The sequence below is a fragment of the Neorhizobium petrolearium genome, assembly GCF_029854435.1.
Classification (GTDB): Bacteria; Pseudomonadota; Alphaproteobacteria; order Rhizobiales; family Rhizobiaceae; genus Neorhizobium; species Neorhizobium petrolearium.
Map to the genome: position 1 here is coordinate 461,374 of NZ_CP123001.1, position 57,527 is coordinate 518,900.

Annotated in this window: 48 protein-coding genes and 11 pseudogenes (1 of these 59 running past the window's edge); 29 read left to right on the top strand and 30 right to left on the bottom strand. The window is 60.7% G+C overall.

All coding sequences use genetic code 11. The features are described 5' to 3' along the window. A protein-coding gene (locus QEO92_RS29020; RefSeq protein ID WP_280107532.1) for a hypothetical protein crosses the window boundary here: on the bottom strand, positions 1-204 show its 5' portion. It extends 267 nt beyond the left edge of the window; the window shows 204 of its 471 coding nt (coding positions 1-204); its start codon is at positions 202-204; its stop codon lies beyond the left edge, outside the window. Between the two features lie 106 nt (positions 205-310). On the opposite strand from QEO92_RS29020, the gene QEO92_RS29025 reads away from it, so the two are divergent. Beyond that, positions 311-925 carry a helix-turn-helix domain-containing protein gene (locus tag QEO92_RS29025; protein WP_037155496.1) on the top strand — a complete coding sequence of 205 codons (615 nt, stop codon included), beginning with the start codon at positions 311-313 and terminating at the stop codon, positions 923-925. Then, positions 925-1,548 (top strand): annotated as a pseudogene (locus QEO92_RS29030) (RES family NAD+ phosphorylase); the annotation flags it as partial. The gene QEO92_RS29025 and the pseudogene QEO92_RS29030, both read left to right, overlap by 1 nt. A gap of 209 nt (positions 1,549-1,757) precedes the next feature. Here QEO92_RS29030 and QEO92_RS29035 read toward each other — a convergent pair. After that, positions 1,758-1,934: pseudogene (locus QEO92_RS29035) on the bottom strand (DUF736 family protein); the annotation flags it as partial. A 166-nt stretch (positions 1,935-2,100) separates the two neighbouring features. Here QEO92_RS29035 and QEO92_RS29040 point away from each other — a divergent pair. Further along, positions 2,101-4,581, top strand: coding sequence for a TOTE conflict system archaeo-eukaryotic primase domain-containing protein (locus tag QEO92_RS29040; protein WP_227705601.1), 2,481 nt, complete (start codon positions 2,101-2,103; stop codon positions 4,579-4,581). Positions 4,582-4,617: 36 nt separating this feature from the next. Here the strand turns inward: QEO92_RS29040 and QEO92_RS29045 are convergent. After that, positions 4,618-4,916 (bottom strand): annotated as a pseudogene (locus QEO92_RS29045) (DUF736 domain-containing protein). 401 nt (positions 4,917-5,317) lie between these two features. On the opposite strand from QEO92_RS29045, the gene QEO92_RS29050 reads away from it, so the two are divergent. The 9 genes from QEO92_RS29050 to QEO92_RS29090 all read left to right on the top strand — a co-directional run bounded on the left by QEO92_RS29050 (position 5,318) and on the right by QEO92_RS29090 (position 12,443). Next, positions 5,318-5,479: a hypothetical protein gene (locus QEO92_RS29050; RefSeq protein ID WP_161784785.1), complete on the top strand. Its 162-nt coding sequence runs from the start codon at positions 5,318-5,320 to the stop codon at positions 5,477-5,479. Between the two features lie 104 nt (positions 5,480-5,583). Further along, positions 5,584-6,243: a TetR/AcrR family transcriptional regulator gene (locus tag QEO92_RS29055; RefSeq protein WP_037155475.1), complete on the top strand. Its 660-nt coding sequence runs from the start codon at positions 5,584-5,586 to the stop codon at positions 6,241-6,243. Next, positions 6,240-7,004, top strand: a complete 765-nt coding sequence (locus QEO92_RS29060) for an ABC transporter ATP-binding protein (protein WP_037155472.1) — start codon at positions 6,240-6,242, stop codon at positions 7,002-7,004. The genes QEO92_RS29055 and QEO92_RS29060 overlap by 4 nt, the downstream gene beginning before the upstream one ends. 2 nt (positions 7,005-7,006) lie before the next feature. After that, positions 7,007-7,708 carry an ABC transporter ATP-binding protein gene (locus QEO92_RS29065; protein WP_037155469.1) on the top strand — a complete coding sequence of 234 codons (702 nt, stop codon included), beginning with the start codon at positions 7,007-7,009 and terminating at the stop codon, positions 7,706-7,708. 40 nt (positions 7,709-7,748) lie between these two features. Continuing rightward, a complete protein-coding gene (locus tag QEO92_RS29070) occupies positions 7,749-8,954 on the top strand; it encodes an ABC transporter substrate-binding protein (RefSeq protein ID WP_037155466.1) in 1,206 nt (401 codons plus the stop codon). Positions 8,955-8,961: 7 nt separating this feature from the next. After that, entirely contained in the window at positions 8,962-9,825 is an 864-nt protein-coding gene (locus QEO92_RS29075; RefSeq protein WP_227705602.1) for a branched-chain amino acid ABC transporter permease, read from the top strand. Next, a complete protein-coding gene (locus QEO92_RS29080; RefSeq protein ID WP_037155460.1) occupies positions 9,825-10,736 on the top strand; it encodes a branched-chain amino acid ABC transporter permease in 912 nt (303 codons plus the stop codon). The genes QEO92_RS29075 and QEO92_RS29080 overlap by 1 nt, the downstream gene beginning before the upstream one ends. Then, positions 10,733-11,197, top strand: a complete 465-nt coding sequence (locus QEO92_RS29085) for a GAF domain-containing protein (protein ID WP_227705603.1) — start codon at positions 10,733-10,735, stop codon at positions 11,195-11,197. Before QEO92_RS29080 ends, QEO92_RS29085 begins: the two co-directional genes overlap by 4 nt. A gap of 22 nt (positions 11,198-11,219) precedes the next feature. After that, positions 11,220-12,443 carry a metal-dependent hydrolase family protein gene (locus QEO92_RS29090; RefSeq protein ID WP_227705604.1) on the top strand — a complete coding sequence of 408 codons (1,224 nt, stop codon included), beginning with the start codon at positions 11,220-11,222 and terminating at the stop codon, positions 12,441-12,443. 34 nt (positions 12,444-12,477) lie between these two features. Here QEO92_RS29090 and QEO92_RS29095 read toward each other — a convergent pair. Further along, positions 12,478-12,567: pseudogene (locus QEO92_RS29095) on the bottom strand (DDE-type integrase/transposase/recombinase); the annotation flags it as partial. A gap of 194 nt (positions 12,568-12,761) precedes the next feature. Here QEO92_RS29095 and QEO92_RS29100 point away from each other — a divergent pair. Beyond that, positions 12,762-14,198 (top strand): ABC transporter transmembrane domain-containing protein, encoded by a 1,437-nt coding sequence (locus QEO92_RS29100; protein WP_227705605.1) that lies wholly within the window; start codon positions 12,762-12,764, stop codon positions 14,196-14,198. Between the two features lie 319 nt (positions 14,199-14,517). Here QEO92_RS29100 and QEO92_RS29105 read toward each other — a convergent pair. The 20 genes and pseudogenes from QEO92_RS29105 to leuC all read right to left on the bottom strand — a co-directional run. Continuing rightward, positions 14,518-14,649, bottom strand: a pseudogene (locus QEO92_RS29105) (NADP-dependent oxidoreductase); the annotation flags it as partial. Positions 14,650-14,945: 296 nt separating this feature from the next. Next, positions 14,946-15,143: pseudogene (locus QEO92_RS29110) on the bottom strand (aldehyde dehydrogenase family protein); the annotation flags it as partial. Between the two features lie 83 nt (positions 15,144-15,226). After that, entirely contained in the window at positions 15,227-15,883 is a 657-nt protein-coding gene (locus QEO92_RS29115; RefSeq protein ID WP_037144924.1) for an aspartate/glutamate racemase family protein, read from the bottom strand. 11 nt (positions 15,884-15,894) lie between these two features. After that, positions 15,895-16,653 carry an aspartate/glutamate racemase family protein gene (locus QEO92_RS29120; protein WP_037145899.1) on the bottom strand — a complete coding sequence of 253 codons (759 nt, stop codon included), beginning with the start codon at positions 16,651-16,653 and terminating at the stop codon, positions 15,895-15,897. A 16-nt stretch (positions 16,654-16,669) separates the two neighbouring features. Next, on the bottom strand, positions 16,670-18,055 hold the full coding sequence (locus QEO92_RS29125) for an FAD-dependent oxidoreductase (RefSeq protein WP_227705606.1): 1,386 nt from the start codon (positions 18,053-18,055) through the stop codon (positions 16,670-16,672). Further along, positions 18,052-18,543 carry a tautomerase family protein gene (locus tag QEO92_RS29130; RefSeq protein WP_052182546.1) on the bottom strand — a complete coding sequence of 164 codons (492 nt, stop codon included), beginning with the start codon at positions 18,541-18,543 and terminating at the stop codon, positions 18,052-18,054. Before QEO92_RS29130 ends, QEO92_RS29125 begins: the two co-directional genes overlap by 4 nt. A gap of 21 nt (positions 18,544-18,564) precedes the next feature. Further along, the gene (locus QEO92_RS29135; protein ID WP_037144930.1) at positions 18,565-19,173 is read right to left on the bottom strand and encodes a cysteine hydrolase family protein; all 609 of its coding nucleotides are present in this window, start codon (positions 19,171-19,173) and stop codon (positions 18,565-18,567) included. Further along, positions 19,170-21,245, bottom strand: coding sequence for a hydantoinase/oxoprolinase family protein (locus tag QEO92_RS29140; RefSeq protein ID WP_037144933.1), 2,076 nt, complete (start codon positions 21,243-21,245; stop codon positions 19,170-19,172). Before QEO92_RS29140 ends, QEO92_RS29135 begins: the two co-directional genes overlap by 4 nt. Further along, a complete protein-coding gene (locus QEO92_RS29145) occupies positions 21,242-22,981 on the bottom strand; it encodes a hydantoinase B/oxoprolinase family protein (RefSeq protein ID WP_227705607.1) in 1,740 nt (579 codons plus the stop codon). The genes QEO92_RS29140 and QEO92_RS29145 overlap by 4 nt, the downstream gene beginning before the upstream one ends. Then, complete coding sequence (locus QEO92_RS29150; RefSeq protein WP_227705608.1) at positions 22,978-23,877, bottom strand: isocitrate lyase/PEP mutase family protein; 900 nt, start codon at positions 23,875-23,877, stop codon at positions 22,978-22,980. The genes QEO92_RS29145 and QEO92_RS29150 overlap by 4 nt, the downstream gene beginning before the upstream one ends. Position 23,878: 1 nt before the next feature. Then, entirely contained in the window at positions 23,879-25,309 is a 1,431-nt protein-coding gene (locus QEO92_RS29155; RefSeq protein ID WP_227705609.1) for an MmgE/PrpD family protein, read from the bottom strand. A 28-nt stretch (positions 25,310-25,337) separates the two neighbouring features. After that, the gene (locus QEO92_RS29160; RefSeq protein WP_037144968.1) at positions 25,338-26,036 is read right to left on the bottom strand and encodes an ABC transporter ATP-binding protein; all 699 of its coding nucleotides are present in this window, start codon (positions 26,034-26,036) and stop codon (positions 25,338-25,340) included. Continuing rightward, a complete protein-coding gene (locus QEO92_RS29165; protein WP_227705610.1) occupies positions 26,029-26,790 on the bottom strand; it encodes an ABC transporter ATP-binding protein in 762 nt (253 codons plus the stop codon). Before QEO92_RS29165 ends, QEO92_RS29160 begins: the two co-directional genes overlap by 8 nt. Continuing rightward, on the bottom strand, positions 26,790-27,758 hold the full coding sequence (locus QEO92_RS29170; protein ID WP_227705611.1) for a branched-chain amino acid ABC transporter permease: 969 nt from the start codon (positions 27,756-27,758) through the stop codon (positions 26,790-26,792). Before QEO92_RS29170 ends, QEO92_RS29165 begins: the two co-directional genes overlap by 1 nt. Then, a complete protein-coding gene (locus QEO92_RS29175; protein ID WP_227705612.1) occupies positions 27,755-28,627 on the bottom strand; it encodes a branched-chain amino acid ABC transporter permease in 873 nt (290 codons plus the stop codon). The genes QEO92_RS29170 and QEO92_RS29175 overlap by 4 nt, the downstream gene beginning before the upstream one ends. A gap of 76 nt (positions 28,628-28,703) precedes the next feature. Next, positions 28,704-29,927, bottom strand: a complete 1,224-nt coding sequence (locus QEO92_RS29180; RefSeq protein ID WP_037144985.1) for an ABC transporter substrate-binding protein — start codon at positions 29,925-29,927, stop codon at positions 28,704-28,706. Beyond that, on the bottom strand, positions 29,924-30,769 hold the full coding sequence (locus QEO92_RS29185; protein ID WP_037144988.1) for a GntR family transcriptional regulator: 846 nt from the start codon (positions 30,767-30,769) through the stop codon (positions 29,924-29,926). Before QEO92_RS29185 ends, QEO92_RS29180 begins: the two co-directional genes overlap by 4 nt. 84 nt (positions 30,770-30,853) lie before the next feature. Beyond that, positions 30,854-31,825 (bottom strand): oxidoreductase, encoded by a 972-nt coding sequence (locus QEO92_RS29190; protein ID WP_227705613.1) that lies wholly within the window; start codon positions 31,823-31,825, stop codon positions 30,854-30,856. Between the two features lie 2 nt (positions 31,826-31,827). Further along, the gene (gene leuD, locus QEO92_RS29195) at positions 31,828-32,463 is read right to left on the bottom strand and encodes a 3-isopropylmalate dehydratase small subunit (RefSeq protein ID WP_037144993.1); all 636 of its coding nucleotides are present in this window, start codon (positions 32,461-32,463) and stop codon (positions 31,828-31,830) included. A gap of 15 nt (positions 32,464-32,478) precedes the next feature. Further along, a complete protein-coding gene (gene leuC / locus QEO92_RS29200; protein WP_227705614.1) occupies positions 32,479-33,915 on the bottom strand; it encodes a 3-isopropylmalate dehydratase large subunit in 1,437 nt (478 codons plus the stop codon). Between the two features lie 140 nt (positions 33,916-34,055). On the opposite strand from leuC, the gene QEO92_RS29205 reads away from it, so the two are divergent. From QEO92_RS29205 to QEO92_RS29215, 3 genes are all read left to right on the top strand, one after another. Further along, complete coding sequence (locus tag QEO92_RS29205) at positions 34,056-35,537, top strand: FAD-dependent oxidoreductase (protein ID WP_081952622.1); 1,482 nt, start codon at positions 34,056-34,058, stop codon at positions 35,535-35,537. A 292-nt stretch (positions 35,538-35,829) separates the two neighbouring features. Then, positions 35,830-36,492 carry a hypothetical protein gene (locus QEO92_RS29210; RefSeq protein ID WP_037146383.1) on the top strand — a complete coding sequence of 221 codons (663 nt, stop codon included), beginning with the start codon at positions 35,830-35,832 and terminating at the stop codon, positions 36,490-36,492. After that, on the top strand, positions 36,493-37,110 hold the full coding sequence (locus tag QEO92_RS29215) for an RES family NAD+ phosphorylase (RefSeq protein WP_037146384.1): 618 nt from the start codon (positions 36,493-36,495) through the stop codon (positions 37,108-37,110). Between the two features lie 282 nt (positions 37,111-37,392). Here the strand turns inward: QEO92_RS29215 and glnQ are convergent. Continuing rightward, positions 37,393-37,554 (bottom strand): annotated as a pseudogene (gene glnQ, locus QEO92_RS29220) (glutamine ABC transporter ATP-binding protein GlnQ); the annotation flags it as partial. Positions 37,555-37,657: 103 nt separating this feature from the next. Between glnQ and QEO92_RS29225 the strand changes: the two are divergent. The 11 genes and pseudogenes from QEO92_RS29225 (at position 37,658) to QEO92_RS29275 (ending at position 52,269) form a co-directional block, all read left to right on the top strand. Then, positions 37,658-38,587, top strand: coding sequence for a nucleotidyltransferase domain-containing protein (locus tag QEO92_RS29225; protein WP_227705615.1), 930 nt, complete (start codon positions 37,658-37,660; stop codon positions 38,585-38,587). Positions 38,588-38,714: 127 nt separating this feature from the next. Beyond that, the gene (locus QEO92_RS29230) at positions 38,715-39,845 is read left to right on the top strand and encodes a helix-turn-helix transcriptional regulator (protein ID WP_037146388.1); all 1,131 of its coding nucleotides are present in this window, start codon (positions 38,715-38,717) and stop codon (positions 39,843-39,845) included. A 91-nt stretch (positions 39,846-39,936) separates the two neighbouring features. After that, positions 39,937-40,233: pseudogene (locus tag QEO92_RS29235) on the top strand (DDE-type integrase/transposase/recombinase); the annotation flags it as partial. A gap of 279 nt (positions 40,234-40,512) precedes the next feature. After that, entirely contained in the window at positions 40,513-41,640 is a 1,128-nt protein-coding gene (locus tag QEO92_RS29240) for a hypothetical protein (protein WP_227705616.1), read from the top strand. A 10-nt stretch (positions 41,641-41,650) separates the two neighbouring features. After that, positions 41,651-43,102 carry a caspase family protein gene (locus QEO92_RS29245; protein ID WP_052182645.1) on the top strand — a complete coding sequence of 484 codons (1,452 nt, stop codon included), beginning with the start codon at positions 41,651-41,653 and terminating at the stop codon, positions 43,100-43,102. Positions 43,103-43,128: 26 nt separating this feature from the next. After that, positions 43,129-43,770 carry an OmpA family protein gene (locus QEO92_RS29250; protein WP_227705617.1) on the top strand — a complete coding sequence of 214 codons (642 nt, stop codon included), beginning with the start codon at positions 43,129-43,131 and terminating at the stop codon, positions 43,768-43,770. Positions 43,771-43,831: 61 nt separating this feature from the next. Continuing rightward, positions 43,832-45,103 (top strand): ferredoxin reductase family protein, encoded by a 1,272-nt coding sequence (locus QEO92_RS29255; RefSeq protein ID WP_227705618.1) that lies wholly within the window; start codon positions 43,832-43,834, stop codon positions 45,101-45,103. A 16-nt stretch (positions 45,104-45,119) separates the two neighbouring features. Then, positions 45,120-48,593 carry a c-type cytochrome gene (locus tag QEO92_RS29260; protein ID WP_227705619.1) on the top strand — a complete coding sequence of 1,158 codons (3,474 nt, stop codon included), beginning with the start codon at positions 45,120-45,122 and terminating at the stop codon, positions 48,591-48,593. Positions 48,594-48,695: 102 nt separating this feature from the next. After that, a complete protein-coding gene (locus QEO92_RS29265) occupies positions 48,696-50,006 on the top strand; it encodes a hypothetical protein (protein ID WP_227705620.1) in 1,311 nt (436 codons plus the stop codon). 111 nt (positions 50,007-50,117) lie between these two features. Further along, on the top strand, positions 50,118-51,284 hold the full coding sequence (locus QEO92_RS29270) for a hypothetical protein (RefSeq protein ID WP_227705621.1): 1,167 nt from the start codon (positions 50,118-50,120) through the stop codon (positions 51,282-51,284). Positions 51,285-51,426: 142 nt separating this feature from the next. After that, entirely contained in the window at positions 51,427-52,269 is an 843-nt protein-coding gene (locus tag QEO92_RS29275) for a hypothetical protein (RefSeq protein WP_227705622.1), read from the top strand. 399 nt (positions 52,270-52,668) lie between these two features. Here the strand turns inward: QEO92_RS29275 and QEO92_RS29280 are convergent, their stop codons facing one another. From QEO92_RS29280 to QEO92_RS29290, 3 genes and pseudogenes are all read right to left on the bottom strand, one after another. Continuing rightward, the gene (locus tag QEO92_RS29280) at positions 52,669-53,970 is read right to left on the bottom strand and encodes a YbfB/YjiJ family MFS transporter (protein ID WP_227705623.1); all 1,302 of its coding nucleotides are present in this window, start codon (positions 53,968-53,970) and stop codon (positions 52,669-52,671) included. Further along, positions 53,856-54,305 (bottom strand): GNAT family N-acetyltransferase, encoded by a 450-nt coding sequence (locus tag QEO92_RS29285; RefSeq protein ID WP_227705624.1) that lies wholly within the window; start codon positions 54,303-54,305, stop codon positions 53,856-53,858. The genes QEO92_RS29280 and QEO92_RS29285 overlap by 115 nt, the downstream gene beginning before the upstream one ends. Further along, a pseudogene (locus QEO92_RS29290) lies at positions 54,299-54,583 on the bottom strand (alpha/beta hydrolase); the annotation flags it as partial. The pseudogene QEO92_RS29290 and the gene QEO92_RS29285, both read right to left, overlap by 7 nt. A 70-nt stretch (positions 54,584-54,653) precedes the next feature. On the opposite strand from QEO92_RS29290, the pseudogene QEO92_RS29295 reads away from it, so the two are divergent. After that, positions 54,654-55,651: pseudogene (locus QEO92_RS29295) on the top strand (IS5 family transposase). Between the two features lie 296 nt (positions 55,652-55,947). Here the strand turns inward: QEO92_RS29295 and QEO92_RS29300 are convergent. Then, complete coding sequence (locus tag QEO92_RS29300; RefSeq protein ID WP_280107533.1) at positions 55,948-56,397, bottom strand: hypothetical protein; 450 nt, start codon at positions 56,395-56,397, stop codon at positions 55,948-55,950. 372 nt (positions 56,398-56,769) lie between these two features. Between QEO92_RS29300 and QEO92_RS33340 the strand changes: the two are divergent. Then, a pseudogene (locus tag QEO92_RS33340) lies at positions 56,770-56,916 on the top strand (winged helix-turn-helix domain-containing protein); the annotation flags it as partial. A gap of 159 nt (positions 56,917-57,075) precedes the next feature. Here QEO92_RS33340 and QEO92_RS29310 read toward each other — a convergent pair. Beyond that, on the bottom strand, positions 57,076-57,498 hold the full coding sequence (locus tag QEO92_RS29310) for a hypothetical protein (RefSeq protein WP_280107535.1): 423 nt from the start codon (positions 57,496-57,498) through the stop codon (positions 57,076-57,078). Positions 57,499-57,527: the final 29 nt, after the last annotated feature.

Genomic DNA, 57,527 nt, shown 5'->3' on the forward strand with positions numbered 1-57,527 from the left:
GAGCAGGACGGCGGGCCGCATCAGATAGAGAATGCCGAAAAATGCCCACCATGTCAGGGTTAAGGCAATCCATGCAATCGCCTCGGCGATCAGGAACGGCAGCGCCAGCATCATGAGAGTAGCGCAGACGGGCCAGGGACGCGCGGGCCTACGGCGAGCATTTGGCTTCGCAGCAGCAATCGCGCGATCGACTGGATCGGCCATGATTGTCTCCACGACGTCGAGCACGGGAGTATCCTCCATACGCTCGGTTGACTTTGTATGTCGATACACCATATTGGATACGACGACAACCGCAGAGATTGCAATCATGTCCCATGTACCCGTGGGCCTAGTGCTCAATATTCACACTGATCCGGACTCGATCCAGGCGGCATTTCTGCGCCGGGCCATGTCGGCGCTGGAGCGCATCTCGGCCAATGTGTCTGCCAAGGATCTGGCCGACGCGCTGGCTGCGCCGACCGATGCGGGTTCGCTGGCGCAATTGCTCAGCCATTCGGAGATGGTGGGATCCGCCGTCACCGATCTCGATCCACTTGTTCCGGCACTCGCGCGCAATGTCGAACACCGCCAGCAGTTGCTGGCGCGGGCCGGCGGCGCGGTGTCGGCCGACGAGGCGGGCCGGATCCTCGGCATCAGCCGTCAGGCCGTCGACAAGCGCCGGCGGACCGGCGCGCTGCTTGCGGTGCGCGAGGGCAGCGACTGGCGGTATCCGGCCTGCCAGTTCGATCAGGGTGAGACAGTTGCCGGAATCGCCGACGTGGTGCGCGGCTTCTCGGCCGCCGGCCCCTGGATCGCGCTCGATTTCCTGCTAGCGCCCGACGCGGTGCTCGGCGGTCGCACGCCGCTTGCCGCGCTGCGCGCCGGCGAGCGCGACGCGGTCGCGCGGCTGGTCCGCGCCGAGGGCTCGGACGGCTTCGCCTGATGGCGTCCGGAAAAGATAGAGGGCCATCGGGCGCTGCCCCACCGCCCCCCGATTGGCTCGTGGGGTCCGGGTTGCCGATCGATATTATTCCAGCGGGGCAGATCCTCCATCGCGTGCATCGCAGTGCGCTGGAGCCGGTCTTTTTCGGGCCTGGCGGCGGCGTGCCGGCGACGAACCGCTTCGACAGCACCACCGGACGCTTCGGCGTCCTTTATGTCGGCACGAGCCGCGCCGGCGCGCTGGCGGAAACCATCCTGCGCAATCCGCAGCGCCTGATGGTGTCGATGACGGAAATCACCGGCCGCTCGGTGAGCGAGCTTGCCTGTGCCCGTCCTCTCAAGATTGTGCGGATGCACGGAACTGGGCTGCAGGCGGTCGGCACCGACAACGCGATCTCCACCGGCCCGTATGGACCTTGCGGCCTGTGGACCGACGCGCTTTGGGATCACCCGGACCGGCCGGACGGGCTTGCCTATCAGTCGCGCCATGATTCCGGGGAGATCTGCCTCGCCTTGTTCGAGCGCGGCGACATGGAGTTTTCACATGTTGGCGGGGCACCGCTCACCAGCATCCTGAAGGATGTCGCGGCCATTCTCGAGATGTATGGCAAGTCGCTGTCGCCAGGCGCGCTTCGCGGCACGCTGGCGGTAGCAAGTCCGGCCTCCCTGGAATCGCGAGACAATGGAGTGCGACAGACAGGATCGCCGGTCGATCCGGCAATCCTGTCTGTCCTGGCGCACGAAAATAAGATCGCGACGGGCCCTGCCCCCGCGATCTTCGCTTCCGACGTCAGCCGGCCCCGCCTCTCGGCGGGGCCACATCGTCCTGGTCCTCAGTGCGGCCGCTGCTTCGGGCGGTACCAGATGAGCTGTAGGCCTTTCTCTCCGGCCACCTCGACGAGGATTGCCTGGATCGGCTGGGGGAAGGACGGGTCGTCTAGCCTGACGGAGATGTAGTCGCGTTCGGTTTTCCGGGCGGTCTTCTGCCCGCCGGCGCCGAATTCGGTGTTTTGCGGTGCACCGCAAAATGTCGCTCTGCATTATGCTGAGAACGTGATTATGCAGAGTGTCGGTCGCTGAAGGCCGGATTTGCCGGTGATTTCTGCGGATTTCTCTCCGCATAATTCCGGAGGCTGAGATGGATAGTGCGTCTTAAAAAACGGACGCCTTTGGCCTATGCTGATCCCCACGATCATTTTGGCGAAAGCTGCAAAGTTGGCGGAAAAGAATGATGCATGGGAGAACATTGCTCGCATTCGACGGCGGCTGGCTGATCTGAATGATGAGCGGAAGGCGCTTGAGCGTGAACTGGAAGCGTTTGAGCAACAGCTGATTTCCGATAGCCAGGCCGACGCAGAGAAGCCAGCCTTCGCCGACGCCCCTGTTACCAACAGCTCACCGTCGATGGAGAAGGTGGAGTTATTTCGGCAGCTGTTTGCCGGTCGGCCCGACGTCTTCCCTGTTCGCTGGAACAATAAGAAGGACGGACGCTCCGGCTATTCACCGGCCTGTTCTAATGAGTGGGCGAAAGGAATCTGCGGCAAGCCGAAGGTGAAATGCGGGGACTGCCCGCATCAGGCTTTCATCCCATATTCCGAAGATATCATCGAAAAGCACCTCCGTGGCGGCGATGCTCGCTCAAGCGACTTTGCTGCCGGCGTATATCCATTGCTGCAAGACGAAACATGCTGGTTCCTTGCTGCTGACTTCGACAAGGAAAGCTGGGCGGATGATACCAGAGCTTTGCTGGTAACATGTCGTGCAAAAGGTATTGCCGCAGCCCTCGAACGCTCGAGGTCGGGAAACGGAGGCCATGTCTGGATATTCTTCGCCGAGCCCATTCCGGCCAGGATCGCCCGTCAACTGGGTGCCGCGCTGATCACAGAGACGATGGAGAACCGCCCTGAGATCGGCTTCACGTCTTATGACCGTTTCTTTCCCAATCAGGACACGATGCCACTTGGCGGCTTCGGCAATCTGATCGCGCTTCCCCTGCAAAGGAAAGCCCGTGAAAATGGCAACAGCGTTTTTGTCGATGGCGACTTACGACCTTACGATGACCAGTGGGCGTACCTGTCGTCTTTGCCCAGGTTATCGGTGGACGAAGTCTTCAGGATTGCCGACGAAGCCGAATTGGCGGGACGGGTCTTGGGCGTCCGGATGCCGGTCGATGACGAACATGCCGATGAGCCGTGGAAGATGTTGCCGTCACGTCGTAGCGAGCCGCGGCGAATTGAGGCTGCGATCCCGCAAAGCATCAAGGTTGTAATCGCCGACCAGGTTTACATCGATAGGACCGAGCTTCCGTCCGCGCTGATTGCGCAGTTCGTGCGTCTGGCAGCATTCCAGAACCCGGAATTCTATCGCGCGCAAGCAATGCGATTGCCGACATCTGGCAAGCCTCGGATCATCTCCTGTGCCGAGCTTCACCCGCGCCATGTCGCGCTGCCACGAGGCTGCTTCGACGAAGCAATTGAACTCATCAAGAGCTATGGCGTGACCGCCAATCTGGAGGATCACCGCGAAGACGGAGAGCCTTTACCCGCCGGCGTCTCCTTCCAAGGGATGCTTCGCCAGCCACAATCGCGGGCCTTTGATGCTGTTGTCGCCAACGATAACGGCGTGCTCGCCGCCACGACCGCCTTCGGCAAGACAGTTGTCGCAGCTGCACTCGTAGCACATCGAAGCCGCAACACGCTGGTTCTTGTTCACCGCAGGGAGCTTCTCACCCAATGGGTGGAGCGTCTGAGTTCCTTCCTGAGCATCGACCCAAAGCAGATCGGCATCATCGGTGGCGGGAAAAGAAAGCCAACTGGGATCATTGATGTGGCGCTGATCCAAAGCCTGGTTCGGAATGGCGAGGTCGATGACATCGTGGGTAATTACGGTCATCTGATTGTCGACGAATGCCATCACCTGTCCGCTGCAAGCTTTGAGCTTGTCGCTCGCAGATCCAAAGCGCGATATGTCGTCGGCCTATCTGCCACCGTCGCCCGAAAAGACGGCCATCATCCGATCATCTTCATGCAATGCGGCCCCGTTCGCCATCGGGTTAATGCAAGAGTTCAAGCTGCCGAGCGTGGTATTCGCCATCGTGCCCGCGACCGTTCGACGAAGTTTGAGTTGCCAGCGTCACTCGCCTCGGTCGAGCGCCCGTCAATGCCAGCAATCTATGCAGCCCTTGCGCAGGACGAAGGCCGAAATGACCTGATATTCGATGACGTGTTGAAATCCCTCGAGGCCAAACGTTCGCCCATCCTGCTGACGGAGCGTAAGGATCACCTCGATTATCTGCAGCAGAAGTTCTCGCCGTTTGTAAAAAATCTGGTGGTGCTACGCGGCGGCATGTCGGCGAAGGATCGCAAGCAAGCCAACACGGCGTTGAATGTCGCAGACGATGATGAGCGTCTGATACTTGCGATAGGCCGCTATATCGGGGAGGGCTTCGATGACGCCCGACTCGACACACTATTCCTGACCATGCCGATCGCCTGGAAAGGCACTTTGGCGCAGTATGTCGGACGTCTGCATCGTCAGCATGATGGCAAGCGGGACGTCCTGGTCGTCGACTATGTCGACAGCACCGTTCCGGTGCTGGCCCGAATGGCCGCAAAGCGACGAGTGGGTTATCGCGCGCTGGGCTATGTGATCGAATGAGGGCGCCCCGCTTTGAGCGGAGCGCCGTGATGCTGGTCAGCGGGACCGGATGAGCTTGTGCTCGCCCTTGTCGCCCTGGACGAGGAAGGCGTAGACGGGCGCCGTGAAGGACGGATCGTCGAGCTTGAGCGAGAGGTATTCGGCGCCCGTTTCGCGGGGGTCCGGCTCCAGCCTGCTCCGAACTCGACACCCGTTGCTGTGACCCGGAAGTCGGGTGCGCGGTCGTTGTCGCGGTCGCAGGGCTTGATGGATGCCTTGACGTTGAGGGTGAGGGTCTTGATGGCGCCGTTGTAGGCGCCGGTTTCGTCGCGGGTGAAGGTGCCGATCTGAGCCATTGTCTTGATCTCCTGAGGTTGTTCGAAGCCGCCCGATGCGGCCTCGATGGCGGTCGAGAGGCGACGGATTGGACGGAATGCATCCGCAGGTCCGCAGCGTTAGCGAAGGACGGTGGCAGCCAAGCTTGTTGGCTCGCGAGGAATGACCGCCTGCGGTCAGGGGAAGAAGGTCGGCGGAGTCGTTGCAGGCCAGGGCCGGTCCGGTGCCAGACCAGCCCAAAAGAGAGGCCGTATGGGGGCTTCGCGCCGTCAGCGGAGAACGACGTGAATGATCGATGTCTTCTCATCAGCATGATCAGCGCCGCCGCCGGTACGTTACCCCTCCCGTCGTCCCCAGCCGCCGTCTCACCAGATTCAAAACACGCCGCGCGTGCCTCTTTTGGCAACCCCAGGGGGTGAGGTTGGAAAAGCTGCCCGCCGACGCTGGAATGGCTTTGAAACCAGCGATTTGTTCCTATGGGCCGGACTTCCCCGGCGCCAACAAGCAAATCGAGGAAATCAGCGTGACGAAGCGACACGAGGGACGATTGGCGCCCTGCTTATTGCCGTTGCAGGTGCAGTAAAAAACAAACTTGACTGTTTGTTTTTTACATGTAAACCATTGCTGCAACAGAAGCGGCGCCAATGGTTGCCGACTTAAGAATTGGCAAAAAGCCGAGGGGACATCGTGAGTTCAGTCAAGACGCGGCCTTCGGGCGCGCGACGTACACGCACGCAAAGTGAACGATCCAGCGAAACGCGCCAGGCGTTGTTCGACGCCACGATTGCACTTCTTCACGATCAGGGGTTCAACAAGATGTCGACCCCAGAGATCGCCCGTAAAGCCGGGGTGTCGCGCGGTGCGCTGACCCATCATTTCGCCACCAAGGAAGACTTGGTGATCAGCGCGGTCGCTGACCACCTGACGCAGGTCAACACGAAGCTGGCGGCCTTTGCCGACACCTACGGCCGTCGTGGCGGTTCGACCGACGAGATCGTCGACTATCTCTGGCGGGTCATGTTCGACCGACTCTTCTACGTGACCTTGGAATACCTGCCCGAGGCGCGCCATAACGAAGGCTTCCGCGCCGGCCTAATACCCGTCGTGCACGAGTTTCATGATCGTCTCGATGCGATCTGGACGGCGCTTGCCGCCCACCGGCAGGCAGATCCCGCCAGCGTCCGCATCGTCATGAACGCCACCATGTGCCTGATCCGAGGAATGATTGCACAGACGGTGCTACGTCCTGCGGATTCGACCTATTACGAAACTCTGCTTGAGTTCTGGAAGCAGCAGGTCAGGGACTACTTTTCGACGATCGCAAAACACTCGGAGCCGCAGCCATGAAGTCAATTCTTCAGGTAAGGGATCTCCGGCGAAGCTTCTATGGTGTCAAGGTTCTGACGGGCGTCGATCTCGATGTCATAGAGGGGGCCATCACCGGTCTCATCGGTCCGAACGGCGCCGGCAAATCAACCTTCTTCAACTGCATCTCGGGGCTTTATATGCCCGATAGCGGTTCGGTGATGTTCGACGGTGTCAACATCACCCGGGCCAGAAGCCAGGATCGTGTGGCCGCGGGTCTGGTCCGTACCTTCCAGCTCGCGCGGGGTTTTCCAAAACTCACCGTATTCCAGCACTTCATGCTTTATGGCCAGAACCATCCTGGAGAAGGCCTGCTGGCCAGCCTCACCGGCAGCGCGGCCGGACGGCGCCACGAGGAACAACTGGCGGAGGAAGCTTTGTCCATCGCCCGCCGGCTGCGCCTCACCCATGTGATCGACAATCCGGTAACGGCGCTGTCGGGCGGCCAGAAGAAGCTTGTCGAGATCGGCCGGGCGCTGATGGCCAAGCCTCGGCTGATCCTGCTCGATGAACCCATGGCCGGCGTCAACCCCACTCTGACAGCGGAAATCGCTGAGCATCTGAAGGCATTGAATGCCGAAGGTGTGACCATCTGCCTGATCGAGCACGACATGAAGCTGATCGGGAGTCTCTGCGATCCGGTCATCGTCATGGCCGAAGGCCGCAAGCTCACCGAAGGCAGCTTTACCGAGGTCGTCTCCGACGAACGGGTGCAGGAAGCCTATCTCGGAGGAAGGCACTGATCATGTTGAAGGCTGAAAGTCTTGTGGCCGGTTATGGCGCTGCAGAGGAAATCCTGAAAGGTGCATCGATCGACGTGCAAGCGGGCGAGATCGTCACGATCATCGGCCCGAACGGTGCGGGCAAATCGACACTTCTCAAGGCGATTGCCGGTTTGGTGCCGCTGAAGGGCGGCAGCGTCCGAATGAATGGCGCCGATCTGACCCGCCAGGATGCGCTCGGTCGCTCGAAGGCCGGACTGGCTTTCGTGATGCAGGAAAAGAACGTGTTCGGCGCGATGTCGGTGGCCGAGAACCTCGACATCGCCAGCTTCGGCAATCCCTCGGGCATGGCGGCCCGGCGCGAAGCTGTCTATGCCCGCTATCCTGTTCTGGCCGACAAACGAAAGGCGCTGGCGCGCACGCTTTCCGGCGGTCAGCGGCAACTCCTCGCCATGGGCATGAGCCTGATGACCGAGCCGAAGCTGCTGCTGCTCGATGAGCCAACGGCAGGGCTTTCGCCGAAGGCGGCCGAGGAGCTTTTTATGGCGATCATCGAACTCAACCGGTCCGGTCTGCCCGTCCTCATGGTCGAGCAGCACGCGCTTGAGGCGCTGGAGATCTCCACCCGCGGTTATGTCATTGTTACCGGTCGCAACGCGGCCACTGGCGGCGGCAGAGAACTGGCCGCCGATCCTGAAGTTCGCCGCCTGTTCCTGGGCGGTTGAGAAGACGGTCAGCAATCAATCAAAGAAGAGGGAACAACGCATGAGCAGCTTCACATTCAGTCGCCGCGGCTTCATGGGCGGCGTGGCCGGTCTCGCCGCAACCGGTCTTGTACCGCACACTGTCATGGCACAGGACGGGGCCATCAAGATCGGCGCATTGACGCCGCTGACCGGCTCGGGCGGCCCCTACGGGCCGGTGATGGTCAAGGCGATCAAGGCGGTCGCCGGCGAGGTGAACAAGGCCGGCGGCGTTCTGGGACGCCAGATCGAGATCATTTCGGAAGACGACCAGACGAACCCGGAAGCCGGTGTTCGCGCCGCCCGCAAGCTGGTGGATGTCGATCGCGTTTCGGCCATTCTCGGCACCTGGGCCTCGTCGGTCACGACCGCGGTTGCGCCGATCTGCTGGGAATCCGGCACCATGCTGGCCACCGTCTCCGGTGCCGACGCCATCACGGCGCTGCCGCATCAGGGCTACATAATCCGGACGCAGCCGACGACCATTCTCCAGGGCCGCAAGTTTGGTGAGTTCGCCGTGGAGCAGGGCGTGAAGAAGCTGTTCTTCTTCTCGCCGCAGACCCCGTTTGCGGAAAGCCAGTTCACCAATATCACGAAGGCGGTGAACGCCGCCGGCGGCGAAACGAAATCGCTGATCTATGACGACAAGAAGCCGTCCTATCGCAGCGAAGTCGATGACATGCTGGCCTATGGTCCCGATGTCATCGTGCTGGGCGGCTACGCGGCGGATACCGCTGTCCTTCTCAAGGATATCTTCCGCGCCGGCTACGAAGGCAAGAAGATCGCCTTCGCCTATTCCGTCAACCAGAAGCTTATCGACAGCGTTCCCCCGGAAATTGTCGAAGGCATCTTCACGATTGCGCCGTCGCCGGCCGAATCGTCCAGCGCCTACAAGCGCCTGGTGTCGCTGATCGGCATGCAGAATCCGGATCCCTACACCACGCAGGTCTACGACCAGGCAAACCTCGTGATCATGGCCATCGCCAAGGCGAGCGCCGCCAACGGCAAGTCGATCCGCGATGCGATCCGTTCGGTTTCCCAGGCCGAGGGCGGCATGGTCGTCGACAATGCGGTCGATGGTCTCAAGCTGATCGCCGAAGGCAAGTCGGTGAACTATCAGGGCGCTTCCGGCCCCTGCGATTTCACCGCTGCCGGTGACATCTCCGACAGTCAGTTCCGCTACGAACAGGTCGAAGGTGCCAAGCTCAAGCTCCTGAAGATCGCGTGAGGCCGTGATGACGATCGTGGCGCAGGCAATACTGAACGGTATCATGACGGGGATGCTGATCGCCATTCCCGCCCTTGGCCTCACGGCGATCTTTGCCGTGCTGCGCTATGTCAACTTTGCCATAGGGGCCTACGCCACGGTCGGCGCATTCGCAGCCTGGTATTTCAATAGCGGGCTCGGACTTGGTGTGTTTCCTTCCGCGCTGGTGGCATTTGTTGCCGGCGGCGCAGTCGGCCTGATTGCGGAGCAGACGGCACTTGCCCGTCTGCGTCCCTCCGGCGCGCTTGCGGTGGCGATCGCCTCGATCGCGGTCAATCTCATTCTCGAGAATGTCATCCGTTTCATCTTTGGCAACGATCTTCAGGGATTCGATCTACCGATCGCCCGTGACTGGCGTTTTGCCGGCCTCAGATTCGGGCCGCAACAGTTGCAGACGGCGGCGATTGCCATCGCCATCATGGCAGCGGTGTTTCTGTTCCTGCGATTTACCCGGTTCGGCAAAGCCATGCGAGCGGTTGCCGACAATCCTGATCTTGGCAGGCTTTTCGGCATGGACCCGGCCCGGATCGCCATGATCACCGTTGCGCTCGGGGCGGGCCTTGCGGGTGTCGGCGGCGTGCTTCTCGGTCTCGACACGGCCATCGATCCGATGACGGGATCACGTTTGTTGCTGTCGATTTTCGCCGCCGCGGTGCTGGGCGGACTGGGGTCGATCCCCGGAGCCGTACTTGGCGCGGCCATGATCGGCATCGGTGAGGAACTGGCCGTGCTGGTTCTGCCGGCCACCTATCGTTCGGCCGTCGGCTTCGCCACCATTCTCCTCATCCTGTCGCTGCGTCCCGCAGGCATTCTGGGTGAAAGGAACACCTGATGCTGTCTTACCTCATCTTCACGCTGACACTCGGCGGCATCTACGCGCTCTTGGCGCTCAGCCTCAATCTGATCTGGGGCGGCGTCGGCATGGTCAATCTCGGCGTCGCCGGTTTCTTTGCCGTCGGTGCCTATGCCTCGGCGCTGGTGGCGATTGCCGGCGTTCCGTTGCCGCTTGCCATGTTGCTTGCCTGCCTGATCGGTGCCGCCGCCGGCATCCTCGCCACCTTTGCGACCATTCGCCTGCGCGGTGACTATCTCGCCATCGTGACCCTCGGTTTTGCCGAGGTGGTGCGCATGGTGGCGCTCAACGAGCGCTGGCTGACCCGCGGCTCGGATGGCATATCGGGGATACCCGCGCCGTTTCGAGCAGAGCTCGGCGTCGATGGCTTCAACCTGTTTTATCTCGCGCTGGTCAGCGTCATCGTACTCGGGGTGTTCCTGACGATGCGCCGCCTCGATCTGTCGCCATTCGGGCGTGTGCTGAAGGCGATCCGCGAAGACCAGGAACTGGCGACCTTCGCCGGTAAATCCGTAACCCGTTTCAAGATGCAGACCTTTGCGCTTTCGGCGGGGATTGCCGGTCTGGCGGGGGCTCTCTACGGTCATTTCCAGACCTATATTTCGCCGGATCATTTCCAGCCGCTGATTACCATCTATATCTTCCTCGCGGTAACGGCAGGCGGTGTCGGTCGGCCGGTGGGAGCGCTTGCCGGTGCCTATCTCGTCGTGTTCTTCCTCGAAGCGACGCGTTTTCTCGGCGAGCTCTTCACCGTGCTTGAACCGGGGCAGGTGGCGGCAATCCGCGAAATTCTCGTCGGCCTCGCCTTGCTCTGTGTCCTGCATCTGCGCCCGCAGGGCATTCTGCCCGAACGTATCGCCCCCGCACCGAAACCGGAGACATCACCGTGAAGGAACTTCTGTCGATGCTCAGCGCGCCCGGCCAGCCCGCGACGCTCTACAAGGCTCTGGAAGAGGCCCTGTCGCAGGAAATCGGCTTTGGCCTCTTCACCCTGCTTTACCGGGATGGCGACGAGGTCGCTCGCGTCTATTCAAGCAACGAGGCTGCCTATCCGGTGTTCGGCCGCAAGCTCATGGGCCCGACCCCGTGGGGCGAGAAGGTCATTGACCGGCAGGAGACCTTTCTCGGGCCGGACCGGGACGCCATTGTCTGGGCGTTCTACGACCATGAGCTGATTTTCAGCCTCGGTCTCGGTGCCGTCATCAACATCCCCGTCGTCTACAACGGCGAGACCATCGGCACGATGAACTTGCTCGATAAAAGCGGTGCCTATACCGAGGAGCATCTTGCGAAGGCGGCTGCCTATGCGCCTTTGCTTATCCCTGCCTATCTTGAGGCGCGGCGCGCCTGAACACATTCCCAGGACAAGTTTCATGACAAACATTCTCTTCGAGAACGCCCGCATCGTTGATGGCACTGCCGATCGCCCGAGCGATCCGGTCAATGTGCGGATCGAAGGCAACATGATCCGTGAGGTCGGCACCTCGGTCTCAAGCGCGTCGGCCGAACGCATCGATCTCTCCGGCAAGATCCTGATGCCGGGCCTGATCGATGCCCATGTTCATGTTGTCGCCTCGACTGCCGATCTCGGCCGCAACGGCCAGCTTCCCGATACGCTCGTCACGGTGCGCGCGTTCAAGCTGATGGGCGAAATGCTCAATCGCGGTTTTACCACGGTGCGCGATGTCGGTGGTGCAACCTCGGGCCTGGTTGCCGCTGCCCTCGAAGCGTCCTGGCCGACGCCGCGCCTCAATATTTCCGGCAAGGCCCTGGCCCAGACCGGCGGTCATTGCGATTATCGCGGCCCCTTCAATGATAATCCGGTGCAGCTTCGCAGCTTCCCGTTGGGTGCGCTCGGCCGTATCGTCGATGGCGTTCCGGAAGTTCGCCGTGCCGCGCGCGAGGAGATCAAGAGCGGCGCCAACTTCATCAAGATCATGGCCAATGGCGGCGTATCCTCGCCGACCGACCCGATCCACTTTCTCGGCTTTTCCCGCGAAGAGCTGCTTGCCGTGGTCGAGGAAGCGAAAAATGCCGGCACCTATGTCTCGGCGCATCTTTATACCGACCAGGCCATTCGCCGGGCGGTCGAATGTGGCGTGCATTCGCTGGAACACTGTAACCTGATCGGACCTGAGACGGCGAAGCTTGCCGCATCAAGGGGAGCTTTCGCTGTTCCGACGCTCGTCACCTATGACAAGCTTTCGAGCGAGGGTGAAGCCATGGGCCTGCCAGCCGCATCGGTGGCCAAGGTCGATGATGTTCGTCTCGCCGGCATGGAATCGCTTTTGATCATGCGCGAGGCCGGCCTGCAGATGGCCTATGGCAGCGACCTCTTGGGTGGCATGCATGTGCACCAGTCGGAAGAATTCGTCATCCGCGGCCGGGTTCTGCCAGCCATAGACGTCATCGCCTCGGCCACCCATATCGCCGCGCGCCTGCTGCGGGTGGAAGGCAAGATCGGCACGATCGCCGCCGGCGCATTCGCCGACCTGATCGTGGTCGATGGCAACCCTCTCGATGATCTCACGCTTCTCACGCGTCAGGGTATGCATATGCCGATGATCATGAAGGACGGCGCCTTCATTAAGCGCTGATCGCCTGCCGCCATCCGCAAGCCGAAATCGTCAAACCGGCTATTGTTCGGCGTGCCGAGTTAAATGACTGGAAGCCACCGATCTTGGGCATGTTCTTCTTTACCCGGAAGTGGTCGCTCTCGATTCGCCCTAAAGGGCGCAGAGGGTCAATCCTCCACTTGTCCGCTGGTGGCGATGCCATCGTGATCGCCGCCTGCTCTCAGACCTGAATCGCCATCTGTGTGCGGCGCCTCTGAGGTTGCCTCCCGGCGCCGACGATGGTCTTATCGGTGGCGATAGTGAACCGCCGTATTTGCCGATATTCGAAGCGATAGAGACATGTCGATTTCAGACGCCATCTACCGACCGTTCGAGAAGCTGATCCGGCCTCTGGACATTCCTTACCGGCCGCTGCCTTCCAAAAGACCGGTTGCCGTCCTTCTGCATTTCATCTCGATGTTCCGGGCGGTGCTGATTGCGCTTGCACTCGCCGCCATGGCCGTCGAGGCGATCAATCTGACGATTGTCTGGGGCTTGTCCGTTGTCGTGGATGGTGTCAGCCAGCAGGGCGCGGCGAACTTCCTGCGAGCCGAATGGCCGCTGCTGACGTTTCTGGGCCTGCTGCTGTTTCCAGGACTGCCTATCGCGTCATTCCTGCTGAACACGCTTCAGTCCCACACCTTGAGCGTCGCGATGCCAGTCGCAATCCAATGGCAGGGCCACAAGGCCGTGGAACGGCAAGACATTGCCTTTTTTCACGATCTTTTCGCCGGACAGGTCGTCTTGCGCCTCTCGCAGGTCGCGTCCGCCGTTCAGCAGCAGATCATTGCCGCGTTCCAGACCATTCCGCGTTTCATTCTGTCGATGGCCGGATCGGTGGTGCTGCTCGGGGCCCTGGCTTGGCAACTGGCGTTGCCGGTCGTGGTCTGGATCGTGCTCAATGTTGTGCTGGCGGTAAAGATGGCGCCGATCTTCACCGAGCGATCCCGGCGTACCGCCAAGTTGCGCAGCCTGATCGCCGGCACCGTCAACGATCTCTACGGCAACATGCAGATGATCAAGCAATTCGCCGCGGAAGACAGTGAGGCCGGCGCCATCCGTCGCGTCCTCCAGAATGCGGTCAACACGCAGCACGGCGAGCAACGGATCTACCGGACCTCGGAACTCATCGTCGTTGCGCTCAATACCGGGCTTTGGCTCACCATCCTGTCGATCGGGCTCACCGGACTGGTCGAGGGCTTCATATCCGTCGGTGAGTTCGTTGCGGCCGTCTATGTCCTGCAGCGTCTTTCGGGACACACCTTCACCTTTCTCCAGATGGGGCAGCAGGTTTTCCAGGCGATCGGCACGATCAAGGACGCCATGCCGGTGATGACGACCCCGCCGACCATTGTGGATCCGCCAGAAGCAGGAGAGATCGTGGTCATAGGCGGAGAAGTCCGTTTCCAGAACGTCAGCTTCGCGTATCGGGCGGAAAAGCGGGTTATCAAGGATCTATCGCTCACCATCAAATCCGGCGAGAAGGTCGGCCTTGTAGGCTTGTCCGGCGCCGGGAAAACGACACTGGTGAACCTGCTCTTGCGCTTTTACGAGGGAAAGACGGTTATTGCGATCGCCCATCGCCTTTCCACCATCGCAAAGATGGATCGCATTGTGGTACTGGATGGAGGACGTATCGTCGAGGAGGGCACACCCGGCGAACTTGTCATGCGCGATGGGCTGTTTGCCCGGCTCTGGAAACGCCAGACCGGAGGCTTCATCCCGGAAAGTGAGTAATCCGGTCTCCGCAATTGGTGCATGCCGGCGGAGACCGTTAGTCCGAAGTCGGTCCCCAATCAGTCATTCCAGCCGGACCAAATTCTTGGCACGCCTAACAAATCTGTTGCGGAGGAACTTGTGGTAACAGAGGCGTTCATTCTGATCTTATCAACTGCAAAAAACACAGGCTCGATGTTCTATATCCTCAAGACGATGTTGTTGCCCACTTCGGAAGCCTGGGTGGCATATCGCTGATAACGGCCGGAATTGATCCGGCCGTCGGCACCGGCTTGAGGGCGATCCGCTAACTATCGGCTCGATCGCATCCCGAAGTCTCTCATACGCTAGTGCGGATGATCGTCTTGCCTGTCTGTCGCTCCGTCGAGTTGAATGCGGCGACGGCATTATCGAGGGTTGAGATGTTGCCGATGTTCGTCCGAAGGCGTCCGTCACGTATCCGACCTACCAAGCCACTGCGGCATAGCCTCCGGAACGGCCTAGCCTGGAGCAAGAGCATGTGCTCCGCGCACGTGTCCTTTTAATGCGAGATCAAAAGAACACGTAGCCCCACAAGCCATAGCTTGTGACGAAAAGTAAACAGATCACGCCGCCAATGAAACGGTTTCGGCTAAATGGTGAGTTCAATCAAAAGCGAAGATCAACTGCAAAGGAACACTATCGGGTTCAAATCTTTCGGGAATTCGGAAGTTCATACGCCCGCGGGAATGCGCCTTGCAGAACGGTCGCCGCAAGGGAGCATTTTGATTAGCCAACGCTGCCGACGCACACATATTTGACCTTGGTGATGGCCTCGATGCTGCAACGCAATCCTAAGTCGCCGAGACCGACGAGCTTGACTCTGCCGAACGGTGCTTCAGCCGTCGATATAAGGCCTGTATTGATACCGGTCATGCCGGATTCCAAGGCCTCGGCAACGCGGAAAACACGAACCAGATCTGCCGCGCATGCCACTTGCCGCCCTTGACCACGCGCGCGCCTTTGAGAGGGCGTCATTCACATGCTCTTCGATCTTTTCGATCGCTGCCTTAACTTTGGTGCGAGATAGCCTTGATCAATGCCGCCTTACGCATCTGCGGCACCGGATAGGCGCGGCGGCTGTGGGAAAGGCAAAGGCCCACGAGGCTTTCAGCGATTTTCACCACCAGCGAAACAGGATCGACGATCGGGATATTAGGCACATCAAATCCGGACTTTTGCGTTCCCCCGGCGATCACCAGCACTTCGGCCTTACCGACCACATCCAGGACCTCGGCCCCGGGCCTCAACAGATGAATGCCGGCGCACTGCGAGTCGAGCGCATATTCGTGCACGAGTTTCTTAACGCGGGCATAATCCCGTTCTCCGGTGAGCACACTGAAATGAGCGCCAAGCGTAAGCGCATGCAGCATGGACGCACGGCCGGCGGTGACGACCGGAATATCCAGCAGCGAACGAAGTGCGTTGGCGCCGTAATCTCCAAAATCGGCGAGGCAGACTGCGTCGAAGCCTTCAGCCTGTGCGTCCTGTCCGGCGGCCATGATGGCGAGGTCGGCAAGCGCCCAGTCATGCGCGCCGATCGGCGGGCAGGAGGGATAGATGACACGGCGATGGACGGTTTCGGTGTCGGAATCGGTGACGCCGGTGACGATGACCTCATCGGCTAGGTCGAGGTCGGCGGGCGACAGTAGAAGAATGCGGGTCATTTTGGTCCTCCTCAAAGTCCGGCTGCAATCTTGCCCATTTCGGCCAGGCGTTTGGTTGCGATCTGCGAAGGGGAGGGGTAGGAAACGCGACTATGTGCGAGCTTCAGTTTGATCGCTGCATCGGCAAGCCGATAGGTCAATGGACCCGGATTGATGATCGGTACAGGCAGGCGCTCGGCGAGATAGGCATGTGCCTCGTGCATCGTGGTCGAGCCGAGGATAATCACATCGGCGCCGTCCTCCTCGATGCAGCGCATCGCCGCTTCGTAAAGCGCCGGGAAGAATTCGTCTTCCTTGCCAGCGAGCAGGCTCTGGTTATTCGGTTGCAGTCCGGCGGAACGTAGCGAGGCGCATTTGTGCTGCAGACCGAGCTCGGCGAGCGTCTTCGTATAGAGATGCCGCCAGCGATCCCACATGGCGAGGATCGAGAACTTTTCGCCAAGCGTTAGTGCCAGCAGCATGGAATGGCGGCCTGGGCCGATAACCGGAATATCGAGCACCGAACGCAGCGCCGACATGCCGGAATCGCTCATCGTATCAATGCAAACCGCGTCGTAACCCTCAGCCTGTGCCTGCAGTCCGGCTTCCAGAATACCGACATCGGCGAGCACCGAATCCTGCTGGCTGACATAATTGACCGGCGCGATGCGCACCGGCTTGAAATCGAACTCGATGCCCTCGCCAAGCCTGACCGCGTCGAGTTGTGCCTTACGCTTCGAAAGATTGTCCTCGTCCATCGGAAAGGGGACGATCACTAGAACCTTGGCCAAACTCAGATCCTCCACATCATTTCGTTTGTCTTGCGCTGCCCAGCAGCGCCGCGGCGCCTTCTCCGGCGAAACGCCCAAGAACAACGGCCGTCAGCAGGCCGTTGCCGCCGAGATAACCGTAAGAAGCCGGGCCGGAGAGACCACGTGCCGCGCCGCCGGCGGCAAAGAGATTGGGTAGCGCCGAACCATCCGACCGCAGCACGCGCGCTGATGCATCGACCATCAGGCCGCCCTGGGTGTGAAACAGCGCTCCTCGGACCCGAACCGCCAGAAAAGGCGCTTCGAGCGGCATCAAGTCGGTAAACTCCCGGCCGAACGGATCAGCCGAAAGGCCGCCGATCGCCGCGGAGACCTGGTCAAAACTCGCCTGCAGTGCTTCGTGTGGAACATCGATCTTGTCGGCGAGCTCGCCGATGCTATCCGCCGTTACGACCGAACCGCTTTCCAGCACGCGGTGATAATCCTGAAACGTCAGCGCCGGCTCTTCGCAGCGTTTGTCGTAGATCGTCCAAGCGGTGCCGTCGGGCTGGCTCAGCAATTCGGAGGCCTGCTCGGAATAACCGCTCATCTCGTTGGAAAAACGCCTGCCGGTCGAATTCACCTGGAAACCGCCGCGGATGACCAATGCCCAAGTGACGGGCAGGTCGGGACCGTCGGCCACGCAATGACCCTGATAGCCGCCAAGATCGGCTGTGGCCGCGCCGAGTTTTTCGCCCCAGCGCAGCGCGTCGCCCGTCGAGCCGTGATGGCCGCAAAAAACCGCATCCGCCATGCTGGGAATGTGTCGCGCGACGATGGAGGCATCCGCGCCATAACCGCCCGTTGCCAACACGACCGCGCCAGCACCCATCACCTTGTCTTTACCGTTGAGGCTATAGCCGACCGCCTCCACTTGGCCGTTTTCCGCCGACAACAGCTGCTGTACCAATGCGCCCGTGACGATCTGCGCACCGGCAGCCTGCGCGGCCCTGAGAAGATTGGCCTCCATCTCGACGCCGGTTCGGCTTTTCGGGACGTGATAACGATGGCGCGCATGCCCTGGATAAAGAATGTCGTCCAGCAGTTCAAAATGCACGCCGTGCCGGTCATGCAGCCATTCGACGGCGGGACCGGAAGCTTGTGCAACGGCACGGGCAAGATGCTCGTCGGTCTTGCCCTTGGCCTTCTTCATGATGTCGGCGAGGAAAAGCTGGGGCGTATCCTTGATGCCCTTCTCGCGCTGGAAACGCGTGCCGGCGCCCGGAAGCATGCCGAGTGTCATCGCCGTGTTGCCAGCCGGCTCCGTGTCGCGCTCCAGCACAATGACGGAAAGACCAGCTTCACAGGCGGCAAGCGCGGCGCAAAGGCCGGCTGCGCCAGCGCCTATGATGACGATGTCGGCCTTGTCACCTGCGCTGTTCATGCGGTGGTCCAGATTGTGTATCCGGAAATCAGCTTTCCGGAAATGGTGAAGCGTTCGATGAAGCGGGCGGAACCGGCCCTACCTTCGGCAAACACCAGCACGTTCTCGTCGTTGACGGATTCGTCGAAGCGAACATAGACCCGACCGGCTGCGGCGTTCATCAGCCCGGCGAGATTGATCGTGGCACCTTTGGTATCCGTGGCGGTAAATTCTGGCGTGAGAAATGCGGACGCCTTCGCCGCATCGCCACTTGCGAGCGCCTTCGCAAAGTCGGCGACGAAATCCGTTGCCGGCGGGAGTGGCGGACCAGGCACTCGCGGAATACCGCCGCGGGCATAGGAGCTCGGGCTTACTTCACGGATGACGGTGATCGTGCCTTCCGGCACCGCCGCGATCACAGAGCGCACCACGCGCGCCATGCCCTTCATCAGACGCGCTTTCGTCTCCGCGTCATATCCTTCGATCAGCGTGGTCTCGATAACGGGCATGATATCCTCCGATTGTTTGGCTCAGCCGAGCTCGGCGCAGATTTCGGCAATGGTGGCGACGCGGGCGACTGGTTTCAGCGCCTCGATCGCGACGTTATGGGTGGCTTGCGAAAAGGCGGCGCAGCCGTCGGAAAGCACGGTCGTGTCGAAATCCCGGACATGCGCGTCGCGGACCGTGGAAGCGACGCCACCATTGGTGACGATGCCGCCGACAAGCAGGCGCTCGATGCCGCATTTCTTCAAAACCCATTCGAGTCGCGTCATGTAGAAGGAGGAATATGCAACTTTCTCCACCACCAGATCGGCCGGCGCCAGCGTGTCAACCAGGCTGTTGCCCCAGCTTCCGGGCGCGAAGTCACCCTTGCCGAGGAAGGGGCGCAGTTCCTTCAGATGCGGCGAGATAATCGGCTCGCCGCCTTTGGCCGGCACTAGCGTGAACTGTGCCGAGATCACCCAACCGCCTTTGGCGCGCAGGAGGTCGACCAGCGGCTTGATCCTTTCCGGAAGGGCTGCGATCTCCTGTGCGCCTTGGCCGGCGCGCCCATAAGCCCCATTCGGGGCCAGGAAATCGTTGGTGAGATCGACGATGATCAGACCAGTTTTCTCAACCGGAATGGCGGACTTGCTCATCCCTTCCGCTCCATGATCACGTTGCCGAAGTCGTCGACGCGAGCCATGAGGTCTGGATCGACCAATACGGTCGCGTCCGGCTGTTCGAGGATGGCCGGTCCTTGGATCACCGCGCCAACCGGCAGTTCGAGGCGGGCATAGATCGCCGTGTCATGCCAACCGCCATCGAACCAGACGGGGCGGTTGCCGCGCTTCGCCTGTTCCACGGTCGTACCCGGTTCCGGAGCCAGTGCCCCGAGGCTGAAATGCGGCCGGCGACCGATCGCCGAGGTTCGCAGGTTGACGATCTTGGCCTGGAGGCCCGGTAGCAGCCGGCTGAATGATGACTGATATGCCGCATCGAATGCGGCCTGGACAATCTCGCGGGTTACGCCTGTCGAGCCATTTTCGACCGTCACCGGCAGCGGCACGGAAACCGTGTGAGTCTGGCCGACATAGTGCATGTCGAGTTCGAAAATGACATCGATACGCTCTATCTGCAGGCCGGCTTCCTCAACGATCTGACGGGCGGCTTCCGCCTCCGCCACCATACGCTTGTCGAGGACTTCGGTGTCGAGTGCCGCGACCGTCAGGTTGACGGTCTGCACCTGGTCGTGGCGAATGTCGGCTATGACGCAGCCGAGCGCCGAGGTGACGCCCGGAAAACGCGGCACGAGTGCGGCCTGCAGGCCGACATCCTTTATCAATGAGCCGGCATGCAGTGCGCCGCCGCCGCCGAACGGTACGGCAACGAATTTCGCCGGATCATGGCCGCGTTCGATGGAAACGAGGCGGATGGCGCCGGCCATCCGCCCGTCGGCGATCTTTACGATCGCTTCGGCGGATTCCATCACACCGAGGCCGGTAGGCTTGGCCACATGTTCCTCGATGGCCTTCTTGGCGGCTTCGACGTCGAGACGCGCGAGCTTGCCGCCGATTGGGCGGTCGGCATTGATGCGGCCGAGCACGATATTGGCGTCGGTCAGCGTCGGGCGCGTATTGCCCTGCCCATAAGCGACCGGGCCGGGGCGCGAGCCGGCGCTTTCCGGCCCGACCTGCAACAGTCCGCCAGCATCCACATGGGCGATCGAACCGCCGCCGGCGCCGATCGTGGTGATTTCGATCATCGGCGTGCGGATGACGAGGCCGAAGTCGATCGTTGTCTGGGCAGCAAGGGAGGTCTCGCCCTCGACGACCAGCGAAACGTCGAAGGACGTGCCGCCGAGATCGCCGGTGATGATGTTCGGGAAACCAGCCGCCTTGGAGATTGCCGCCGCAGCGATGACGCCGGCCGCGGGACCGGACAGGGCTGTGCGCACCGGCAGGCGACGTGCTGTCTCCGTCGACATGACGCCACCGTTCGACTGGACGATGTGGAATCGTCCGCTAAAGGCTTCGCTTTTCAGCGCATCCGTCAGCTTGCGAAGATACCCGCCGACGACTGGCTGCAGATAGGCATTAAGCGCCGTAGTGGAGGTGCGTTCGAATTCGCGGATCTCGGGCAGGATCTGTGAAGAGCACGCGACGTTCTCGTTCGGCCAGACCGATTGGGCGGCGTCCAGCGCTACGAGTTCGTTGGCCGGGTTGGCATAGGCGTTGATGAAAACAATGGCGAGCGCCTCGGCACCCGCAGCGAGCGCACGGCGGGCGGCGGCCTTGACTTCTTCCGGATCGAGCGTTTTGCGAACGGTACCATCCGCCAGAATACGTTCGTTCACTTCGAAACGCAGGTCCCGTTCGATCACGGGTACGAAGTCGCCCCATAGACCCCAGGTATTCAGCCGGTCGCGGCGTCGCATTTCCAAAACGTCGCGGAAACCGGTCGTAGTGATGAGCGCAGTGCAGGCGCCCTTGCGCTCCAGAAGTGCATTGGTACCAACCGTCGTGCCGTGCACGATAGAGCCGAGTTCAGCGATCGAGCCGAAGGTCTTCAGGCCTTCGAGGAAGCCGATCGCCTCATCGCCGCGGTTGGAGGAAACCTTGGCGGTCCGGAAACGGCCGGTCGCAGCGTCGTGGAAAAAGAGGTCGGTGAACGTACCGCCGACATCGACGCCGACGACGGAGGCGCCGCCCGTCTTTACGTTGGTGTTCATGCGGCAGCTCCTTCACGCAGTTTCATCGTCGCAGTCATATCGATATTGCCTGCGGCATCGGTTTCGACGCCGTAGATCTCGCGGGCTGCTTCACGGCTGACGAAGCCGAGGCGGACGTCGCGGGCCACCTTTTCGGCAGGCCGCGTCTTCGGATTGCCGAAACCGCCGCCGCCGGGGGCTTCGATGCGCACGCGCTGGCCGGGCTTGATGCGGACATCCGCGACCTTGGAGGCAAGCGGTGGCGAGTGTTCGCCGTCATCAGCCTGCCAGGTGAAGCGGTTGAGCGCCGCTTCCCCGCCGCCGGCGACGCCGAAGGGCGCGTAGACGCCGCGTTCGCCGAGCAGGAAGACATCCGCGTCGGTCATGGCCTCGACCTCGTAGATCGCGCCGACACCGCCGCGGTGATAACCGGCACCGGCCGAATCCGGCCGCAGCGCCCATTGGGTGAAGAGCACCGGATAGGAGGCTTCCATGATTTCTGCCGGCGGAATGGTCGCCATGGAGATCGGGTTGTTGGCGTGGTTCAAGCCGTCGCTTTCGGGATTGCCGCCAAGGCCGCCACCGAAGAAGGAGAACATCACGTAACGCGAACCGTCATCGCGGTAACCGGCGATGGAAAGCGCATTGATCGTGCCGAACGGGCCAGCTGTGGCGCGGGCGGGATCGGCCTGCGCAAGCGCGCCGAACACGACGCCGATGACGCGCAGGATGATTTCCGTATACCCGCCGACCGGCTTCGGCGGCTTGACGCCAAGCAGCGTGGTTTCCGGAATGACGAACTCGATCGGCCGCAGGCAGCCGGCATTGGCCGGCACGCTGGTGAAGACATGCTTCAGCGCCACGTAGCAGCAGGCGGCCGCCGTCGAATAGGCGATGTTGAGCGGTCCGGCGCAGGGGCCGGAGGAGCGGGAGAAGTCCAGCACCATCTCATCGCCCCTGATCGTCAGGTCGAGCGCGATGGTGAGTTTGTCCGGCGTGATCCCGTCATTGTCGAGATAGTCTTCGAAGACATATGTGCCATCCGGCAGGGCGCGGATTTCCTCGCGCATCATTGCTTCGGCGCGGTTCGAAAAGGCCTCGAACGCTGCCTCCACCGTGTCGTTGCCATAGCTGTCCAGTAGCTCGCCGAGCCTTCGTTCGCCAAGGTCGAGCGCGTTCAGCTGACCGTTCAGGTCGCCGTAGTTGGATAGCGGCACTCGCGAATTGGCAGAAAGGATCTCGACAATGTCGTTGTTGATGACGCCCTTGGTGAAGAGCTTGACGACCGGGATGCGCACGCCTTCCTGGAAACTTTCCGTTGCCTTGGCGTTGAAGCCTCCTGGCACATTGCCGCCGATATCCAGCCAGTGGCCGACCGAGGCGATCCAGCAATAGAGCTTGTCGTCGCGGAAAACCGGCCTCACGAGCCGGAAGTCGTTCAGATGTGTACCGCCGGCATAGGGATCGTTGAAGAGGAAAGTATCGCCCGGCGAAAGATTGCCATCTCGGGCCACCTTCTCGATGACCGCTTTCACCGCAAAGGCCATGGCGCCCACGAAAATCGGCAGACCTCGCGTGCCCTGAACGAGCGTCGCGCCGGTTTCCGCGTGGTAGAGACCGTGGCAGGCGTCGCGCGCTTCGGCGATGATAGGGTTGAACGCGGAGCGATATAGCGTCGCGTCCATCTCGTCGGCGATCTGTTCCAGCCGTCCATTGAGGATGGCGAGTGTTACGGGATCGAGCGTTTTCGTGGTCATGCTGCATTGCCCTTCTTGGAGGCGCCCTTCGGTGGAACGAAGGTTTCGTACTCGCGCCCGGCTTGAAGCATTTCCGGCGTTCCGATCAGTTCATTCAGGTCGTTGAACTGGAACATCCGGTCGCGGAAGGGCTCATTGCTGCCATTGGCCTGGAGCGAATGATAGTAATCCTGTGCGGTGCGGGCGATGGCCCGTACGATGCCGCCTGGGAAGATGACAATCTTGAAGCCGAGTGCGCCGAGTTCGCCTGCTGTCATCATCGGCGTATTGCCGCCTTCCACCATGTTGGCGAGCAGCGGCAAACGGTGGCCGAGTGCCTTGCAGACGGCTTCCAACTGCTGCTGCGAGCGGGGGGCTTCGACGAACAGCACGTCTGCGCCGGCATCGGCATAATGCGAAGCGCGTTCGATCGCCGCTTCGAAGCCTTCGACGGCGACGGCATCCGTGCGGGCGATAATCAGGGTTTCTTCCGTTGTCCGGGCATCAACGGCCGCCTTGATCTTGCCGGCCATTTCGGATGCCGAGATCAGCGATTTGTCCTGAAGATGGCCGCAACGCTTCGGCAGCGTCTGGTCTTCAAGCTGGATGGCACTGGCGCCAGCCCGTTCGAAGGTCTTGACGGTCCGCAGGACATTCAGCGCATTGCCGTAACCATTGTCGGCATCGACGATGACCGGCGTCTCGACACGGTGGCGCACGAGTTCGATCACATCGGCGACTTCCGTCATCGAGACGAGGCCGATGTCCGGACGACCCAGCCTGGTGTAGGCGATCGCCGCGCCGGAGAGATAAAGCGCTTCAAAGCCGGCATCGGTTGCGATGGAACTCGTCAGGGCGTCGTAGATCCCAGGGGCCACGATCGGGCCGGGCCGGGACAGGAGAGTTTTCAAGGTCATTTCAGGCTTCCTTGATCGCAGGCTGGGCAAGCAGGTTGTTGAGGCCTTTCAGGTCCGGCGCCGTTTCGATCGTTTCAATGGCATTCAGAATGCGATCGGCATGGGCCTTGCCCCAGACCGGGACGGCAAGCTCGAAGAACTTCGCGCGGACCTCATCCGGGGTGTAGGGATCGACCGCATCGCCGCGATTGGTCATGGTCTCCGCAGCCAGCACGCGGCCGTCGGCGAGGCGGATGGTCAGGTGCGCCGGGCGTTTGTCCGGCAGCATGGCGGTGTATTCCAGTTTTTCGCGGACCGAGACCTTGCGGGCCAGCGCGCGGATCGTCTCGTTGTCGACAGAGGCTTGGCGGAAAGCCGGCACGGAGGCTTCGCCGTTGATGATCGTCGTGGCGACCGCGAACGGCAGCGAGAACTTTGCCGCCAGCATGTTGGAGGGTTCGAGACTGTCTAGCTGTGCCGCGTAGGTATAGGTCTCGACCTCGATCGAAGCGATGTCTTCAGGCCCGATCCTGCCGTGGGCCGTGATCAGCGACCGGACGACATCGAGCGAACCATGGGTAAAGCGGCAGGCGGCGTGGCGCTTGAAATAGTTGCGCTGGATCTCGTAACGACTACCGAGTTCATCCGCCATCATTTCCGGCTTGAAACCCTCGGCGAGGATGCCGCTATAAACGGTGCAGACAGAGTCGATCTCACCCTTGAAGCCGGAAGCGACCATATCCCAGGCCATCATGCCGTTGCGGTTGGAAAAACCGCAGAAGCTGTTGCGCACGGTGGCGCCTTCCAACATTGCGCGCAGGCTGGCGCCGACGCTGAGTGTCGCGGAAACATTGACCGTCTCGATCAGAGCTTCCTCGTCGGCTCCATCAAGCAGGGCGGTCGCAAAAGCCGCGCCGATCGTTCCCCATGTTCCATGTGGATGAACGGTGGGGCGCAGGCGGCAGGCAGCCCCCGCCCGCGCGCCCACTTCGTAACCGAGGATGAAGGCGGTCATGAAATCCCTGCCGCTCTTGCCACCGGCAAGCGCGGTCGACAATGCCGCCGGCAGAACATGTATGCCGGGATGGCCGCGTGCGAACGAGTTGCCTTCATCCAGCTCCAGTGCGGTGCCGGCTGTACCGTTGATGAAAGCCGCATCGTCGCCGCGCAGCGAAATGCCGGCACCGACAGCCGCTACGTCGCCGCGACCGCGTTTGGCGAGGCGTCCTGCGAGTTTCAGCAGTTCCGGCTCCTGCATGCCGGATGCCATGGCGCCGATGCAATCGAGCAGAACAAGTTTTGTCTGGGCGACCAGTTCCGGCTGGAGCTTGTCGAAGCCCAGCGTCACGCCGAAACGGCCCCATCGAGTCAGCCAGTCAGGCCGGGGTTCGGCCAGAAGCACGGATGCGGGAACGATGCCCGGAGTAATGATGTTTCGGGTAACGATGGTCATGATCGTGTCCTCCTCATTCTAACCCGGGCTAAAGCCCGAGATAGGCCCGCTTCAGTTCCGGATTGGCGGAAATTTCCGCCGCCGTGCCGGACATTGTGATCGTGCCGTTCTCGACGATGTAGGCGCGTGAGGCGATCTCCAGCGACTGAACGACGTTCTGCTCCACCAGCATGACCGGCAGGCCGTCCTGGTTCAGCCGGCGCACGAGGTTGAACATCTCCTCGACCAGCAGCGGCGAAAGGCCGAGCGAGGGTTCGTCGAGGATCAGAAGTTTCGGTTCGGCCATCATGCCGCGACCGATTGCCAGCATCTGCTGCTCGCCTCCGGAAAGCGTGCCGGCTGCCTGGCCCGTGCGCTCCTTGAGGCGCGGGAAGGTGGCGAAGACGTTTTCCAGATTGCGGGTGCGGTTCTTCTTGCCGCGGCGATAGCTGCCGAGCTCGATATTTTCGAGCACGGTCATGTTTGGGAAGATCTTGCGGCCTTCCGGCACATGGATCAGGCCCGCATCAACTGCAGCCGTCGACGAGCCACTGAGGGGGACACCGTCGAAGACAATGCGTCCTGCCGTTACCGGCAGGACGCCAGACAGCGCCTTGTTCAGCGTCGTCTTGCCGACGCCGTTGGCACCTAGGACCGCAACGATCTCACCTTTGCTGACGGAAATGTCGATGCCGCGCAGCACCTCGACGGCGCCATAGCCGGCGCGAAGGCCTTTGACTTCAAGCATTCGGGCCTCCCGTATTCTCTGCGCTCTGGCGTGCAATCCGCTCTGCGGAACCCTTGCCAAGGTAGGCCTCGATCACGGCTTGGTCGTTGCAGACCACCGTCGGCGTGCCCTCCGCGATCATCTTGCCCTGGGCCAGCACGTAGACGTGTTCGCACAGGTTCATCACCGCCTGCATCACGTGTTCGATCATCAGGATGGTGACACCGCTATTACGGATCGTGCGGATGACCGGGATGATGTCGCGGATTTCCGAAGGGTTGAGACCCGCGAGCACTTCATCAAGCAGCAGGATCTTCGGTTCGGTGGCGAGCGCACGCGCCAACTCCAGCCGCTTACGACCGGCGACCGTCAGGCTCGCGGCGGATTTTTCCAGGTCCTTTTCAAGGCCGACCTGGCGGGCGACGTCACGGGCTTTTTCGACGGCATCGGAAGGCTTTGCATGCCGAAGATAAGCGCCAACAGTGATGTTTTCATGCACGTTGAGACCCGCAAAGGGCTGCACGATCTGGAATGTGCGGGCAATACCGGAGATGGCGCGCCTGTGGGGCTGCTCGGTGGTGATGTCCTTGCCGTAAAGCGAGATCGCGCCTTCCGTCGGCTTCAGGAAGCCGGCGATGATGGCAAACAGGGTGGTCTTGCCGGCGCCGTTCGGGCCGATCAGACCGGTGATCGAGCCTTCTCTGACGTCCAGCGAGGCATTGTTGACGGCGATGAGGCCGCCGAAACGCATGGTGGCGTTCTCAACCTTAAGCATCACGCACCTCCCTTCGAGGAAAAGCGGTCGGCCAGTTTCTTGAGAAGGCCGAGGATACCGCTGGAGGCAAAGGCAATCACGACGATCAGCACGATGGTGAAGACGATCAGGTCTATGCCGGGTACGCGGCCCGCAAAGCTCTTGGTGATTTCGCCAAGGCCGTGCAGCGTGAAGGCGCCAATCAGAGGCCCAAGCACCATCCCGCGGCCGCCGACCATCGGTGCAAGCAACGCCTCGATCGAAATCCAGATACCGAAGGCGATACCGGCGTCGATATAAAGAAAATATTGGACGTAGAGAACGCCGGCCGCCGCCGTCATGGCGCCGGAAAGGCTGATGGCCTTCAGTTTGACGGTCAGCACATCGACGCCGAGCGCCTTGGCCGCGTCCTCGTTCTCGCGTACGGCGACGAGATGTGCGCCGAAGCGGGAATTGACGATCTTCTGGGTGATGACGAGACTGGCGAATACGAAGACGAGCGCCAGCAGCATGAAGGTCGGGCGGCTGGAGAACTGCATGTTGGCGAAGCCCAGATCGAGCTTCAGCAGCAGGCCGGCCGCTCCACCCGTCAGTTCCGAGGCATTGGCGAGCACGCGCAGCAGTTCTGCGAATGCGAGCGTCACCAGTGCGAAATATGATCCGCGAAGGCCTGCACGGAAACTAAGGAAACCGACGATCAGGCCAGCCAGCGCGCCGGCGGCAATCGCTGCGACCAGCGAGAGCCAGGCATTCACGCCGAGATGAGTCTGGAGCATCGAGGCGGTATAAGCGCCGATGCCGAAGAACATCGAATGACCGAAGGAGGTCTGTCCGCCGATGCCGCCGAGCAGGTTCCAGCCCTGCGCGGCAAGCGCGATAATCAGTACCAGAACGGTGAAGTTGAAGAACGAATTCGACGAGATCACCAGCGGGGTTGCCGCGATAAGCAGGGTGACCAGGATGATGGGAAGATAACCGCGTCCGATCATGCTTTGGCTCCGAACAGGCCGGTCGGACGCAGGAGCAGGACCAGAATGAAGATGATGAAGATGCCGATCTGACCGAGGCTTTCCCCGAGCAGCAAGCCGCTCAGACTCTCCACCATGCCGATGATCAGGCCGCCGGCCATGGCGCCTGGAATGGAGCCCATGCCGCCGAGTACCACGACGGTGAAGGCGATGTTGACGAAAGCGCCGCCGATGCGCGGATTAACGTAGAAGGTCGGCATCAGCAGGCTTGCCGCAACGGCGAGCGCCGCGCAGCCCAATCCGAAGGTGATGGCGTAGATATGCCCTACATTGATGCCGACGAGATTGGCGCCGAGCTTTTCACGCGCCACGGCGCGGATTGCCTTGCCGGTGTCCGTGCGGCTCATCAGCAGCCAGAACAGGATTGCCACCACCAGCGAACCGGCTGCACCGACGAGGCGGGCACTCGACAGTAGAAACGGGCCGGCCTCGACGATCGCAAACGAAAAATCCGAGGGGATCGAGCGGGTATCCGAGCCAAATCCGGCCAACAACGCGTTTTCGATCAGGATGGAAATGCCAAGCGTGATGAGCAGGATACTGCCATCGTCACCATGTGCTGCCGGGCCGATAACGAAGCGCTGCACCACATAACCAAGAACGAAGAATGCAGGCGTGACGATCGGGATCGTCCAGTATGTATCGATTCCGAAAGCGGCATTCAGGCCCCAGACGGCGAACATGGCAGCCGCGAGCGTTGCTCCATGCGCAAAATTGATGATGTGAAGCACACCGTAGACCAGTGTCAGACCAAGGGCGACCAGCGCATAGATCGCGCCGGTCAAAAGCCCGTTGATCATCGCTTCGATGATGATGGTAGGAGAAAACATGCTCTATCCCGCGTCATTCGGCCGGCAATCGCCCGCGCCCGCGTAACGGCAGGCCCGGGCATCGACTGGATGGCGATCAGCCGTTGGCCGGGAACTTCGGCTTGGCGTTCGCGAAGGTTTCCGGGAAGACGACCTTGATGTCACCGCCCTGAACCTGGGTCGAAACCGGAGCTGCGCCCATGTTCTGGCCGTTTTCGAACTTGGTTGCGCCGTAAGGCATCAGGTGGCCGGCAAAGGTCGAGGTGCCGAGTGCCTCGATGATCTTCTTGCGGTCGCCCGAAGCGGCACGCTCGATCGCATCGGCAAGGAGGCCGACGCATGAATAGTTGAGCGGGACGTTGTAGTTGTAGATCTTGCCGGCGGCTTCCACACGCTTCTGCAGTGCGACGGCCTTTTCGTTGCGCGGGTCGTGCCAGTGGTTGCAGTCCATGACGTTTTCGGCTGCTTCCGGGAACTCCTTGACGAAGCGGCGGTTGGAGGCCGCGCCGTTCAGCACGCTGTAGACTCCCTTCGGGCGAACGCGCTGCTGTTGCATGGTGCGGGCCAGAAGCACGGTCTCACCATAATAGGTGCTCGGGATGACGAGATCGGGGTTGAGCGAACGCAGGCGCAGGACGACGTTGGAAAGATCGCGCGAAGGGGTCGGAACAGCGATCAGTTCGAGGATTTCGAAACCGTATTTCGGCAGTTCGGCAGCCATCAGCTTGGCGAGACCCGAGCCGAACAGGCCGTCTTCGTGCACGAGGGCGACGGTCTTGGCTGCCTTGCCGGAAGCCTCGTTGATCTTGACGAGGTTCTGGATCGCGGCGCCCGTGCAAAGCGAGAAGCCCGGTGCGAAGCGGAACGTGTTCTTCAGGCCGCGCTGGATGATCTGATCGGTCACGCCGACATCGACGATATAGGGTAGGTCGTAGCGAGCAGCAGCCTGCGAACCGGCAAGGCAGATCGGACTGGCGAAACCGCCGATTATCGCCGAAACGCCGGCTTCCTGCATGCGCTCGACTTCCTGCGTGCCGGCTTCCGGCGTGGAGCGCGCATCACCGAAGACCATTTCGATCTTGGCGCCGCCGAGCGACTTGATACCGCCGGCCTTGTTGATGTCCTCGATGGCGAGTTCGGCGCCCATGCGGCCGTATTCACCATCCTGAGCCAATGCACCGGTGACCGGCTGCAGAATGCCGACCTTTATCGGTGAGGGTTCGGCACCACGGACGATTGCCGGGGCGGCCATGGTTGCGAGGGCGGCTGCGCCACCCTTCAGGGCTGTTCTGCGGTTCAATGTCGTATCGATAAATTTCATGGTTTTGTTCTCCTCTGAGGGGGCGGCCGCTTGGTGCGGGTATTCTTCTTGTTTTCGTTGTTCTGTTCCGATGCGCGCACGGCATCGGCAGGTGTCCAGCGCCGGGCGCCATCGGCTCCGGTGCGTTCGAGATCCATATGGAAAGAGTAGCGATCCGGCCGGTAGAGCGCCTGAAGGTGCTCGATGCCGCGGCCGGAAGGCTCGAAGACGACACGCGTCATCGACAGAAGTGCCGCGCCGATATCGAGGTCAAGCGCGCCGGCCGCTTCCGGCCCGGCCAGCGTCGCGCCGATCACCTGTGTCGCCCGCTCGGCGACGAGGCCGGAGCGTTCCAGCAGTTCCAGCAGTGGCGTCGAGGCGAGATCGGCTTCCGAATAGGACATGCCGATCCGCTCCGGCACGTGGGTGACGAGATAGGAAAACGGCTGGCCATCGATGAGGCGGACACGAACGGACCGCTGCAGCCGTTCGCCGGGATCGAGCCGTAGCTCTTCCGCCATAGCCGGCGTCGCGTTGACATAGGCAAACGAAATCAGCCGTACGCCCGTCTTGCGGCCCATTTCGACGAGGTGGGTTAGCACGTTCGAGAAGTCTGCGACGACCGGCATGCTGGTCTTGCCCCCGCTGACGAAGGTGCCGGACCCTGGCCGCCGTTCGATCATGCCGTCGCTGGCGAGCTTGTCGAGCGCGCGCCGCACGGTGACGCGTGAAACACCATGTTCCTGCGCCAGCGCCGGCTCGCTCGGCAGGCGCTCGTCGATCGCCACTTCTCCGCGCAGGATTTGTTCCCGCAGCAAGAGGTAGAGTCGTCTCGCCTTCAGAGGTTCCATGGTCGAAGACATTGTAGCGTTCCCGATTGTCTTTTTTATAAGACATTTAGTTGTCTTATTGAGAATACAGATTTGATGCCGTGTCAACCGTCTTCATTAAAGAATGCGGCTGAGATCCGGATATATTAGCAGGGGCCGGCCGATCGCGACGAAATCGGCCTTGCCGGTCGACAGGATGGCCTCGACGTCGGCTAGGTTGTTGATGCCTCCCACAGCGATCACCGGAATGGAAAGAGCGCTGCGGATGATCTCGGCGCAGGCGAGGGATTCGACCAGTGGCATTGTCTGCGCAGCCGGTGGCACAAGGCCGCCGGCGGAAACATGCACGGCATCGAGCCCGTGGCCGGCAAGGTAAGACAGCGCCCGTGCCGCCATCTCGGGCGTCAGGCCACTGTCTGCATTGTCGCTGGCGCTGATGCGCATGGTGACGACCGGTTGCGGCCCGAGTTCGTCCCGGACGGCACGGATGATGCGGGCAGGCAGTACAGCGCGGCGGTCTTCATCTCCGCCGTATTCGTCGTCACGGCGATTGCTGAGCGGCGACAGGAACTGGTGTAGAAGATAGCCGTGTGCGGCATGCAACTCGACACCTGCAAAGCCGCTGTCGATGGCTCGACGTGCGGCGATGCGAAAGTCGGCGATCAGTTTTTCGATGTCGGCTTCCGTCATCGCCTGCGGCATGCCGTAGCGCTCGTCATAGGCGACCGCGCTCGGTGCCAGCAGCGGCCCGCCGCCATAGGGCCGGGACTTGCGACCGCCATGGCTGAGTTGCACCAGCGCCGGGGCGCCCTCCGCCTTTACCGCCGCTGCGATCCTTGAAAGAGCAAGCGCGTGGGCTTGGGAGAAAATGCCGATATCGTCGCCCATCAGCCGGCCCTCCGGCGAAATCGCCGTCGATTCCAGGATGACCAGGCCGACACCGCCGCGGGCGCGGCGCGCATAATGGTTGACGTGATAATCGGTCGCGAAGCCTTCCGCCGTGCCTTCGTACCGCTGCATCGGCGGCATGACGATGCGATTTGCCAATGTCAGGGAACCGATGCGACCGGGCGAGAAGGCGAGCGTCACGATCAGGCCTCCGGTTTCGCGGTGGTCGGCCGGTTCGGCTGCATCCAGGGTCGCCTCTCGCGGTCCGCGGCGGCAAAGGCGGCGATTGCTTCGGAATGGCTGCGGGTCAGGTCGATATCGTCCCAGCCGTTCAGGAGCTTGGTGCGCCAGACCGGATCGACGGTAAAAGGCACGACGAGATTGGCACAACGGATCGTCAGCGCTTCGAGATCGACGGTCGCCGTGTCGGCACCATCCTGCAGGCCGGCCAGCAGCGCCTCGCAATCCTCTTCGCTGACCACCGCTGGCAGAAGACCGTTATTGACCGCGTTGGAGGCGAAGATGTCACCGTAGGACGGGGCGATGACGCAGCTGACCCCATAATCCACCAGCGCATAAACGGCAGCTTCGCGGGAGGAACCGCTGCCGAAATTGCGGCGGCTGACTAGGATCTGCGCTCCTTGACGAATGGTATCGTTGAGCGGGCAATCGGTCTTCGGCTCGCCGTTCTCGTCGAAACGCAGGTCATAGAGCAGGAAGCCGCCATAGCCATCGGCGCGCGAGCGTTTCATGAAACGGGCCGGGATCAACTGGTCGGTATCGACATTCGATTGGGGCAGGGGGCAGGCGATGGCATCCAGAGTCTTGAACGGCTTCATGGCGCTCCCTCCCCCTCAGTTTCCGGCCGAAACCGGTTCGCGCATCAACTGGCGCATGTCTGTCAGGTGACCGGTGACTGCGGCAGCCGCGACCATGGCCGGTGACATGAGGTGCGTGCGCGAGCCCGGCCCCTGCCGGCCGCGGAAATTGCGGTTGGTGGTGGAGGCGCAGCGTTCGCCGGGCGGCACGAGATCGCCATTCATGCCCACGCACATGGAACAGCCCGCATCAACCCATTCCAGGCCGGCGTCGCGGATAATGCGGTCCAATCCTTCTTCTTCGGCTTGCTTCTTCACCAGCATCGAACCCGGCGAAACAAGGCCCGGTACCTTGGCTTTGCGGCCGGCGAGAATTGCGGCGGCTGCGCGGATATCCTCGATGCGGCTGTTGGTGCAGGAGCCGATGAAAACCCGGTCGATACGAATATCAGTGAGGCTCTGGCCGGGCCTGATGTCCATGTAATCCAGCGCATCGCGAACCTGCGCGGCGCGGGCAGGATCGGCAATCTGTTCCGGGTCCGGCACGGTTGCGGTAATAGGCGATGCATCTTCCGGCGTGATGCCCCAGGTGACGACGGGGGCGATCTCGGTGGCATCAAACAGGACTTCGCGGTCGAAAACGGCATCCGGATCGCTGGCCAACGCCAGCCAATCCTTCCCAGCGGCCTCGAAAGCCTCGCCCTGTGGTGCAAATGGCCGGCCGCGAAGATAGTCGACGGTCGTCTGGTCGGGGGCGACCATACCGCAACGGCCACCGGCCTCGATGGAAAGATTGCAGAGCGTCAATCGGCCTTCCATGGAAAGACCACGGATCGCCGAGCCAGCATATTCGATCGCATGACCGGCCGCGCCGTCCGCGCCGATCTTGGCGATGATCGACAGTGCGATATCCTTGGCCGTGACACCCGGCGCCAACGTGCCATCGACGGTCACGCGCATCCGCTTCGGCTTCTTCTGCCAGAGTGTTTGTGTCATCAGCACATGCGCGACTTCCGAAGCGCCGATGCCGAAGGCGATGGCCCCGAAAGCGCCGTGGGTAGCGGTGTGGCTATCGCCGCAGACCATGGTGAGGCCTGGCAAGGTAAGCCCCTGTTCCGGGCCGACAACATGCACGATGCCCTGTCCGGGGTCGTCGAGATCGAAGAGGCGCAACCCATGGCGTTCGCTATTGCCGCGCAGCTGCTCGATCATGCCCCGGATAGCCGGATCGATCTTGCTTAGATCCCGAGTGCGGGTTGGGACATAATGGTCCTCGATGCCGAAGGTCAGGTCCGGACGAGTGACCTCCGCATCACGGTCCTTCAGCTTGTTGAATGCGTGGAACGAGCCTTCATGCAGGAAGTGCCGGTCGATCCACAGAAGACATTGGCCGTCCTCGCGCCTGACGACCACATGCGCGTCGAAAACCTTGTCGAAAAGCGTTTTGCCGCCTCCAGCATCGATGCCTGGCACGATGCCCTCCTTCCGTTCCCTTTTTCCAAATCTAGGCACGGGCGATCGCGAAAATCAAATGTTGTTTTAAAAATAATACAGATTATTGTCCTCCAAAAATGACAGATAGCTGTCTGCAATGCGGGAACGGAGAGACGAGAATGGCCAAGGTGACGCGGATAGAGAGCCGGGAGTTCGATTATTCCGTGCCGGTAGTGATCATCGGCGGAGGTGCGGCTGGCATGGTGGCCGCGCTTGCCGCGCATGAAGCAGGTGCCGAGGTTCTGGTCCTCGAACGCGATCCTCTGCCGCGCGGTTCTACCGCCCTTTCCGCTGGCCTGGTGCCGGCCGCTGCGACCCGATGGCAGGCCGAAGCTGGCATCTCCGACGATGCAAACAGTTTTGCGCGCGACGTGATGAAGAAGGCGCATGACGAACCGGATGCCGAGATTGTCGATCTTGTCACCCGCACGACAGGGCCGGCGCTGGAATGGCTAGCGGATACATACGGGCTGAAATTCTCGGTCGTTGCGGATTTCTCCTATCCTGGTCATTCGGCGCGGCGCATGCATGGTTTGCCAACGCGTTCCGGCGAGGAACTGATCGATGCGCTACGCGAAGCCGTCGAGAATGCAGGGATTCCGGTTCTCTGTAACGCTCATGTCACGGAGCTTTTCGCCGATAAGGAGAGCAGGGTGTTTGGCCTGCGTTTCGAGCGTCCGGACGGCAGTTCCGAAGAGGTCGGCTGCGACACCCTCGTGCTTGCGTGCAACGGTTATGGCGGCAACAAGGAGCTGGCGGCAAAGCACATCACCTCGCTGGCCGACGCTCTTTATTTCGGCCATCCTGGAAATCAGGGCGATGCGCTGATCTGGGGTGAGGCGCTGGGTGCAAAGAGCCGGCATCTGAACGGTCATCAGGGTCACGGCTCGGTTGCGCATCCGGCCGGTATCCTGATTTCCTGGGCGACGATCACCGAAGGCGGTTTTCAGGTGAATGTCGAGGGCGAGCGCTTCAGCAACGAGGCGAAGGGCTATTCGGAACAGGCAGCCGAGGTGCTGCGCCAGCCCGAACAGATCGCCTGGTCGGTGTTCGACAGTCGTATCGCAGGCATCACCCGACAGTTCGAGGATTTTCGCCGCGCGGAAGGCATGGACGCTGTCCTGACGGCGGATACCATTCCGGCGCTTGCTACTCTGATGAACGTGCCGGCCGACGTGCTTGTGGCGAACTTCGAAAACGTTCGGTCCTACGCGAAAGGCGGCGCCTCGGACCCCTTCGGCCGTTCCTTCAGAGATGTGCCGGAGCTCCAGGCTCCCTATTGCGCCGTGAAGGTTACCGGGGCCCTATTCCATACGCAAGGTGGCCTCGTCGTCGATACGTCCGCGCGCGTGATCGGTGAAAGTGGCAGGCCGATGCCCAATCTTTATGCCGCAGGCGGCGCTGCTTGCGGCGTTTCGGGCAATGAGGCGTCCGGTTATCTGTCCGGAAACGGACTGTTGACGGCGATCGGACTTGGCCTCATCGCTGGCCGGCAAGCCGCTGCCGCCGCTACGAGCGGATTAATCGCCGAACAGCAGTTACTCTCATCCGCGACTGACCGTTCGACGTTGACCGAGGGCCATGCCAGCGAAAGGCTGTGAGGTGTGATTCCGGCAAGCGTTATGTCACCATTACCGACCGGCGATGAGATATAGCGCCGGTACACATTTTACACCCAACCAAGTTTCATAAATCGGCGTTATCCCCCAAAGCCCGTCCTATCAAGCACTTAACCCCTCTGAGTAAGGCGTCGTTGGTTCTGTTCCCCTCAAGAGCGGTAGGCTTTCTGGGAAACACACTGGTCTGGATAGGTCGGTCGATTGCCTTTACGAATTTAACGAACTTGACGAGCCGACAACGACTGGCTACATTATTTTCGAAAGGTGGATTGTCATGCCCGTCACGAAAACGACAGCAACCGAAACCCCAAATATCGCGCTATCGATGAAGCTGCCCCGCAAGGCCGATTTCGAAAAAGCGTTGCTCAATCAGTATACCAAGGCGGTGCAGCTGAGCCAAAAGGCTGGCCATCAGGTGAGTTTCCGCGTCGTCGTGGATCCGCGCGCCGGAGCGCAGACAATTTCGATTGTCGAGGAAGACCCACTGGTTGGCGACAGTGCGTTTCCGGCCGAAGAGGCTGGCGAACCGGATGACGAACTGAAGGCAGCCCTGTCCGACGCACGAGAGCGCGGCCGTCGCCGCGTTGCGGAAATCCTCAGCGAGGACGACATGCTGAGCGCCGAGGCCTTTTCCGATCTTCTTGGCGTTTCGCGGGTCACGGTCAATACAAAGCGCCAAAACGGCCAGGTGCTCGGCCTGGATGGCGCCAAGCGAGGGTTCCGTTTCCCGGCCTGGCAGCTCGATCAGGACGGCCGGCCCTATGCGGCGCTTCCAAAATTGCACGAGATCCTGGCGGGTGCCTGGGCCGTTTACCGCTTCCTTGTTTCGCCCCACGGCGCGCTTGACGGTCGTACCGGGCTCGACGCCTTGAAGCGGGGCCAGGATAGCGACGTGGTCGCCGCAGCCGAGGGCATTGCCCGCGGTGACTTTCGCTAAATGGCGGGTCTCAAGCCGCCTGCCGGTTTCGAGCGTCAGCCGCTCGATATCGAAACGATCCCTTCAGGGCGTCGCTTTGGCCGGATCTACGGAAGCGCCTTTCCGGACCCGCTGGGATTTGGAAAGACGGCGAGCCGTTTCAGCGATCCGCGCCGGCGTGACGCGACGAAGCGTTTTGGCGTTCTCTATCTTGGCGAAACACTCAAGGTCTGTTTCCTTGAGGCGGTCCTGCGTGATCGCCGCGACGGTCTTATGGGCGATCTTCCGATTGAGGAAAAAGAAATCCACGCGCGGCGCTACGCTGAGATCGAGACGGTCGCAGACCTCAGCCTTGTTGACCTACGTAACGATCACGCCATCAGGATGGGGGTGCCAACTGACGTGGCGAAATCCTCGCGTCAGAGCCTTGCGCGCTCCTGGGCGCTTGCGTTCCACGAGCACCAGTCGCTTCCCGACGGCATCATCTATCCATCTCGCCTGAACGGCCATACGAATATCGCCGTCTTCGGGCGTGCCGTCTCCAAGCTGGCGCCAGCCCGGGTCGTGCCGTTGATCGGCGCACCAGGGCTCGCCGCGGTCATCAATGACCTCCGTGTGAGTCTGGTCGATTTTCCTTAAAGTGCTCTTGGTTTGAGCGCCTGTCGTGAATCACGGCTCTGCTTTGGGGGCTGCGTTCGTCAGGCACTGATGCTCTCACTTTTGAGTTTGTCTCTCGTCGGTAAAAGACAAATTCAGCGTTTCCTGCAGCTTTCCCAGCGTTCCGTCCTTTCGAAACCGAATTCCCGACACCACGAAGCTGGCGCTGCTGCCGCCCGAATATAGCGTTACGCCCGTAACCGACAGCCGCAACAGTTTCCCGCGGCTTGGCATTCTTCTGCATGTACCGTCACCGCAAGAGCTCTAGTGCATGATGTTCGTCAGAAACCGCCGCGTGCTGTCATGCTCCGGAGCGTCGAAGAATGCATCGGGCTCTTTAACCTCTATGACCTCGCCCGCTTCCATGAAGAAGACGCGATCTGCAACCTTTCGTGCGAAACCCTTTTCATGCGTTACCACGATCATGGGTCATGCACGGGCTCGCCCTGGCCACGGGGTCCTGACGGTTGTGTTTCGCCGCCGCACTCGCTAAATTGTAGGCATGCGTTGTATGGGGCTAACCGCTACTATGGATTCGAATCCTATCGAAGGCTTTGATGCGGCTTTGACCCTGACTGATGTTCTTGACTATTTGCCGGCCAACAAACGGCGCGAGCTCGCCCGCGCGCTGGAGATCATCTTCTTTGAGATCGAACAGTTCAGGTCGGCCAAACAATCAGCTAAGAAAGCCAGTGGGAAAATCCTCAAGGTCATTCTTTTCGGATCCTATGCCCGTGGTGACTGGGTCGAGGATAGACTGAGCGGGTATCGCTCCGACTATGACATTCTAATCGTCGTCAATTCAGAGAGTTTTGCTCAGGAACAGGAATTGTGGCTTGCGCTGGAAGAAAGATTCTTGCAGGAGCAGATAGGCCACCGGATTGAGACGCCAGTCGTACCAATCGTGCATAGCCTTCAGGATGTTAACGATCAACTGTCGCGTGGGCGGCCCTTCTTTGTGGATATCGCAAGAGACGGCAAAGTCTTATATGCAGACAATCGTAATCCTCTCGCTGAGCCAAAGGTGTTGACCAAGGAAGAACGTCTTGCCGAGGCGAAACAGCACTACGCGAAATGGATGAAATTGGTCGATGCATCGACGACGGCTAGATCTGCGTTGGGGAAGGGACATGAAAACTATTCGGCGTTTCTTTTACACCAGACAGTCGAGGCGCTCTATCATTGCGCACTTGAGGTCCTGACCCTTTACAGTGCAAAATCTCATCGCCTTAAAATCCTGCGGTCAAAATCCGAGGAGCTTGATAAAAGGCTAATCGCCGCTTGGCCTCGTGACACTCGTATCGCGCGCCGCCGCTTTGAGTTGCTGTCGCGCGCTTACGTCGAGGCGCGATACTCACCGAGCTACGCAATCGAAGCTGAGGAACTGGAGTGGTTAGTCGAGCGGGCCAGAAAACTGCAGGAACTTGTTCAGATGATCTGCCGCGAAACCCTCGACTAAACCTGCATCGTCTGCATTAGGGCCTGTTGATAAATAATTATCGCGTCGATAGCGGTTTGGTTGCGCTGATTGGGTTGTTGGACGGGATGTATTCGCCTGAGGCGTGAAATGAATAAAGCGAGCGTTTATGGATAGATTGGATTCAGTTATTCATGAGATTTACAACGCCGCTCGCGAACCGGAATATTGGACATCGGTGGCCCGAGACGTTGCTGCTATCGCAGGAGGTCACGCGGTTCATCTGCTATTGAGTCAGATGAATTCCGAATCCGAGATTCTCAGCCTCTTCTCGAGGGACGAAAGCGGGTTCGCTCAAGAGTATTTAAAGGAGTACGCTGCCGAAGACTTCCGGGTACCGCGCGTCATGGCACGTCCCCTCGGGGTGTTCGCCGACGAACGAGAATACGTATCCGCCAGCGAGTCCCGGTCCAGTCCCATACATCAGGAACTTCTGCCTCGCCATGAAGTGTACAACATCAGCGGCGCCAACCTCTGTATTGACGGGCATATCGGATGGTTCGGCATTTCCACTGCCTCTCCTTCGTTGGAGTTCGATAACCGCCAGAGAAGCATGCTGGGGATGCTGTCGCGGCACCTCCTCGGTGCTTTCCAGATCACTGCCCTGCACAATGAACTGAAACTCTCTCGCGATCACTCCCGCGGATCGCTGGATCTCCTCGCCAATGGCCTCGTTTTGACGAGGTCAGGCACTGTCGTGCACGTGAACGACGCTGCGCAGCGCCTGATCGAGCAGGGGCTGTTCTCGATAAGCGGCGGGCGGTTGCGCTGCCGAGACAGCACCCTCGATCGGAGACTCGCGGCGGTGGAGGACCAAGCTAGGGACCGTAGCCAAGCGATGCTTCTGCAACTGCCCGATCTCGGGACAGCCTATATGGTCTCTGTGCACGATGTATTCCCCCGCTACCGGGATGGAGCCCTTCGCGCTTCCGGATACGAAGCGATTTCAATCGTGGAGTTAAATCATCCGTTCGATATCAAGTTCGAAGATGTCCTCGCGTTCTGTGCGCCCTACGGTATTACCTCCGCAGAGGCATCGGCGGTGCATGCCTCGCTCAATTCCGTATCCCTGTCCGAGCATGCAAGAACAAGGCATGTCGGTCTTTCGACGGTTCAGCAGCAACTGAAGTCGGCGTTAGCAAAAATGGGTCTGCAGACACAGAAGAAGCTTTTCCGCGCCTTCGAGCGTTATCGAAACATGGGCGCAAGTCGCAAAGACATCCGCCGGACACGAGAATGACGGGGATTGTCGCAAACCTTTCGGTGGAATTGCAACCTGTATGGTCGTGCTATAGATCTGGGTTGAAGACGAGCAGGTATTGCTGATCCCGATCACGGTCGATTTCAAAGGCAGCCACTACCCGAAAGACGTGGTCCTGTATGCGGTGTTTTTCTACGTCAGATACGCCGTGGCCTATCGTGATCTGGAAGGGATTATGGCTGAGCGCGGCGTTGCCGCTGACCACGCCGCTGTGAACAGAGGGGTTGTTAAACTATTCGTCCTTGATTGCCGGCCGCGCTCATCGACGAAAATCCACGACCAGCAATCCCTGGCGAATGGGCGAGACCTATTTCAAGTCAAAGGCAAGTGGACTTATTTCTACCGCGCTGTCGACAAATTCGGAAAGCTTCAAATCCCTCCGATCCGCGTCAGTAACATTGGATGGCATCGAAGTGGCGCATATGATCCGCAACCAGCAATCCAACCAGTGGACAATCGGCATTTCAGCAATCTGCCACGCTCTCTGCACAACCGTGCCCAGCGAAAGCCGTTTCTGCGCCCCTTCAAAATTTTGCGACAGACCCCCCAAATGGGTAAAGCGGATTTCATGAAAACCGAAATAACTTATTGAGGCAAGTGTCGATTTATGAGGTAAGGAATGACGGCCAGCCCGCAAGGGAAGAGTATGCGGTTTCTTCTCGGTGCGTTCTTCTTCGGTTTTGCAGCCTGGACTACATTGACGGGCGACGGCCTTGCGGTTGAGCTGGAGCGCAACGGCAAGGTCTACGACATTTTCACGCCGCTGCCTGATGGCGCCACGTTCACCGGCAAAGGCATCGACCGCAAGGCACATGTGAAGGGTGTCGATATCAGCATGCGGCTCATCCAGGACGACTTTGCCGATTGCAACCAGCTGGTCTCCGAACGCGATTCCGCCTGGTATCACCGTGGCTATATCTCCGACGCCATCAAGGGTGGGTCGAAGAAGGAATGCATGCTCAGTCTCGGCAACAATGGCGGCGGAGACTACAGCTTCATCGATTCGCGGTATATCTGGCTCGATATGTGCGACTGCTATGTCGCCTATCATCTGGCGGTTAAGCAGGGCGCCGAGGATATACCCGACTTGACGCCGCTGCGCCTGGCTTTGCGCTATTCGCCCGACAAGCCTATCCCGCTCGAACGGCTGAACGTTGACCTCGAGATCAACAAGGACTGGGTCGAAGCCTTCCAGATCTTCAAGGAACGGGGTTTCCGCGCGGAACTGGTGTTCAAGATCCTTGATGACAGCGTCGACATCCTGGTTGGTTCGCGACAGCTGAGCGACCGTTACGCTGAGATCATTGCCGATCTTTATGGAGTGAGTGTGAGCGCGCTGAAGGCGCGTGACGTGGCGACGCCCGACTGGGGGTTCGACGTGGAGACCGGGTATCCGCTCTACAAGGCAAGTCCGCAGGATTTCGCGTCGCATGTTTCCACCTGCTACCAGAATGGAAAATACTGGCGCGATTGTCAGGTGAATTTTCATCAGGAGATGGGGTGCCGGATGACCGAAGGCTGGAAATATGCCTGCACCTATGAAGGGCAGGGGCAAGACGGCCAGAGCTACGCCAAGTTTGGTGACCTGTGCTGGTGGGAACCTCGAGGTGATCTGCCGATGCTGGTCGGTGTCGGCGACAGCATGGAAAAGACCGTGCAGCTGCCGACGCAGAAACTCGCGGCCAAGCAGGACGTCGAATATTGCAACGACAAGGACTGGCGGGAGACCCTTCAACGGGACGGGACGCCCATCCCCGCACGGCTGTTGAAGTGAGGGAGGGGTCTTGAACAAACTGCAGGTTCCCGCAGGGCGCATCAGCGCATTTTCGATGCCGGCGGTTGCGGCATTGCTGGCATTGTTCCTTGCCCTTTTGCCGGCCGGGGCGAAAGCCCAGACCAACCTGTTCCAGGATGCAGGCAAGCGTGTCGCCCTGGTGATTGGTATTTCCGATTACGTCAACGTGCCGGCGCTGGCCAACCCGGTCAATGATGCCGGCATCATCGGTAAGGCCCTGTCCGGACTACGTTTTGACGTGATCGCGGTCAATGATCCTGACCGTGCGCAGTTGCAGGCCGCCATGGTCGAGTTCGTGCAGAAGCTCGACGGCGCCGATATCGCAGTGTTCTTTTATGCCGGCCATGCGATCCAGGTCGACAGCACGAACTATCTGGTGCCGACCGATGCCGCCTTGACGACGATAAAAGATATCGGGCCGCAGCTGATCAGCCTCAGTTCGATCGTCAACGACATGGACAGGTTGGCCAAGACCAAGATCGTGGTGCTGGATGCCTGCCGCAACAATCCGTTCGAGGATGCGCTCCGGGGGGACGGGGAAGACCGCATCGGTCGAGGCCTTGCAGTGGTTGAGGCCGATGCAGTGACGCATGTCGAGGAGCACGAAGGCTTCAATACCTACGGTTCGATCATCGCCTTTTCCGCTGCTGCCGGCACCACGGCCACCGATGGCGAGGGCGCCAACAGTCCCTATACCGCAGCCCTTTCCGAACAGCTCGTGCGCCCCGGAATAGAAGTCGGCCAGATGTTCAGGACGGCGGCGGCCAACGTGATGCGGGAAACAGCGGGCCTGCAACGCCCGGAATATATCGTGCGGCTGACGGACGAGGTCTATTTCTCCCGTCCGCAGCCGTCGGATTGCGATTATTTTGCCATCGCGCCCTATAACCAGGTGGGCATTCCAGGCGTCGAATTCGATTCCATCAAGCCTGCGCGCGCCATCGCCGCCTGCCAGGAGGCCCTGGAAGCCGAACCCGAGCATCCGCGCTTTTTGCACAATCTCGGTCGCGCCTATGATGCGGCAAGCGAATACGGCAGAGCCGTCGAATATTATCGCCGCTCCTCCGATCTCGGCTATGTGCCGGCCTACAGCACGCTCGGCGTCATGTATATCAACGGACAGGGCACCGGCCAGGACTTCGTCGAGGGCGTGCGCCTGCTGAAGCACGCGGCCGGGCTTGGCTACCGGCTGTCGAAGGTGGCGCTTCGCAACCAGGACTTTTCGGTGCTTTTCCATCAGAAGGAATTCGAGCGCCTGCAGAGCGCGCTCAAGACCGCCGGCTATTACAACGGCAAGATCGACGGTGACTTCGGCTCGGGCTCCAAGCGCGCCCTGGAGGAATTCCAGAAGGCCGAGGGACTGGCGCTGAACGGCGCCACGCTGGAGACGCTCGACCGTCTGTCGCTGCTGGAAACCATTCCCCATTACGATCTGAATTGACCACGGGTGTAGCCATGGAGAGAACGATGAAGGGGAAGACTGGCGCGTTGGGATCGGCGCGGATCATTACGCTTGCCGCGGTCGCTGGCGTTGCGTTTGGTCCCGGCTTTGCCGCGGCGCAGTCGCTTTCGGCCGACCAGATGATCGAGGGGCTGGCGCGCAAACCGAAAGCCAACACTCGCTCGCTGGTGATCGGCAAGCCTGCCCCGGCGACGCCTTCCATGGATGCGGAGGACAGGGACTTCCTGCGCTCGCTGCCGGCCCGCGGGCTGAAGGTCGAGGCCAAGGCGAAACTCGATGAGATCGTTGCCGAGAAGGACCTGCCGAAGATCAATCTCGAGATCCATTTTGCCTATGATTCCGCGCGCATCGACGAGGATTCGATCCCTGACCTGGTCAAGCTCGGCACGGCGCTCAATCATCCGGCGCTCGTGCAATCGCGCGTCGTCCTCAACGGGCATACCGATGCGGCGGGCGGCGATGCCTATAATCTGGACCTGTCGGAAGAGCGTGCCGCTGCCGTGCGCGACTATCTGATCGATCATTTTCCGATCGACGGGCACAGGCTGATCGCGATCGGCTACGGCGAAGAGCGGCTGAAGAACCCGCACCATCCCGATGCCGACGAGAACCGTCGCGTCGAAGTCATCAATCTCGGTGCATATTGATGACGGCGGACCGCCCCCTCTGCGCGCGCTGTCGCCGGAGCGCCATCGGAGGGCGCCCCGGATGACCCGGCCGGTGCTCGCCCACGCCATCCTGCTGCTGCTGGGAGCAGTCCTGCCGTTGTTCCTGCTGTTCGAGGCGGCGGGGCATCTCGACGCGCGCAACTTCCTTGCGCTTTCGTGCGGCGTCATTGCCTTCTGCCTGATGGCGGTGAACCTGTTTCTCGCTGCACGGCCGCGCGGGCTGGAGCGGCTGATCGGCGGGCTCGACCGGATCTATTTCGCACATAAGTGGATCGGCATCTCGGTCTTCCTGCTGATCCTGCCGCACAAATATGTCGGCATGCGCCTCGACGGACTGATCGCCGGCAATGAACTCGCCAAGCTCTCGGTCGATGTCGCCAGCTACACCTTCCCGGTGCTTGCCACGCTGCTCGTCATCAGCGCGCTGAAGCGGCTGCCCAGACTGCCCTTCGAAATTCCTTACCAGTTCTGGCGTGTCAGCCATCGCCTGCTGGGCGTGGCTTTCATGGCGATCGCTTTCCACCAGTTCTTCGTCAAGGTGCCGTTCAGCGCCAATGCGATGATCTCCAGCTATCTGACGCTGATGGCTTTTATCGGCGTCGTCAGCTTCGTCTTCACGCAGGTGCTCGCCTGGCTGCGCCGGCGGCGCTACGAGGTCGTCTCGGTCGAGAAACTGCCGCGCGCCACGGTGATCGGCCTGAGGCCGGTCGGCCGCGGCATCAGGGTGAGGCCCGGTGGATTCGCCTTCCTCTCGATCCGTCGCGGCGGGCTGCGCGAGCCGCATCCCTTCACCGTGTCAGCCATCGGCGAGGATGGCAGCCTGCAGTTTTCGATCGGCCCGGCGGGCGATTTTACCCGCAGGCTGCGCGATACCGTCGCGGTCGGTGACCGCGCCATGGTCGAGGGCGGCTATGGCTGTTTCGATCTCAACCGCTTCGGAGAGAGGCAGGTCTGGCTTGCCGGCGGGATCGGCATCACGCCGTTTCTTGCCTGGGCCGAAAGCCTTGGCGATGGCAACGGCAAGTCCATCGCGCTGATCCATTGCGTGCCGACACCGGAAGATGCCGTGGGGCAGGAGCGGCTGCAAGCGATTTCCGAACGCGCCGAGGGTTTCACCTATCATGTTCATGCCAGCAAGCGAGACGGACGCATGAATGCCGAAGCGCTATTGAAGGCGGTGCCCTTTCCGATCCGGGGATCTGACGTCTGTTTTTGCGGGCCGGCACTGCTGCGCCAGGCCATCACGCGCGACCTGCGCCGGCTGGGAGAGCAACCGCAGGGCATCCATTTCGAAAAATTCGAGTTCCGTTGAAACGAGGAAACGACTGATGAAGCGATCGAACCGTCATGCCACCATATTTGGTGCCGCCCTGGCTACGATGCTTTGCGCAGCCGTGCCAACTCTCGCGGCGGATCTGTTTGCGGCTGGCCAGTTCAACGACTACGAACCGGATCTCGCCAACGGTGAAACGCTGTTTCATGCCTCGTCCTGCGCCAGCTGCCACGGCGTGGACGGCGATCCGACCATCCTCGGCGGCGGCATGCGGATCGAGACGAAATTCGGCAATCTCTATGCGCCCAATATCACCGAGGACAGCGAGGCGGGGGTCGGCGGCTGGAGCAACAGCGATTATCTGAATGCCGTCATCCACGGTACCTCGCCGGAAGGCGACAGCTATTACGGCGTCGCCTTTCCTTATGCCTTCTATTCCAGAATGAAGCCGGAGGACGTGCTCGACATCAGGGGTTATATCGCCACGCTGCCGAAAAGCGATGCCGGTTCGCGGCCGCATGAGGTGAATTTCCTCAATGCGCGCCTGCTGAAGCTCTGGTCGACGGAAAGCGTAGCGCTGCCGCCACCACAGCAGAACGCGCAGATGGCGCGCGGCCAGTATCTTGTCGAGGGCGCTGGCCACTGCGCCCAGTGTCATACGCCGCGCAAGGCGGGTTTCGGCCTGTCGCACGAATTCGACGAGGCCCGTCCGTTTGAGGGCGAGACCGGCATATTCGGCGACTATGCCCCTGATATCTCGGCGGCGCGGCTTGCCGAATACGAGCCGCAGGAATTCATCGTCGGCGTTCTCGCCGAAGCGCACAAGCTGAGTGGTTCGCCGATGGCACGCGCCTCGATGCGGCGGATCGCCGCCGAAACGGCACAACTCTCCCTGGACGACCGGGCGGCCATCTATGCCTATCTGTCAGGCAAATTCGTCGATGTCGCGACGATTACGGACAAGGCCGCGGCAGTGCCGGTCGTCGTCGCCGATGCCCAGCCAGCGGCGGGCTCGGATGCGACAGGACAGGGAGCGGCGGGCTCTGGTGACCTCCAGCAGCGCATCGCCGCCTTCTGTTCCGCCGAAACGGCATCGGCTGCGGCCTCAGCCGTCAGGCCGGCGGCAAAGCTCTCCACCGCTGTCGATCCGGAACTGGCCTCGCGTGCCGACAGTGTCATCGACAAGCACTGCCGCAGCTGCCACGGACCCGGGACAACCTACCAGAAGAGCTTTCTGACCGGTGATCTCGCCGACATGGCGCGTGACGGCGACGTCGTGGTGCCCGGCGATCCCGATGCCTCGCGCCTTTACGAATCGATTGCTGGCAACCGCATGCCGATCGGCCAGAAGATGACTCCTGAGGAACTGACGACGCTGGCCGACTGGATCCGTCAGCTCGGCCAGGACAGGCCGGCCGAAGCGGCTGCCGCCGCGCCCACACGGAGCGAGCCTCAAGCCGCTGCTATCCTGCCGCGCTTCATCGGTGGGCCGCCCGCGGAGCTGCACCTGGCGGCTCTGCAGGACATGAACGGCCTGCGCGAGGCGGACCGCGTCTTCACCCGATATTTCTCGCTAGCGGAATTCCCGCTGCCGCCAGTCGATTGCGCCGACATCGACAATGCCAATCCCGTGCACGCGTTCCACGCCGCGCTCAACAAGTTCGTCAACTCTGTCTCGCGGGCGCAGTCGCTTTCCAAGGTGGAGCCAGTTGCCGGCACCGACGGCGCATTGGTGCGCATCGATATCAGGAACTACGGCTGGACCGGCGAGGACTGGCAGGCGCTGACCCGCGGGGTCTATACACGTGGAGCGGAGGCCGCCGGCTTCACCGCAGACGCCTGGGCGCGGCTGGCTCGCCGCTATCCCTATGCTGTCGATCCGCAGACCGATCCGTTGCTGAAGGCGATCGCCACCAGCGCCGACGACCTGGTGCCGATCATGCGGGCCGACTGGTTCGTCCGTTTCGCCTCGGAGGCGCCGTATTACGACATGCTGCTGCGGCTGCCGCCGCAGATCGCCGACCTCGAGAGCCGGCTGGGCATCAATGCCGACCACAATATCCGCAGCATGCGGGTGGAACGCGCCGGCTTCTCGGCCGGAGCCTCCGGCGTGTCCGACCACAACCGCATGCTTGAGCGACACGAATTGGGGGCTGGCGGCTACTACTGGAAATCCTACGATTTTGCCGGCAGCAGCGAGCGCCAGTCACTGCTTGCCCATCCCGACGGACCGGCCTGGATCAGCCCGACGCCTTCGAGGACCAAGGCCTTCGAGCATGACGGCGGCGAGATGATCTTCAGCCTCGCCAACGGCATGCAGGGCTATTACCTGTCGACCGCGGCCGGTGACCGGTTGCTCGTCGGGCCGACCTCGATCGTGTCCTTCCGCAAGAAGGAGATCGGCAAGGGGGTGGACATCGTCAATGCGCGTTCGTGCTTCGATTGCCACGAGAACGGCATCATCAGCAAGCGCGACGAGGTGCGCCGGTTTGTCGAGACCAGCACGCTGTTCGACCGGGACCAGCGGGACATCCTGCTGCAGCTCTATCCCGACCAGGCCACCATCGACGCGCGCTACAAGCAGGATTCAGACCGCTTCATCACGGCACTTACGGCGCTCGACGCCGTGCAGCCGAGCGCGGCGGGGCGTCCGGTCAGCCTGCAGGCGCCCACCTCTGCCGGTGGCGGCGAGATCGTCACCTTTATGGCCGACCGCTTCTTCGACAATCTCGATCTCGACATGGTGTCGCGTGAATTCGGGCTGGATCCCCAAACCTTCCGCGAGCGGGCGATCTCGCTCGGCGATCCGGTTCTCTACCAGGTTGTCGCCGACTGGCTCTCCAAGTTTGACGGCGGGCTGCTCCTGACGCGCGAGCAATACGAGGAATACTGGGCGGCGCTGCTGCCGCGCCTCACCGATGTTGCGCCGCTGCAAGCGCATGAGGTGGCGTTCGTCCATGACGACGTCGCCACCGCCGGCAGCGACGACGATCTGGTTGAGCAGGCCTTTGCCGCCATCACCAAGAAGGCGTCCGCACCCTTTACGCCTGCCGCGACCGAAGCCTACCGGCCGATGCAGGCGCCCGCTAAGGCATCCGGCGCCCTGAGGCTGGAACTGTCCGTTCCCGAGGTGAAGGTTCATGTGAACGATCTCCTGACTTTCACCGTCAGCGCCAACAGGCGCTGCGAGCTGCAGATCCTTTACGTGGAGGTCAACAAGAACATCGAGGAACTGCCGGCTGGCGTTCTCGGGCCTGTATTCCTGGAGGCCGGCGAAAGACGGCAGATCCCCTATCCGGGGTCGGGCCTGCAATTGCGCTTCGACGAACCGGGGCTTGGCGAGACCATGCTCGCGTTTTGCAAGGAGGGGGGACTTGGCGCCGACCGGCTTTCGGCACACCAGGCGCTCAAGTTTGCCCGCGAGCATTTCCAGCCGCTGAAGCGCGGCCTGATCATCGAGGCAGCGGAAAAGGCCGCGCGCCCCGCCGGCGACAGCGCGCTGAATGCGGTGACATTCGATGTGAGGTGATTGAACGAGGGCATCGCCACGAGGTGGGCAGCAGGCTCAAGTGCGCGGCGCGGGATCGGTTCTGCGCCGGCTTGACGAAGAAGGCCCGGAAAGGAAGAACAAATGAGACATCCGGGCCTGATCTGCTTGCTTGGTCTGACCGCGCTCCTTTTCGGAGCCTGTTACAGCGGTGCGCAAGCGCTCGATATGTATCGCAATTCGACGCGCTATGAGATAGATGTGAAGACGCCCGACGGCCTCAAATTCCATGAGGCAGGCGTCGACAGGGTGTTTTCCGCAGACGGGATCGATGTCAACCTGCGGCTTATTCAGGACCGATACGACACATGCGCTGACCTGATCGAGGAGCGGCAAAGCAATCGCCGGAAGGACGGATATACGGTCGCTTCGGATCGTTCATTGAGCCAGTTAGCCTGCTCGGTGACGCTCAAGAACCCATTCGACGGCCAGATGATGACGTCGCACTATCTCTGGATCGACGTGTGCAGCTGTTTCGCAGCACTCCATTTCCGCTACGCGGAGAGTTCCTCCGCCGCAATGGCCAAGCTCGCCGCTCCGATTATAGCCTCACTGAAAAAGAGACGTCATCGGTCTTCCGATGCGCCGGCGCCGGAAGCGGCGACAAACGGGCAAGGCACAGGCGGCGTGAAGTGCGTTCCCAGTCGTTTCCAACAGGGACTGTGTACCCTGATGGACAAAAGGACGAACAGGCCTTTCATTGGGCAGACCACCTCGACCGTAGACCTCACGAACAACGAGCTTAAGCAGCTTCCGAAGTTCTACGCTGCGCTCGAGCGCGCCGATGCGGTCCTCAGGAAGCGCGGCATGTCATCGACCAACAGGCGTCATCTGGTCGAAGCTCTGTCCCACGGCGATGAAGGCAATGCCGGCTATGGCGCTTTCCAGCTTTATCTCTCGAATGTCTTCAATACCGCCTACGATCCGCGCGCCTCTGTCTCCGAAAAGGCGTGGAGAAGCCCCGCCACGATTCTCAGCCAGTTCGCATTCTATTTCCCGCATTACTACGATCCGATCTCCGGTCGTGAGGTCGATCGCTCTTCCGTGGAGAGCCGGGCACGTGACCTGCCTAAGTGCTTCCTGAAGGGCGATCCCGAACGTGATTGCCGACCGCTGCGCTATCACTGGTGGGTCGGCTGCTGGATCCGCCCCGAAGATCGCGCAAAGGTCGTCCGCGATCTCTCTCTCTGGCGGATAGACGGGCTCGGAGACATTCCGATGATACCTGTGGCGGTAGCCTATGAGCCCTTCGATCTGTCTAAAGCCAGCCGCGCCGACCAACAGAAGCCAAAGAAGCCGACAGGCAAGAAGAAGGTTGCGAGCAACGACAATCCGGCCGGCCGCATGGCCTGCAGCAGCATCGACGTCTGGGAGGGCGGCGAGGAAGAAAACTGAACGTCATGCGACACCGGCCGCGGCAATCATGCGATTGTCCGGGCGAGCGGCGTGTCCCGTGGGGCAGCCGTCATCACGAGCCAAAACGAACTGTGGGGAAAACGGATATCAATGAAGCTATTATCATGTGTTGCCGTGCTTGTCGGCTCTCTGCTCGCCACCCAGAACGCCCAGGCGATCGATCTCTGGCGCAACCAGAAGCGCTATGACATCGACATTCCGCCTCCGTCCGGTATTCCCTTTGCCAGGCAGGGGGTCGATCGCCTGTTCACGATAGCGGGTCTCGGCAATCTACCTGACATTTCCGGCACGCTGCGACTCATCCAGGACGAGATGACGGAATGCGGGACGCTCATAGAAGGCAGGAAGCGCAACTACCTCAGGCAGGGCTACACGCAGGTCTACGAGAACTTGATACTGCCGCGCCAATGCGTCATCAGCCTGGGCAGTCGCGAGCACGACAACATGATGTCCTCCTATTACTACTGGCTTGAAATGTGTCGGTGCTACGCGGCGGTACATTTCCGCTACAAGGCTGTCTCTGGTGGTTATTTCGAGGCGAGTAGGGACCATGTTCTCGGCCCGTTGGAGACGGCAGCCCGCGCATCGACAAGCAAGGGTCGATTGGACGGTTCTGCCGCGCTCGATGCCGACTGGATGGCGGCGATTCGGATATTGCGTGATCGCGGCTTTTCGCCCCGGATGGCCTTGACCATCCAGACGAGCTTCTTCGGCTACAGTCATGCCAACGGCATTTCGGATCCCAGGATGCCAAGGCGTGCGGGCGTGGATTACATCGCGCATATATGGGGTGCGAAAAAGAAATCCGGGACCAGGTGGGCGTTCGAGGAAACCGGAAACGATGAGACTATCGGGCAACCCGACCTGGCATTCGATATGGAGAATGGCTTTGATTTCTGGGGGAAGTCAGTAAAGCCTCAGGACGTCGCCCGCTCAATTTCCGATTGCTACAAGAAAGTCGATTATGCCCGAAAATGCAAGATGACCTATCACTCGCGGATGGGCTGCATGATGACGGAAAAATGGAAGCGCTTCTGCCGCAAGACCGTAACGGACAAGGACTTCCGTCAGTATGGAGACCTCTGCTTGTGGACACCGAAAGGCGATTTGCCGATGGCGCCGATGACGACTGCGGCGGAAAAAACGGTGACGCTGCCATCTGCCGAAAAGGCAAAAAGCCAGGCCATGATTGTGAAGCTGCGAAAGGCTCCCGCCTGCGACGACGGCATGCTGAAAGCCTATGTTGGCAAATACTGAAGATTGGCTTCAAGGTTTCATCCGGCGTGTCGCGTCATGAAAAGACCATTTGCGCAGCACGTGCCTCATTTGGGGCATGTGCCGTTCGGCCGAGGCCGTTACTCTTCTGGGAGACAGAGTATAACCGGAAAAATCCGCATCCATGCCCTTCTTCCTCCTACGATTGCTGTTGATTCAGCTTTTTGCCGGCGTCGTATTATTAGCAGCGTGCGATGGGGTTAGCGCGGTCGAACTTTTCCGAAATGGCGCGAAATATGAATTTGATGTGCCCCTCCCTGGCGGCGCCAAATTCCAAAGCGCAGGCGTCGACCGCAATGCGACCATTCGCGGCATTGGAATAAACTTGCATCTGATCCAGGACCGTTATCCCGACTGCAAAACACTGGTTCGGGAGCGGATGGTCGGTGTCGCCGGCAGGCGATATCGTTACGATGACGAGAGTGCTGTTCTTACAAAAGGTGAATGCAGGATAAAACAGTGGAATAACGAAAATGTGCATATAACCTCCCATTGTATCTGGGTGGAGATATGCGGTTGTTATGCTATAGTACATTTCACCTATCCCTATGAATTGGAAGATCGCTATCAGAAGATCTCTGCAGCGGTAGCCTTGGCCCTCCGTCGCGCTTCCAGTGCCGGGGCTCAAAAGACTTTTCGTAGGGACGGCCTCGACGAAGATTGGCTTGCGGCTATCAGGGTTTTGAAAAAGAGGGGATTTTCAGCCTCGCAGGCGCATGCATTTCTGCAAGACAGCGCTCATATAGAGGTGGGTCCGAGAGGCTTGCTTGACCGCTACGCCAAGCTTCTCGCCGATTTGTATGGCACCAGCGTGAAAAGCGTTCAAAACGGCCCGGCCGTAACCGCAACGTGGGCCTATGACGTGCAAACCGGTTATCCGCTGCACGTTGCGAGCCCTGTGGAATCGCAAGGAACGTTGCGGCTTGCTATCAGAGAGTTGGAAGTTCTGGAAGTCATGCCAGCTTAATATCATCAAGAAATGGTTTGCCCCATGACGAAGAGTTGGCAGACTGTCTGCGGCGCTTACGAGGACCCTAGGACAGACGGTATGATCGGCGCCCCTTGTTTCTGGGAACCTCGTGGCGGCCTGCCCGTCCTGGTTGGAGGGAGCGGGGCTTTGCGCAGGTGTGGTGGTGGGGGCACGCCGAGATCTGGAAAAAACCGAATTTTGGGCTGGATCTGGTCGTTCACTGGCGTCGACATGGTAGACGTCCGAAGTGTGACTCTATGGAGGCTTCGTCTGAGCTTCCCGCAGCGGCTCGGAGATCCGATCTCTGCTAAAGATTGCGGCGCGGTGCCGAAATCCCGCGTGGCTGAGACTGGCGATTGCAAGTCGCCGATCCGAAACCTGCGATTTGCTCCAGGCCTATGGCCCAAAGCTCTGATCGCGTTGAAGCTTCGCGAGCAACATGGCGACGAACAGCAGGAGTGCCGACGTCCATAGACCGCCTGCGAGGTTCTCCATCAAGTCATTGATGAAACCAGTCGCGATTGGCCCGAGCATCTGGCCAATTCCGAAGAAGATGGTGAGCATGCCGATAGCGGCGGCCCATTGCTCAGGGCGGTAATTGCGCCGGACAAATGCTGTCGTGGATGCAACAACCGAGAAGAATGCGCTGCCGAACACGGCGGCCGATGTCAGCAACGGCGGGACACCTTCCGACAGGAGAGGAAGGGCGGCGCCGATCGCTGTAATGCCAGTCAGGATCGCAAATGCGTTGCCGTGCCGAAAACGCTTGAGAATGGCCGCATAGAGCCATGGCGATGCAATTGTTGCCAGACCAATCGTACACCAGAACAGCGCCTGAAAACCCGCGCTTCCTCCGCTATTCTGCACCCAGGCGATCATGAACGTCATGTAGGCGATGTAACCTGCTCCGAAGACGGCATAGCCGGGAAGAAGCCAAAGCATCGACTTGTAGCGCGGCTGCTCACGCGCGACGGAGGAGGTCACGATATTTTCGCCGCGTGCTGCCAGTAGGCCGATTGCCAGCGGCACGGATAGGATGGCCAGCGCCGCCCAGGCAGTTGCCCATGACTCCGGTCCGCTTCTGTAAAGGATTGCGGGGACGGCGATGCCAGACAATAGGATTCCGAGTCCTGGACCGGCGTAGAAAAGGCCGAGCATGAATGCAGAGCGCTCGGGATTGCGCTGCGCCACCCTGACCGCAAGCACACCCCCAGATACGAAAGTCAATCCACCGCCGGTACCAGCGAGCAAGCGGGCGACGTTGAGTGGCAAGGGATGGCGGAAGAAGGCGCAGAGCAGAAGGGCAAGGATGCAAGCCCAAGCCCCAGCGACCACCGCGCGGAATGCGCCGAACCTCGCACTTGAGCGTGCCGCGAGCAGGGCGCCAAGCAAGTAGCCCGCTGCATTGGTGGTGTTCATCCAGCCCGCATCCGCATAGGTCCATCCCAGATCGGCGCGCATGTCGGGTAAAACCAGTGCGTAGGCGAAGCGTGCGATGCCAAGTCCAATCGCCGGGGCTAGGGCCAGCGACGCAATAACGATGAGATCGTGCCTCCTGGCGGAGTGGAAGCGGACAGCCATCGTCATGATGCCGTGTCGATTTGATAGATGATCGATTGGCGGCGGGACGCAATTCGTTCGTAAAGGCGTTGCGCTTGCGAATTCTGCGCGTCCGTTTCCCAATAGATGCGGCGCCATCCTTCGCGCTTCCCATGATTTTCCAGATGACTAATCAGCGCTGTAGCCACTCCGGCACCACGCGCACGAGGCGAAACCCAAAGATCCTCAAGATAGCAGACGGATTTCAGGGAGAATGTGTGTGGGTGAAGAATGGTGTGAGCCAGCCCAACCGATCCCGCATCGCCGGCTGCCAGCCAAGCCTGCATTGGATAGGCGTCATCGATTATCCGCAGCCAGAGTCCGTCAACGACAGCATCATCCATGTCCTCGGCTCCGAAATCGGCGCAGTTTTCTCCCCACAAGCGCCGCCAATTCCGTCGATCGTTGACGCCTCCAGTCTTGATGGTCAACATTGGTGCTCCTTCATGGGAGTTGCTTGCGTCAGAAGGCGGCCGGGTGAACCAGCCGGGATCTCGCCGGATCGAAGCCATGTCAGCGCCAGGGGCCACAGGCTGTCCTTGAAGCGGTCATGGAAAAAGGCGAAATGTCCGATCGCCTCAACGCCGATGTCTTCGGGAGCGATATGCCAATGGCGCCAGGCACTGGCCGTAAAATAAGACAGTAGCCGACCGAGCGCGGCAGGCGTTCCGTGGGAATCGTCGTCGAGGCCGATCGCGAGGATCGGGGCGTTGGTGCGGGGATCAAATTTCAACGTTTTGCAACTATGTGGCTGCGATCGAAGATAGCAAGATTGATCCAGCATGCCGCACAAACATAACGCCGCCCGCCGCCATCACATCGGTAAGATGAAGTTCAAGGTAACGAACTGGGCGGAGTATGAGGCGGGCCTTCGCCGCCGGGGCAGTTTAACCCTTTGGATAACGCCGGAAGCGTTGGCGGGCTGGGCAGCACCACGTCGCAAAACGCGCGGTGGTCAGCCTCTGTATTCGGATCTGGCGATCGAAACTGCTCTGATGCTGGGCATGGTGTTGGGCGGCGTTTGCGACAAAGCGAAGGGCTTCTGAGTTCGGTGCTTGACATGATGCGATTGGGTTTGCCCGTGCCCGATCACACCACGCTAAGCCGGAGGGCCAGAACCTGGAAGCCATCGAGCAAAAGCAATGACCGCCAATCCGTGGTGGACGGGCCGGTTCACGTCTTGATCGATAGCACGGGATTGAAGATCTATGGTGCTGGCCAATGGCTGGAAGAAAAACACGGCGTAAAATCCCGACGCAGCTGGCGAAAGCTGCATCTAGCTGTTGACGCCGACAGTGGGGAGATCATTGCACATAGTCTGACAGATCAGGAAACCGGCGATGCCTCGCAGCTGGAGCCGTTGCTGAATCAGATCGACGATGAGATCGACCAGTTCACTGCCGATGGAGCTTATGATGGCTATCCAACCTACGACGCAGTTCTCCGTCACAGCGCAAACGCAAGGGTCGTCATTCCACCGCGCTCGAACGCTGTTGAACGGCCCAACATCCAAGCATCCTGCCAGAGAGAGGATCACACAGCATCCATGCAGGCAGATGGTCGACTGAAATGGCAGGCATTGACCGGCTATGGTAAACGAGCTTTGGTTGAAACCGCGATGGGTCGATACAAGGGCGTCATTGGACTGCGTTTGCACGCTCGGTCATTCCTCGCTCAACAGACAGAGGCTGCGATCGGCGTCGCCATCCTGAACCGAATGCTTGCCTGCGGACGCCCGAAATCCGTTCGTTGCCAAGCCTCGACGGGAGCAACCAAGTAATCGGCCCATCAAAGACCGACTTCCGCACATTTGCTGATACCCGCACCAACGCCGTGGCCGATGCAACGTTGGCGTCGCAATTCCTCAGGAGCCCTCGGTTCTTGGTCCGACTTGGTATAAAAGAACCCGATCGGGCTAACTTCGTTTGACCAACTACCTCTTCATGCTCGCAGACAAACATGATTATCGCCGCAAAACGCTGCCCTTCCGTCTCGAGATAATTGCGTTCAGACACATATGATCCGTTCGCAGGCATGCGGCCTTGGATGTGTTCATGGGGAGGATATCCTTGCCGCCTAGTCGGCGCGCGGGCTCGGCGTCGGGCTCAAAGCCGCATCGCCTACGAGGGGGGTTACTTGAGTGCCCATTTGATTGCAAAGCTGGCTGCGCCGCACATCGCAGAAATTGTCCGGCGCACCAGGATCACCGGATTGATCGACCGCGTGCTTGGCATTGGCGCATGCTGGATCGCCGCACCAGCCGGATATGGCAAGACCACGGTGATGGCCGACTATTTGTCGGGCGCCAGGGCGTCGCATGTCTGGTTTCGAGCCGACGAAGGGGACCGGGACATTGCGCGCTTTTTTGACTACTTGGCGCAGTCCCTGCCATCGTCCACCGGCCTGAGCATGCCAGTTTTCGGCGTGGAATATGCCGAAAACCCTCGTGATTTCGCCCGCATATTTTTTTGTGATTACTTCGCTCGGCTGAGAGCGGGCACGGTCCTGGTATTCGATGACCTTCACACGGTCGACACCCCTGCCTTCAGGGATGTTCTTGCGGTTATGCTTGGAGAGCGGCCGAGTTGGCTTCGTTTCGCGTGCCTCTCTCGGACCCTGCCCGGCGAAGAGCTTGATGGGCTAGTGCGCTCCGGCGCGGTGACCATCATCGATCAATCCGTGTTGGAATTTTCCGATATCGAAGCTCGCAGTTTAGTCGAACTCAGGTTGAAACAACGAGCCGCGCAAATCGATATCAGCAGTGCTCGAGGATGGGCCGTCGGGCTTGTGCTCCTGGCCGATAGAGGCGGTGTTGACGACGTTCTCAAAGCTGAGCCGTCGGTCTTCGCTGCTCTTGGCGGACATTTCTTTGACACGCTTCCGGCGTCCGAGCAGGAGATGCTGCTCACGCTTAACCTGTTGCCGGAAATCACGGCCACCTTGGCGAACGCAATCACCGGATCGACCGAGGCGGGAAAGCTGCTTGCCCGACTCTATGAGCGCCAATTTCTCGTCACGAGGGCCGAAGGCCAGAAGGAAACCTTCCATCTGCATGACCTGCTCCGCGATTTCCTGGACCGTCGCTTTGACGAGAGGCTTTCGGATACCGAAAAATCCGCGTTACGGGCAAAGGCGTCGCTGGTTCTTTCCGAGGCCGGGCGAGTGGATGACGCAATCGGGCTCGCGTTGGATGCCGCCGCGTGGTCATCGGCCCGCGACCTCCTGCTTCAGCGCGCTGATGCGCTGATAGCCACGGGCCGCCGCGCATCGCTTATCGAATGGCTGGGCAGGCTGCCGCAGGGGGAATTGACCGGCTGGCTGCTCTATTGGGCCGGCGTTGCCCATCTGGCCGACGATGCAGAGGCCGAACGCTGGTTCACACAAGCCTGGCAGACATTCGAGGAAGAGGGTGATGAACGCGGCAAATACCTGACGGTCGCACGTGTCGTGCTGGTCAAGACAGACAGTTGGCGCACTCATCATGGTCTTTCGACATGGACGAGGCGTGCGATCATCCTTGCCGCACAAGAGGTTCCTCAGCTTCCGGATGAAGAGGACCTGCTGGTCCATATCGGATTGCTGCGCGCTCACGACTTCGCGGATGAGACTGACGGCGATATTGGGCATGAACTAGCCGAACGGCTGCTTGACCGGCT

Coding starts and splice junctions, on each gene's coding strand:
- QEO92_RS29025 (WP_037155496.1), top strand. CDS start 311: ATGTCCCATGTACCCGTGGGCCTAGTGCTCAATATTCACACTGATCCG.
- QEO92_RS29040 (WP_227705601.1), top strand. CDS start 2,101: ATGCTGATCCCCACGATCATTTTGGCGAAAGCTGCAAAGTTGGCGGAA.
- QEO92_RS29060 (WP_037155472.1), top strand. CDS start 6,240: ATGAAGTCAATTCTTCAGGTAAGGGATCTCCGGCGAAGCTTCTATGGT.
- QEO92_RS29065 (WP_037155469.1), top strand. CDS start 7,007: ATGTTGAAGGCTGAAAGTCTTGTGGCCGGTTATGGCGCTGCAGAGGAA.
- QEO92_RS29070 (WP_037155466.1), top strand. CDS start 7,749: ATGAGCAGCTTCACATTCAGTCGCCGCGGCTTCATGGGCGGCGTGGCC.
- QEO92_RS29075 (WP_227705602.1), top strand. CDS start 8,962: ATGACGATCGTGGCGCAGGCAATACTGAACGGTATCATGACGGGGATG.
- QEO92_RS29080 (WP_037155460.1), top strand. CDS start 9,825: ATGCTGTCTTACCTCATCTTCACGCTGACACTCGGCGGCATCTACGCG.
- QEO92_RS29090 (WP_227705604.1), top strand. CDS start 11,220: ATGACAAACATTCTCTTCGAGAACGCCCGCATCGTTGATGGCACTGCC.
- QEO92_RS29100 (WP_227705605.1), top strand. CDS start 12,762: ATGTCGATTTCAGACGCCATCTACCGACCGTTCGAGAAGCTGATCCGG.
- QEO92_RS29115 (WP_037144924.1), bottom strand. CDS start 15,883: ATGACCCGCATTCTTCTACTGTCGCCCGCCGACCTCGACCTAGCCGAT.
- QEO92_RS29125 (WP_227705606.1), bottom strand. CDS start 18,055: ATGAACAGCGCAGGTGACAAGGCCGACATCGTCATCATAGGCGCTGGC.
- QEO92_RS29130 (WP_052182546.1), bottom strand. CDS start 18,543: ATGCCCGTTATCGAGACCACGCTGATCGAAGGATATGACGCGGAGACG.
- QEO92_RS29135 (WP_037144930.1), bottom strand. CDS start 19,173: ATGAGCAAGTCCGCCATTCCGGTTGAGAAAACTGGTCTGATCATCGTC.
- QEO92_RS29140 (WP_037144933.1), bottom strand. CDS start 21,245: ATGAACACCAACGTAAAGACGGGCGGCGCCTCCGTCGTCGGCGTCGAT.
- QEO92_RS29145 (WP_227705607.1), bottom strand. CDS start 22,981: ATGACCACGAAAACGCTCGATCCCGTAACACTCGCCATCCTCAATGGA.
- QEO92_RS29150 (WP_227705608.1), bottom strand. CDS start 23,877: ATGACCTTGAAAACTCTCCTGTCCCGGCCCGGCCCGATCGTGGCCCCT.
- QEO92_RS29155 (WP_227705609.1), bottom strand. CDS start 25,309: ATGACCATCGTTACCCGAAACATCATTACTCCGGGCATCGTTCCCGCA.
- QEO92_RS29160 (WP_037144968.1), bottom strand. CDS start 26,036: ATGCTTGAAGTCAAAGGCCTTCGCGCCGGCTATGGCGCCGTCGAGGTG.
- QEO92_RS29165 (WP_227705610.1), bottom strand. CDS start 26,790: ATGCTTAAGGTTGAGAACGCCACCATGCGTTTCGGCGGCCTCATCGCC.
- QEO92_RS29170 (WP_227705611.1), bottom strand. CDS start 27,758: ATGATCGGACGCGGTTATCTTCCCATCATCCTGGTCACCCTGCTTATC.
- QEO92_RS29175 (WP_227705612.1), bottom strand. CDS start 28,627: ATGTTTTCTCCTACCATCATCATCGAAGCGATGATCAACGGGCTTTTG.
- QEO92_RS29180 (WP_037144985.1), bottom strand. CDS start 29,927: ATGAAATTTATCGATACGACATTGAACCGCAGAACAGCCCTGAAGGGT.
- QEO92_RS29185 (WP_037144988.1), bottom strand. CDS start 30,769: ATGTCTTCGACCATGGAACCTCTGAAGGCGAGACGACTCTACCTCTTG.
- leuD (WP_037144993.1), bottom strand. CDS start 32,463: ATGAAGCCGTTCAAGACTCTGGATGCCATCGCCTGCCCCCTGCCCCAA.
- QEO92_RS29205 (WP_081952622.1), top strand. CDS start 34,056: ATGGCCAAGGTGACGCGGATAGAGAGCCGGGAGTTCGATTATTCCGTG.
- QEO92_RS29210 (WP_037146383.1), top strand. CDS start 35,830: ATGCCCGTCACGAAAACGACAGCAACCGAAACCCCAAATATCGCGCTA.
- QEO92_RS29215 (WP_037146384.1), top strand. CDS start 36,493: ATGGCGGGTCTCAAGCCGCCTGCCGGTTTCGAGCGTCAGCCGCTCGAT.
- QEO92_RS29225 (WP_227705615.1), top strand. CDS start 37,658: ATGGATTCGAATCCTATCGAAGGCTTTGATGCGGCTTTGACCCTGACT.
- QEO92_RS29230 (WP_037146388.1), top strand. CDS start 38,715: ATGGATAGATTGGATTCAGTTATTCATGAGATTTACAACGCCGCTCGC.
- QEO92_RS29240 (WP_227705616.1), top strand. CDS start 40,513: ATGCGGTTTCTTCTCGGTGCGTTCTTCTTCGGTTTTGCAGCCTGGACT.
- QEO92_RS29250 (WP_227705617.1), top strand. CDS start 43,129: ATGAAGGGGAAGACTGGCGCGTTGGGATCGGCGCGGATCATTACGCTT.
- QEO92_RS29255 (WP_227705618.1), top strand. CDS start 43,832: ATGACCCGGCCGGTGCTCGCCCACGCCATCCTGCTGCTGCTGGGAGCA.
- QEO92_RS29260 (WP_227705619.1), top strand. CDS start 45,120: ATGAAGCGATCGAACCGTCATGCCACCATATTTGGTGCCGCCCTGGCT.
- QEO92_RS29265 (WP_227705620.1), top strand. CDS start 48,696: ATGAGACATCCGGGCCTGATCTGCTTGCTTGGTCTGACCGCGCTCCTT.
- QEO92_RS29270 (WP_227705621.1), top strand. CDS start 50,118: ATGAAGCTATTATCATGTGTTGCCGTGCTTGTCGGCTCTCTGCTCGCC.
- QEO92_RS29275 (WP_227705622.1), top strand. CDS start 51,427: ATGCCCTTCTTCCTCCTACGATTGCTGTTGATTCAGCTTTTTGCCGGC.
- QEO92_RS29280 (WP_227705623.1), bottom strand. CDS start 53,970: ATGGCGCCGCATCTATTGGGAAACGGACGCGCAGAATTCGCAAGCGCA.
- QEO92_RS29285 (WP_227705624.1), bottom strand. CDS start 54,305: ATGTTGACCATCAAGACTGGAGGCGTCAACGATCGACGGAATTGGCGG.
- QEO92_RS29310 (WP_280107535.1), bottom strand. CDS start 57,498: ATGCCCAATATCGCCGTCAGTCTCATCCGCGAAGTCGTGAGCGCGCAG.